Origin of the sequence: Streptomyces sp. RK9 (assembly GCF_045070545.1) — a bacterium.
GTDB lineage: Bacteria > Actinomycetota > Actinomycetes > Streptomycetales > Streptomycetaceae > Streptomyces > Streptomyces alboflavus.
Genome location: NZ_CP173704.1, coordinates 534,230 through 590,447, shown reverse-complemented (window position 1 = coordinate 590,447; position 56,218 = coordinate 534,230). Strand labels below are relative to the sequence as shown.

Sequence of the window (56,218 nt, the reverse complement as noted above, 5' to 3'; positions counted from 1 at the left end):
GACATCGAGGAGCGCAAGCGCCGCGAGCTGCAGCTCGCGCACCGCGCCTCGCACGACTCGCTGACCGGACTGCCGAACTCCGCGGAGCTGCGCGCCCGCCTCAGCTCCCGGCTCTGTCGCAGGCCGCACGCGGGTCAGCCGTCCACGGTGGACTCGCTGGACGCGGCGTACGACAACAGCGGGCTCTACGCGTCGGGGCATGCCATCGGGCACGGGCACGGGCCCTCCGGGGGCGTGCACGCGGGGGCGCACGGCGACGGCTATGACCACCACGTCCATACGGTTGCCCCGCCCGAGGAGTCCGCCCCCGACGACGGCACCAAGGGCCTCGCCGTCCTCTTCTGCGACCTCGACGGCTTCAAGTCGATCAACGACCGCTTCGGGCACCACACCGGCGACGCCGTCCTCATCGAGGTCGCCCGCCGTCTGACCAGCGGGGTCCGGGACGGGGACACGGTGGCGCGGCTCGGCGGCGACGAGTTCGTGGTGCTCGCCGACGGGCTCGGCCGGGCCGACGCGCAGGACCTCGCGGTGCGGCTGCGGAACGCGATCATCCCGCCGATCAGGGTGGACGGGCGCGCGGTGCGCGTCGGCGCCAGCTTCGGCATCGGATGGGCACATTGCGGGATGTCCGCGGACGAAGTGCTGCACTCCGCCGACCAGCGGATGTATGTGGAGAAAAGGTCGCGGGCCAAGCAGCACCGGCGGGCCGGGTGAGCGTGCGCACACAGCGGTGCGCGGCCGGTGCGCCGTGCGCGGTACGGGGTGTGAACTCCCGTACGCGGTAACGGATGCGGTGGGCGGAGCGCCCCGGCGCGGCCGCCCCGGCGGGCGCGACCGACGGTGTTCCGGCCGATGTCGCCGCCCCTGCCCCCGCCTGTGTCCTGGAAGAAGTCAACGTCAACTCGGGCGGTCACCCGGAGCGGGTAGGCTCGCCCGCATCCGCGATGCGAGGGAGTGACCTGCGAATGACGCCCGGCAATAACGGCGAGCACACGCCGCGCGCGCCAGAGGGCGATGACGACCCGTTCGGCTACCTGTACGCAGACGGCCAGGCGGCCGGTGCGACACCGCCCTCGGGCGGCGGGTACGGCTACCCGGGGCCGCGGTCCTCGTACAACCACGTCCGCGCGGTCGGAGAGCGCCAGTACGGGCAGCAGGCCCAGGGCCAGCCTCCCGCCTACGGCCAGGCCCCGGCGTACGGTCAACAGCCCGCGTACGGTCAGCAGCCCGGGCAGCCCCCGCAGCAGGCCTACGGACAGCCCAACGCCCACTACGCGGCGCCCGAGGCGCAGCCCGGCGTCACCGCGTCCATGCGGCAGGCCGGCGGGCCCGGAGCGCCCGGCTCGTACGCCCCCGCGGGTGGCGGTGGCCGTGGCCGCGGGCCCAACACCAAGGGGCTGCTGATCGGCGCCATCGCCGTCGTGGCCGTCGTGGCCGTCGGGATCGGTGCCGCGATGGTCTTCGGCGGGGGTGACGACGGCGGCGAGGACGACGCGAAGAAGCCGGGGTCCAAGGTCAGCCAGTCCGAGACCGACGCGCCGAGCCCCTCCGCGCCGAAGGACGACGACAAGGACGACGCCGAGCTGCCGAAGTCCGACGCCAAGGCCCTCAAGCTGGAGGGCGGCACCACCACCGCGTCCGACATCGAGGGCGCGCAGTCCGCGGGCGGGGTGTACGTGGCGGGGCTCGACAAGCCCGGTGCGCAGGTGACGTGGACCGTCGACGGGATTCCCAAGAGCGGGGCCTACACCGTCTTCGTGGGGTACTCCGTGCCCGGCAAGGCCGCCGAGACCACGCTGGGGATCAACGGGACCGCGTCCGGGCGGAAGCTCAACATGGACAACTTCACCGGGGCCAAGGAAGGTGCCTGGGACAAGGGTTGGACGAAGACGTTCGCCTTCGTCCAGCTCAACAAGGGGACCAACACGGTGTCCGTGTCCTGCCAGGCGGGGGACAAGTGTGACGCCGTGCTTGACCGGGTGTGGTTGAAGGCCGGGCACGTCAAGGAGTAAGGCGTTCCCCGATCCCGCCCCTTCCCGAGACCGGGGGCTCCGTCCCCGGACCCCCCCGTATCGGCGCTTCGCGCCCCGTCCTCAATCGCCGGACGGGCTCACATGAGCCCCAGGAAGGCTCCGGGCCGGCTCAAAGGAGCCGCAAGAAGGACTCCACCACCCCGGCCATCGCCTCTCTGGCCGGGGTCAGGTACTTCCTGGGGTCGACCCCGCTCGGGTCCGCCGCCAGGTAGTCGCGTACCTCGCCCGTGAACGCCGCGTTCAGGGCGGTCCCCACGTTGATCTTCGTCATGCCCGACGCGAGGGCCGTACGGATCTCCGTGTCGGGGACGCCGCTCGATCCGTGCAGGACCAGGGGCACGGGGACGGCGTCCCGCAGGGACCGGATGAGGCCGTGGTCGAGGGCGGCGGTGCGTTCCGTCATGGCGTGGGCGGAGCCGACCGCGACGGCCAGGGCGTCGACGCCGGTCGCGGTGACGTAGGCGGCCGCTTCGGTGGGGTCGGTGCGGGCGCCGGGGGCGTGGGCGGCCAGCGGGGGCTCGCCGTTCTTGCCGCCGACCTCGCCGAGTTCCGCCTCGATCCAGATGCCGCGCTCGTGCGCCCAACGGACGGCGTCGGCGGTCGCCTTGACGTTGTCGGCGTGGGCCAGCTTTGAGGCGTCGAACATCACCGAGCTGAAGCCTTCGGCGTGGGCGGCGCGCAGCAGGGCGGTGTCGGTGACGTGGTCGAGGTGGAGGGAGAGCGGGGCCGAGGAGGCGTGGGCCACCGCGGCGGTCGCGGCGGCGACGGCGGACAGGTCGCCGCCGTGGAACTTGACCGCGTTCTCGGATATTTGGAGGATCGCCGGGCTGCCCGCGCGCTCCGCGCCGAGCGCGATCGCCTCCGCGTGTTCGAGGGTGATGACGTTGAAGGCCGCGACGCCGCGGCCGTCCGCTACGGCCTGGGCGACGAGTTCACCGGTGGTCCTGAGCGGCATGCTGACCGATCCCCGTTCCTGGGCCCGCTGCGGCCCGTCGAGCTGGTTGCGTGCGTGGCCTCGTCACGCCGTCGCTGCGCGCCCCGTCACAGCGACCTTCGGCAGGACGTCCTCGTACACCGCCGCGTCGAACTCGCCCGCCACGGGTGCCGCGACCGTGGCCGCCGACAGGGCCACCGCGCGGGAGAGCCGGTCCGGCCAGGGGAGGTGGCGGACGAGGCCGGAGAGGAGGCCTGCGACGGCTGAGTCGCCGGCGCCGGTGGGGTTGCCGCGGACCGGGCCCGGGGGTGTGGCGCGCCAGGTGCCCTCGGGGGTGAGGGCGAGCAGGCCCTCGGGGCCGAGGGAGGCGACGACGGCGTGGGCGCCGCGGCGGCGGGCGTCGCGGGTGGCCTGGGCGGGCTCGTGGGCGCCGGTGAGTTCGGCGAGTTCGTCGGCGTTGGGCTTGACGATGTCGGGGCGGGCGGCGACGCCGCGGCGCAGGGGCTCGCCGCTGGTGTCGAGGAGCACGGGTACGGCGGCGGCGCGCGCGGCGCGTATCAGGAGGGCGTACGCGCCCACCGGCACGCCGGGCGGGAGGCTGCCGCACAGGGCCACGGCGCGCACGTCGTCGCCGGCCAGCAACTCCTCGTAGGAGGAGAGGAATCCGGCCCACTCGGTGGGGGAGACGGTCGGTCCTGGCTCGTTGAGCTGGGTGGTGTCGCCGGTGCGGGCGTCCACGACGGCGAGGGTGCGGCGGGTGGCGCCCGCGACGGGGCGCAGGCCGTCCCGGACACCGGGCACGCGGGCGAGGTGGTCGCGCAGGGTGCGGCCGGTGTCGCCGCCCGCGAAGCCGGTCACCGTGACGTCGTGGCCGAGGGCGGCGAGCACGCGGGCGACGTTCAGGCCCTTGCCGCCCGCGCGTTCGGTCACTTCGGTGACGCGGTGCGAGGTGTGCGGGGTGAGGGAGGGAACTTTGTACGTGATGTCCAGGGCGGCGTTCAGCGTGACCGTGACGATCACTGCTTCACCCCCGGGACCACGGTTCCGCGTGCTTGCGCGTGTGCGGCTTTCGGGCCCTGATCATGCCAAAAAGAAGGCGGTTGGCCCAGACCTCGGACCAACCGCCTATGCGCTGTCGGTGCCGATGAATCCGGCCGACCTGCTCTTCCGGCTGGGGGGCCGGGGGTTATCCCCCGGGAAATTGCAGTGGCTCGATGACCCAATCGCCCTTGCGCAGCACGCCCTTGAGTGTGAAGTCGGCGTCCAGGACGACGATGTCGGCGTCCTTGCCGGGTTCCAGGGAGCCGACCCGGTCGTACATGCCGAGGAGCTTCGCCGGGTTCGCGGAGATCGCGGCGACGGCGTCCTCGACGGGCAGCTTGTCGACGGTCACCGACCGCTTGAACGCGCGGTCCATGGTCAGCGTCGACCCGGCGATCGAGCCGCCCTCGGTGAGCCGCGCGACGCCCTCCTTCACCTCGACCTCCAGCGGGCCGAGCAGATAGGTGCCGTCGCCGAAGCCCGCCGCGTCCATGGCGTCCGTGATGAGGGCGACGCGGTCGGCGCCCGCGTGGTGGAAGGCGAGGCCGAAGGCGGCCGGGTGCAGATGCGTGCCGTCGTTGATCAGCTCGACGGTGATCCGCTCGTCCTCCAGGAGGGCGGCGATGGGGCCCGGGGCGCGGTGGCCGAGGGCGGGCATGGCGTTGTAGAGGTGGGTGGCGACGGTGGCGCCCGCGTCGATGGCGGCCTTCGTCTGCTCGTACGTGGCGTCGGTGTGGCCGATCGCCGCGATCACGCCGTGCTCGGCGAGCAGGCGTACGGAGTCGATGCCGCCCGGCAGCTCGGTGGCGAGGGTGACCATGCGGGCCTGGCCGCGGGCCGCGTCGATGAGCTTGCGGACCTCCGCCGGGTCCGGGTGGCGCAGCAGGGCCTCGCTGTGGGCGCCCTTGCGGCACGGCGAGATGAACGGGCCCTCGAAGTGGACGCCCGCGATGTCGCCCTGCTCGGCCAGCTCGGAGAGCAGGCCCGCGCGCTGGGCGAGGGCGTCCATCTCGTCGGTGACCGTCGAGGCCACGACGGTGGTGGTGCCGTGCAGGCGGTGCGTCCGTACGCCGTGCAGGATGTCCTCGGCCGTGCCGCTGGTGAAGGACGCGCCGCCGCCGCCGTGGTTGTGGATGTCGACGAAGCCGGGGACCAGCCAGTGGCCGGTCAGGTCGACCGTCTCGACTGCTTCGGGGGCCGCGGGCATGCTCCCGGCGATGCGGCCGTCCTCGGTGACGATCACGCGGCCGCCCGGGACGGTCCCGGTGGGCAGTACCACTTGGGCACCGGCGAGCACCTTGCTAGTGGCCATCGGGTGGTTACCTCCGGGGAGTCGGGGTCGCGGGGTTGGTGGTGGTGGCGTCGGTCGTGGCTCGTGCGGTGGTGGCGGTGGGAGCGGTGGCCTGCCCGGTGGCGTCGAGCAGGTCCCAGGCGAGGAGGCCCGCGCCCAGGCAGCCCGCCGCGTCGCCGAGTGCCGCCGGGACGATCTCCGGCAGCGTCTGGAACTCGACCACGCGGGCGGCGACCGCCGCGCGCAGCGGTGTGAACAAGGTTTCCCCGGCCTCCGCGAGGCCGCCACCGATGATCAGCGTGTGCGGGTCCAGGAGGGTGAGGGCCGTGAGCAGGCCGTCGGCGAGGGCGTCGACCGCGTTCTGCCAGACGGCGAGGGCACGGGGGTCGCCGGAGCGGACCGCCTTCGCGCAGTCCGCCGCGTCCGCCGAGGCGTCGCCGCTGGCCTCCGCCCACGCCTTGCTGACCGCGGACGCGGACGCCAGGCGCTCCAGGCAGCCGCGTTGGCCGCAGCCGCACGGGGGGCCGCCGGGGCGTACGACGATGTGGCCGATCTCGCCCGCGGAGCCGTGGGCGCCGGGCTCGATGGTGCCGCCGATGCCGATCGCGCCCGCGATGCCGGTGCCCAGGGGGACGAAGAGGAAGCGGTCGGCGCCCTTGCCCGCGCCCAGGCGGCCCTCGGCGAGGCCGCCCGTGCGGACGTCGTGGCCGAGCGCCACGGGGATGCCTTCCAGGCGGGTGCTCAGGAGGTCGCGCAGGGGTACGTCGGACCAGCCCAGGTTGGACGCGTACACGGCGATGCCGCGGTCCGCGTCCACGATGCCCGGTACGGCCACGCCGGCCGCTGCCGCCGGTTCGCCCAGGTGCGCCACTCCGTGGGCCCTCAGGTCGGTCGCGAACTCGGCTATCGACTCGACCACGGCGTCCGGGCCGCGGTCGCGGCCGGTGGGGCGGCGGGCCTCGTGCAGCAGCGTGCCGTCCGCCCCTACCAGGGCGGCCTTCATTCCTGTGCCGCCCACGTCCAGGGCGATGACATGTCTCACGGGGACAGTGTCGCGTGTGACCCCGCGAGAGGTCTAGTCCACCTGCGCGCGGGTCGGCCTTCGCGGGGCGCCCCAGTCCCGCCCCTTTCCCGAAACCGGGGCTGCGCCCCTGGACCCCGGGGGTGGGTGTCCCGTGCGGGTGGGACAGTCCTCCCTCGAATCGGCGCTTCGCGCCTCGTCCTCAATCGCCGGACGGGCTGAAATACAGCCGGGGCGGGCCGGAAGGTGCTGGGGGGGCGGGCCGGAAGGTGCTGCGGGGTGGGCCGGAAGGTGCTGCGGGCTGGGCTGGAGCGGTGCTGCGGGGTGGGCCGGGGAGGTGCTGCGGCGTGAGCGCTTTCGGGGCTGAAGGTGCCGCGCTGCTGCACAGCAAGCGCAGGTGGGGCGGGTGGGTGGGAGAGAGCCCGTCCGGCGTTTGAGGACGAGCGCGCAGCGCGATACGGGGGTGCCCCTGGCGGGGCTGGGGGTGCCGGGCTGTCGGGCAGGACGGTGCGAGTTTGGGCGGGTGGGTGGGAGAGAGCCGGTCCGGCGTTTGAGGACGAGGCGCGGAGCGCCGATGCGGGGGCGCCCCCGACAGGGCTGAGGGGCGTCCCAGGGGGCAATAAGGCAAGGCCGTTGTAGAAGTGATACTCGGGTGGTGTAGACCTTGTATCCGGACGCGGGGGAAACTCGCGGTTCAGAACGTACGACGAGGGTGGGAAACAGCAGTGCAGCGGCGCGTGACAGGTCTGACCGCGGCGGTGGCCGCACTGAGCATGACGGCGCTGCTCGCCGGCTGCGGCGGCGACTCCGGCGACTCCGGCGACGTCACCCTCAAGCTCGTGGCCGCCGACTACGGCGACTCCTCGGCCAACAGCTCCAAGAAGTACTGGAGCGAACTGACGAAGAAGTTCGAGGACGAGCACCCGGGCATCAAGGTCGAGGTGACCGTGCACTCGTGGACGGACGTCGACCGCGAGGTCAAGGAGATGGTGAAGGACGGGAACGCCCCCGACCTCGCCCAGATCGGCGCGTACGCCGACTACGCCGCGCAGGACAAGCTGTACTCCGCCGACGACCTGCTCTCCATCCCCACCCAGGCCGACTTCCTCGCCCCCCTCTCGAAGGCGGGCGAGGTGGACCGGGTGCAGTACGGCATGCCGTTCGCCGCGTCCACGCGCCTGCTCTTCTTCAACGAGAAGCTGTTCAAGAGCGCCGGGATCAAGCCGCCGGAGAGCTGGACCCAGCTCCAGGCCGCCGCGCAGAAGCTGAAGGCGCGCGGCGTGAAGATCCCCTACGCGCTGCCGCTCGGCCCGGAGGAGGCGCAGGCCGAGACGTTGCAGTGGCTGCTCAGCGGGGGCGGCGGCTACACCGACAACGTCGGCTCGTACGACATCGACTCCAAGCAGAACGTGCAGACCTTCGACTGGCTGAAGAACGAGCTGGTCGGCAAGGGCCTCACCGGCCCGACCCCGCCCGCCGAACTCGACCGCGCCGAGGCCTTCGCCGCGTTCACGCGCGGTGACGTCGGCATGCTCAACGGGCACCCCACGCTGATGCAGATGGCCGCGAAGAAGGGCCTGAAGTACGGCATGGTGCCGATGCCCGGCGTCAATGGCACGGGCCAGTCCACGATGGGCGTCGCCGACTGGATGATGGCCTTCAAGCAGAACGGCCACCGCAAGGAGATCGGCGAGTTCCTCAACTTCGTCTACAGCAAGAAGAACGTCCTGGAATTCTCCCGCGAGTACGACCTGCTGCCCGTCACGGCGTCGGCGTCGCAGGAGATGACGGACAACAAGGAGGACTCCGCGAAGCTCGGCCAGTTCCTCAAGGAGCTGCCCACCTCGCAGCTGTACCCGGTCGGCAAGACGTCCTGGGCGCAGGTCTCCGTGCAGATCAAGAAGTACATCGGCAAGACCGTCGACAAGAACGGCGACCCCGAGGCCATCCTCGGGCAGATCGAGTCGAAGGCGGCCGCGGAGGAGAGCGCGCAGTGACGCGGGGGCGCCGGGGTTAGCGTGGGCGTCATGACGGACGACGACGCACAGGCCTCCGGCCTCGGTGAACTCTCCGCGCGGGCCAAGGCCGTGCTCGCCCTGGAGCGGCGCGGCTGGGCCGGGCCCGGCGCCAAGGAGCGGGCCATCCGCGAAGAGCTGGGGCTCGCCCCCGTCCGCTACTACCAGATCCTGAACGCCCTCCTCGACGACCGGCGGGCCCTCGCCCACGATCCGGTCACCGTGAACCGACTGCGGCGGGTTCGGCAGGCGCGGCGCGGCGAGCGTTGACGTTAGGGTCTGGCCCATGGGTGACCCGACGCACTCCCTGCCGCAGCCGTGCACGCCCGCCGGGCGGGACGGACTCGCCGCGCTCCTGGCCCGGCCCGAACGTGCCGTGATCGCCCTCGACTTCGACGGCACGCTCGCGCCGATCGTGCCCGATCCCGAGCGGGCGCGGGCCCACCCCGACGCGGTGCCCGCGCTGGCCGCGCTCGCCCCCAAGGTCCGGTCCGTGGCCGTCGTCACCGGTCGGCCCGCGGGGGTCGCCGTCCGCTACGGCGGGTTCGCCGGGGTCCCGGGGCTCGAACACCTCGTCGTGCTCGGGCACTACGGCGCCGAGCGGTGGGACGCCGTCACCGGGACCGTGCAGGCCGCCGAGCCGCATCCCGGCGTCGCCGCCGTGCGGGCCGAACTGCCCGGGTTCCTGGACGCGATCGGGGCGTGGCGCGGGACCTGGATCGAGGAGAAGGGGCGGGCTGTCGCCGTCCATACGCGGCGGGCGCTGGATCCGCAGGCCGCGTTCGACGCGTTGCGGGGGCCGTTGGGGGAGTTGGCCTCGCGGCACGGTCTGATCGTGGAGCCCGGGCGGCTCGTCCTCGAACTGCGGCCGCCCGGCGTCGACAAGGGGGTCGCCCTCGTCGACTACGTACGTGAGGTGGGCGCCGAGTCCGTCCTCTACGCCGGCGACGACCTCGGCGACGTGCCCGCCTTCACCGCCGTGGACAAGCTGCGCTCCGACGGGGCCGTGCGGGGGCTGCTGGTGTGCAGCGGGAGCCCCGAGGTGGCGGAACTGGCGGACCGCGCGGACGTGGTGACCGCGGGCCCCGCAGGCGTGGTCGCCCTGTTGTCGGCGTTGGCGGCGCAACTGCCGTAACGGCGGGGCCGGCCTGGGCGCGCCCTTCCCTCGCCCTCGCGGCACCGTCGGCCTGGGCTGTGCCCACCCTCCCCCAAGCTCTCGGCTTCGCTCGAGCAGGGGAGACCCCCATCGCCCTCTGGGCGGCCCAGCTGCCCACAGCGGGGGGGGGGCACAGGTGGCCCCGCAGCGCAGACGCTCAGGGATGTGCCGTGCCCGGCACAGAGCGCCCGCAGTCGCCGGGCGACCGGTCGTGCCACTGGCGGCCAGGAGCCTGTTGTGCGCTGGAAACGGGCGGGCGGTTGGGAGACCCGCCGCGGAGCGGCGGAGCGACTGACGGGCCGCAGTCGCCGGGCGGCCGGTTGTGGCACTGGCGGCCAGGAAGCCGCGGGGAACTGGAAACGGGTGGGCGGGTGGGAAAGAGGGGGGTCAGGGGGTGGTGGTCAGGGGGTGGAGTTGGTCCAGGAACCATTGGGTCGGGGGGAGGGCTGTTGCGGCGGCCGCCAGGCGTTTGGTGCGCTCCGCACGCTCCGCGGGGGGCATGAGAAGGGCCGAGTGCAGGGCTGCGGCGGTCGCGGACACGTCGTACGGGTTGACGGTGAGCGCGTCCTCGGACAACTCCTCGTAGGCCCCGGCCTCCCGGGAGAGGACGAGCACGCACCCCTCGTCGGAGACGACGGGAACCTCCTTGGCGACGAGGTTCATGCCGTCCCGGATGGGGTTGACGAGGGCGACGTCGGCGAGCCGATAGGCGGCGAGGGACCGCGCGAAGTCGTCCTTGACGTGGAGGACGACCGGCGTCCACCCCTCGGTGCCGTACGCGGAGTTGATGGCGTCCGCGACCCGCGACACCTCCTCGGTGTACTCGCGGTAGACGGCGAGGTCCTGCCGCGAGGGGTAGGCGAAGGCGACGTGCACGACCCGCCCCCGCCACTCGGACCGCTCGGCGAGAAGCTGCTCGTAGGCGCGAAGACCGCGCACGATGTTCTTGGACAGCTCGGTGCGGTCCACCCGGACGATGACCTTCCGGTCGGGCCCGATCTGCTCCCGCAGCGCGGCGAGGCGCTCCTCGACGTCCGCCCGCCGCGCCCGCTCCCGCAGGAAGTCCGCGTCGGCCCCGAGCCCGTGCACCCCGATCCGGGTCCCGGACGTACCGCCGAGGACGGCGACGCAGCACGCGGTGAAGGCGTCGGCCCAGCGCCCGGTGAGGAAGCCGAGCCGGTCCGCGCCGAGCATCCCGCGCAGGAGCTGCTCGGCGATGTCGTCGGGAAGGAGCCGGAAGTAGTCGACGGGCGCCCAGGGCGTGTGCGAGAAGTGCCCGATGCGCAGGTCGGGCCGGAGCTCGCGGAGCATGCCGGGGACGAGCGCCAGGTGGTAGTCCTGCACGAGGACGGCCGCGCCCGGCGCGGCCTCGCGGGCGAGCGCGTCGGCGAAGGCCCTGTTGTACGTCTCGTACGCGGCCCACTGGGCGCGGAACTCCGGCCCGAAGACGGGTTCGAGGGGCGTCTGGTACAGCATGTGGTGCACGAACCACAGGACCGAGTTCGCGACGCCGTTGTACGCGGCGGCGTGCACGTCGGCGTCGATGTCGAGCATCCGTACGCCCGGCTCGCCGACCCCGCGCCGCACGGCCTCCCGGTCGCCTTCGCCGAGCGCCGAGCACACCCACAGGGCGTCGGCCTCGTCGCCGACGGCGCTGAGCCCGGAGACGAGCCCGCCGCCGCCGCGCTTGGCGTCGAGTGTCCCGTCGGCGCCGAGGGAGTACGTCACCGGGCCGCGGTTGGACGCGACGAGGACCTGGGCTGCGCCCGCCTGCTCGGAAGCCATGTGCCGAAACCTAGCCGCTCGCGGAAACGCTCAAACGTACGGCCGGGGAACGTCACATCCCTGCCGGAGGCGCCCCCTCCGCACCCTGCGGGCGGACGACGGGCGGACCGTATACGACCTGCCCGGCATCCGGGTCACGACCCGCCGGGCGCCCGGGGGACGACCGGCCGGGCGCGCCCGGCCGCCTAAGCCACCCTCCGCTCCGCGTACTCCGCCACCTCCGCCATCGGCGGCCGCTCCTCCGTGTCCACCGCGTACGTCCGCGGCTCGAAGCCGTGCTCGCCGCGCACGAACTGGGTCAGTTCGGGCCGTACGAGATGGGCGCGGGCGAGCCGCAGCTGCGCGGTGCGGTAGATCGCGGCCGCCATCCGCCCGAGCGCCTGCCCGTCCTGGTGCCTGTGCCTGCGCACCCCCACGTCGACCTGCGCGAGCGCGTCCAGGCCCACGGTGTGCAGCGCGTCGACGAGCAGGCCGAGCTCCACGCCGTACCCGACGGGGAAGGGCAGGCGTTCCAGGAGCGACCTGCGGGCCGCGTACTCGCCGCCGAGCGGCTGCACGAACCCCGCGAGCTGCGGCCAGTGCATGTTCAGCAGGGGCCGCGCCATCAGCTCGGTGACCCGGCCGCCCTGCCCGGCCGTCGCGCCGGACGCGGGCCCGTCGGCCGCCGGGCCGTCGGACACCGTCATCGGGCGGTCGTACATCGCCTTCACGAACTGCACGTCCGGCTCGGTGAGCAGCGGCCCCACGATGCCGGAGACGAAGTCCGCCGAGAACTCCTTCAGGTCCGCGTCGACGAACGCCACGATGTCACCGTGGGTGACCAGGAGAGAACGCCACAGGACCTCACCCTTGCCCGGCACGGCGGGCAGCCGCGGCAGGATCGCGTCCCGGTGCACCACCCGGGCCCCGGCCGCCGCGGCCACCTCGGCCGTGCGGTCCGCGGAGCCGGAGTCGATCACCACGAGCTCGTCGACGAGCGGCACCCGCTCCATCAGCTCCCCGCGGATCTCGGCGACGATCCCGCCGACCGTCTCCTCCTCGTCGAGGGCGGGCAGCACCACGCTCACCGAGGTGCCGAGGTCACGCTTGGCGGCTGTCAGGGCGCCGGGCGCTCGGTCGCCGACGGACCAGGAACGCCTGCTCAGCCAGCGCTCGACCTCTTCCAGCACGCGCGTCCTCCCGGTTGTGATCCATCTCGCGCATCGGACGACTATCTCAAGGGTCCAAGGCTTCGGTTACAGTCTTGAACAACGCCGGTGACCATCGCATGTCGGGGGTCCCGGACGTCACAATCGAATACCGCTCATCCAGAGGGGCAGAGGGATACGGCCCGTTGAAGCCCCGGCAACCCTCCAGCCGGTCTCGTCGCCGCGAACGCGCGCGCCGCGAGGCTCCCGGCTCGGGAAGGTGCCAATTCCGTCTCGCGGCGAGATGCGCCGCGGGGAAGATGAGGAGAAAGGGCCTCGCCTCCATGGCTGTGCAGACTGTCGCCACCACCACGCCTTCCGCGGACACCGTCGATCTCGGACCCGCTTCCGGCCTCTCCTGCCGCGAGTGCGGAACCCGCTTCGACCTCGGCCCCATCTTCGCCTGCGCCGAGTGTTTCGGACCCCTGGAAGTCGCCTACGACCTTCCCCTCGGCGACCCGGAGGGCCTGCGCAAGCGGATCGAGTCCGGCCCCGCCAACATCTGGCGGTACGCCCCGCTGCTTCCCGTCCCCGCGGACGTGGCCGACAAGCCGAACCTCAACCCGGGCTGGACCAAGCTCGTCAAGGCCGACAACCTCGCCGCCGAACTGGGCGTCGAGCAGGGCAAGTTGTTCATCAAGGACGACTCGGGCAACCCCACGCACTCCTTCAAGGACCGTGTCGTCGCGCAGGCCCTCGAAGCGGCCCGCGCCTTCGGCTTCACCACCCTGTCCTGCTCCTCCACGGGCAATCTCGCCGGCGCGGTCGGCGCCGCCGCCGCCCGCGCGGGCTTCCGCTCCTGCGTGTTCATCCCGCACGACCTGGAGCAGGGCAAGGTCGTCATGGCCGCGGTGTACGGCGGCGAGCTCGTCGGCATCGAGGGCAACTACGACGACGTGAACCGCTTCTGCTCCGAGCTGATCGGCGACCCGCTGGGCGAGGGCTGGGGCTTCGTCAACGTCAACCTGCGGCCGTACTACGGCGAGGGCTCCAAGACCCTCGCGTACGAGATCTGCGAGCAGCTGGGGTGGGTCCTTCCCGACCAGCTCGTGATCCCGATCGCCTCCGGGTCCCAGCTCACGAAGATCGACAAGGGTCTGAAGGAGCTGATCGCGCTCGGCCTCGTCGAGGACAAGCCGTACAAGATCTTCGGGGCGCAGGCGGAGGGCTGCTCGCCGGTGTCCACCGCGTTCAAGGCGGGGCACGACGTCGTCCGGCCGCAGAAGCCGGACACCATCGCCAAGTCCCTCGCCATCGGCAACCCGGCCGACGGGCCGTACGTGCTCGACATCGCGCGGCGCACGGGTGGCGCGGTGGAGGACGTGAACGACGAGCAGGTCGTCGACGCGATCAAGCTGCTCGCCCGCACGGAAGGGATCTTCGCGGAGACCGCGGGCGGGGTGACCGTCGGGGTCGCGAAGAAGCTGATCGAGGCGGGTCTCATCGATCCCTCGCTCACCACCGTCGTGCTCAACACCGGGGACGGGCTCAAGACCCTGGACGCGGTCGCCGAGACGTCCCAGGCGACCGCGACCATCCGCCCCAGCCTCGACGCGTTCCGCTCCGCGGGCCTGGCTCACTGACCTTCCCGGCACCCCAGAAAGGCATCCCCATGAGTGTCAACGTCCGCATCCCCACCATCCTTCGCACCTACACCGGCGGCAAGGCCGAGGTCGCCGCCGAGGGGGCGACCCTCGGTGAGGTCATCGCCGACCTGGAGAAGAACCACACCGGCATCGCGGCCCGGGTCCTGGACGACCAGGGCAAGCTGCGGCGGTTCGTGAACGTGTACGTGAACGACGACGACGTGCGGTTCGAGCAGGGTCTGGAGACCGCGACGCCGGACGGCGCCGGGATTTCGATCATTCCCGCCGTCGCCGGCGGCTGAGCGCACGCAGAGTCACCGACATTGCCCCCTCCGCGAGAGAAGCGGAGGGGGCAATTCTGTATGGTTGAGCGCGGTACAGTTGGGAATGGAGCGCCGTTCTCGGCGCACGCAGTGCCGCGCGCATATTCGAAGTCGGCCGCGGAGCCGACAAGAAGTAGCCAAAGTGTCCTGCCTATTTGAGCCTTATGTGGCATTTGTCGGGCCCGACTTGCCCTGGATTCCGTGGAATTCTCCGGAAATCTCCGATAGCGCGTGCCCAGAATTCTCGTCCGATTGACCTGTTGCAGAGGGCAGTTGGACAGATACATTCAGCCGCGGTCGACGCGTTCCGGCGCACACCCCCAACCCATGGGGGGTGAGGTCTGACCCGGGTCCGCGAAGTGCGGGTCTGCGCAAGGGCCAGTAATAGGGGAGTTAGGCATGGCTCAGGGCACCGTCAAGTGGTTCAACGCGGAGAAGGGATATGGCTTCATCGCGGTCGACGGTGGTGCGGATGTATTCGTCCACTACAGCGCGATCCAGATGGACGGCTACCGCACCCTGGAAGAAGGTCAGCGAGTCGAGTTCGAGATCTCGCAGGGCCAGAAGGGTCCGCAGGCGGACATGGTCAAGCTCGCCGTCTGAGCGGCTTGACGCGATCGGCCACCGACGCGACGCAGACGAAGGGCCCGCACCCCGGGAACGGGGCGCGGGCCCTTCGTCGTTGCAAGATCGGGGCGTCGCGCCGGGCGCGCGGGGTCTCGTAAGGGAGCCGTGAGTACGTGTACGAGACTCGGGGGCGACCTTGCACTCGCGGGGGTCGAGTGCTAATCATTGGCGTTAGCACTCTACGAGTGAGAGTGACAGAACTTGGATCGGGTCGGTGAGGTCCGCAGGCCGGGTGGGGCAAGGAACCACACGGCGCGCAGGCCGTCCGTCGCGGGCACCAGCACGGTCCGTTTGCTTTTCCACCCCGTCCGGGAGGACCACTTCACATGGCCAAGATCATCGCGTTCGACGAGGAGGCACGGCGCGGCCTCGAGCGCGGCATGAACCAGCTCGCCGACGCCGTCAAGGTGACCCTGGGCCCCAAGGGTCGCAACGTCGTCCTCGAGAAGAAGTGGGGCGCCCCCACGATCACCAACGATGGTGTGTCCATCGCCAAGGAGATCGAGCTCGAGGACCCGTACGAGAAGATCGGCGCCGAGCTGGTCAAGGAGGTCGCGAAGAAGACGGACGACGTCGCCGGTGACGGCACGACGACCGCGACCGTCCTCGCCCAGGCGCTCGTCAAGGAAGGCCTGCGCAACGTCGCGGCCGGCGCCAACCCGATGGCCCTCAAGCGCGGCATCGAGAAGGCCGTCGAGGCCGTCTCCGGCGCCCTGCTCGAGCAGGCCAAGGACGTGGAGACCAAGGAGCAGATCGCTTCGACCGCCTCCATCTCCGCCGCCGACACCCAGATCGGCGAGCTCATCGCCGAGGCCATGGACAAGGTCGGCAAGGAAGGCGTCATCACCGTCGAGGAGTCGCAGACCTTCGGTCTGGAGCTCGAGCTCACCGAGGGCATGCGCTTCGACAAGGGCTACATCTCGGCGTACTTCGCCACCGACATGGAGCGTATGGAGGCGTCGCTCGACGACCCGTACATCCTGATCGTCAACTCCAAGATCTCGAACGTGAAGGACCTCCTTCCGCTCCTCGAGAAGGTCATGCAGTCCGGCAAGCCGCTGCTGATCATCGCCGAGGACGTCGAGGGCGAGGCCCTGTCCACGCTCGTCGTGAACAAGATCCGCGGCACCTTCAAGTCCGTCGCCGTCAAGGCCCCGGGCTTCGGCGACCGCCGCAAGGCCATGCTCGGCGACATCGCCATCCTCACGGGCGGCACGGTCATCTCCGAGGAGGTCGGCCTCAAGCTGGAGAACGCCGGTCTCGACCTGCTCGGCCGCGCCCGCAAGGTCGTCATCACCAAGGACGAGACGACCATCGTCGACGGCGCCGGTGAGAGCGACCAGGTCCAGGGCCGGGTCAACCAGATCCGCGCCGAGATCGAGAACAGCGACTCGGACTACGACCGCGAGAAGCTCCAGGAGCGCCTGGCGAAGCTCGCGGGCGGCGTGGCCGTCATCAAGGCCGGTGCCGCGACCGAGGTCGAGCTCAAGGAGCGCAAGCACCGCATCGAGGACGCCGTTCGCAACGCGAAGGCGGCCGTCGAGGAGGGCATCGTCGCCGGCGGTGGCGTGGCCCTCCTCCAGGCCTCCTCGGTCTTCGAGAAGCTCGAGCTCGAGGGCGACGAGGCCACCGGTGCCGCCGCTGTGAAGCTGGCCCTCGAGGCCCCGCTGAAGCAGATCGCGGTCAACGCCGGCCTCGAGGGCGGCGTCGTCGTGGAGAAGGTGCGCAACCTGACCGTCGGTCACGGCCTGAACGCCGCGAACGGCGAGTACGTCGACATGATCGCCGAGGGCATCATCGACCCGGCGAAGGTCACGCGTTCCGCCCTGCAGAACGCCGCGTCCATCGCCGCGCTGTTCCTCACCACCGAGGCCGTCATCGCCGACAAGCCGGAGAAGGCCGCCGCCGCGGGCGCTCCGGGCGGCATGCCGGGCGGTGACATGGACTTCTGAGCCTCGGCTCGGTAGTTCGTAGCTGTACCCGCTGTACGCGGAGGGCGGCACCCCCAGGGTCGGGGGTGCCGCCCTCCGGCGTTTCGCGAGCGTCGTCCGGGCGGCGGCGGTCGGGCTGCTGCCTCGGTCGCCCTATCGTGGGACGCTGGAGGAAGCGGCGCACAGCCGCTGACTCGTCGATCTACGCTCATGCGCCGCAGGCTTCGACAGAAGGGACCCGCGATGACCGCCGCAATGGTCGAGCACGACACGGCTCCGGGCCGCCGGTCTTGGGACTACCTGCTTCAGGCGTGGCGTGAGCTTGATGTGCCGGAGGGCTGGCACGCCGAGATCGACGAAGGGCAGATTGTCTTGGTACCGCCGCCGCACAGGCATCACAACGGAATCGCAGCCGCGTTGCACCGGGCGCTGAACAAGGCTCTGCCGGAGGAAATGGAGGTGTACCAGACACTCGGCATCCACATCGCCGCCCTGGACAAGCTCTACGTTCCCGATGTGGTAGTGGCCCCCAGGGAAGCTGTTGACGACGTCGCCCCCGACAGCACCGACCCCCTGGACGCGGCAGAGGCCCTGCTCGTCGTCGAGATCACCTCGCAGAGCAACGCCAAGGACGACCGGACCAAGAAGCTGTGGGCCTATGCCCACGCCCCGGTTCCGGTGTATCTGCTCGTGGACCGGTTCGACGAGCACGGTCCCACGGCGACGCTGTTCAGCGAGCCGCAGAACGGGGCGTACAAGCACGCCGAGCGGGTGCCGTTCGGGGAGCGGTTCGTGCTTCCCGTGCCGCTGGGAGCGACGGTCGACACGGGGGCCTTTCCCGGCTGACGGGCGGCCGCCCCACGCGCCGCGCCCGGTGAAGCCGATCACGACGGTTCCCGCGCGGCCCGGTCCGGTGTGTTCGAAACGCCGGAGAAAAAGTTCCTGATCGCTGTCAACCAGACGTGCCCCGGCCGGTCTAGAGAAGGTGTACCGACCAGATGGGGAGCACGTCATTGACCGCTGAGGAGTTCGAGGAGTTCTACGCCCACGCGGTCCGACGGCTCACCGGCCAGCTGTATGTGATGCTCGGCGACCTGCAGGAGGCGCAGGACGTCGTGCAGGAGGCGTTCGTCAAGGCCTGGAGCAGGCGGGGGCGGCTGGTGAAGGAGGCCTCGCCCGAGGCGTGGATCCGCACCGTGGCCTGGCGGCTCGCCGTGCGCCGGTGGCACGGGCGGCGGCGCAGCGAGCAGGCCTGGCAGCGGCACGGCGGCGCGCCGCCCGCGGGCGCGCCCGACCCCGGTTCCGTGGTCCTCGTCGAGGCGCTGAAGGGGCTTTCCCCGCAGCAGCGCAGGACGGTGGCGCTGCACTACATCTGCGATCTGTCGGTGGAGCAGATCGCCGCGGAGACGGGCCAGTCCACCGGCACGGTCAAGACGCATCTGTCCCGGGGGCGGGCCGCCCTCGCCGACCGCTTGCAGGACCCTCGTACCCAGGAGGCGCACGGTGACTGAAGCCCACCACGACGATCCACTGGACGACCCGCTGGCGGACGCGCTCCGGGATCTTGCCGCGGCGGCGGAGCGCGGCAGCGACCCGGCGCCCGCGCCCGTGGTCACGGCCCGCGGCGAGCGGGTGCGGCGGCGCAGGTTCGCCGTGCTCGCGGCCGCCGCCGTGCTGCTGTTCGGCGGGGTGGGCGGCGCGGTCGCCGCCGGGATCGCCGGGCCCGAGGAGCAGGTGTCCCCGGCCGACACCCGCGACCCGAGGCCCGCGCCCTCCTCCGGCGACCCCGTGCCCGACCCCACCGACGCCTCCTCGTCGCCGGGCCCGCCCGAGACCACCGGGCCCCCCGACGGCCCCGACGCCAGCGAGCCGCCCCCCACCACCGGCAGCTCCGGCAGCTCCGCCGACACCGACCCGAGCCGCTCGCCGACGTACCCCCCGACGACCCCGCCCCCGACCACCGGCACCCTGGGCGCGACCGAGACCCCGTACCGGGGCGCGGGGGCCTCGCCGCCCCCGACGTCGGACATGACGGCGGGACCCGACTGACCCCGGTCGGCCCCCGCCCGTAACCGGCCCTCTCCCCGCAGCACCCACGACCGGCGGCGCCACCGCGCGCCGCCGGGCGATTCCGCGCGCCCGAACGGAGATCACGCATGCCCGCGGCACCAGTGAGCACCGCCACCCGGCCCTCCCCGCGCCCGCCCTGGCCCGACGTCCGCGAGCCCGCGCGGGAGCAGGGGCGGGAGCGAGGGCGGCGGCGGTGGGCCGGGGGTGTGCGGGCGGTGCCGCGGTGGCTCGCGGGGCGGTTCGACGCGACCGACCGCTTCGTGCTCCAGGTGTATCTGGGCACGCGGGTGGGGCTCTTCGTCACCGGGTACTGCGTGGGGTGGCTGTTTCCCGCGAACTCCCGTGCCAAGGAGGCGCCCGGGCCGCTCTCGGTGTGGGAGCAGTGGGACTGGACGCACTTCCGGCACATAGCGGAGTACGGCTACTTCGGGCCCGCGCCGGGGTACGCGGACGGCCTGGAGAACGAGGAGGCGTTCTTCCCCGGGTTCCCGCTGGTGCTGCGGGCGGTGCGGCTCGTCGTGCCGGACTGGGTGGCGGCCGGGCTGCTGATCTCGCTGGTCTCGGGGGCGGTGGCGATGCTGGCGCTGGCCCGCGTGGCGAGGCTCGCGGGGGCGGACATGGGGGCGGGCGCGGGGATGGGCGCCTGGAAGGGCCCGGGCAAGGGCCCGGGCAAGGGCGCGGGCACGGGCAGAGGCGTGAGCGCGGTCGTGCGGCTCGGGGGTGCGGACGCCGTCGCCCGGCGTGCTGTCCTCGTCGTCCTGCTCTCGCCCTGCGCCGTCTTCCTCGCCGCGGGCTACTCCGAATCCCTCTTCCTCGCCTGCGCGCTGCCCGCGTGGCTGGCCGCCCGGTCGGGACGCTGGCGGCTCGCGGCGACGCTCGCCGCGTGCGCCACGACGGCCCGCGTCAGCGGTCTCTTCCTCGCCGCCGCCCTGCTCGTCGACTTCCTCCTGGCCCGAGACGGCCGCCGCGACTGGCGCCGGCTGCCCTGGCTGACGCTGCCCGCGCTGCCCGTCCTCGCGTACACGCTGTACCTGTACGACCGCACCGGCGACTGGATGGCGTGGAAGCACGCCCAGGAGCGCGGCTGGTACCGCACCTTCCACCCGCCGTGGGAGGCCTGGGGCAACACCTGGAACGCGGCGTTCGACGGCCGCTACTCCACCGGGTACGCCCTGATGTCCCAGGCCGAACTCGCCGCCATGGTCGTCGGGTTGGCGCTCCTCGGCCGGCTGTTGTGGCGCATGAGGTGGCCGGAGGCGGTGTACATCGCCCTGAACCTGTGGGCGCTCGGGACCTCGTACTGGTACACGTCCGTGCCCCGGGCGACGCTGCTGTGGTGGCCGCTGTGGACGGGCCTGGCCGCGTGGAGCCTCCGGGCGGAGTGGCGCGCGCGGATGGGCCTGTGCGTCCTCGCGCCGCTGAGCACGCTGTTCGCGGTGACGTTCCTGTCGGGGAGATGGACGGGCTGACCCGCGCGCCCGCGGCGGCAGCCGCCCCGCGACGGCCGCCACCACGGGCGGGTGCCCGCCCTTCGGCTACGGCAGGCGGTCCAGGATCCAGGTGCAGAGCTCCTCGGTGACCTGGGTGTGGGGTTCGTTCCGGGAGGCGACCTTGAACTCGTCGAGCTCGCTGTCCTCGGGGGAGAGGGCGTTGATGTCGGCGTAGAGGTCGTCGTGGGTGTGGACGTCGCGGATGGCGACGGCGCTGACGGCGGGCACGAAGCAGTGCTCGCGGACGGGCACGTCGACGCCGAGGCCGGCGATCTTGTTGAGGGCGTCGGCGAGGATGCCGAAGCCCTCCAGGGTGCCGCCGGGCGCGCCGTCGAACTCGGGCAGGCCCGAGGTGTGGATCTCCGGCTTCTTCAGGGTGAGGACGCGCAGCGTGGCCACGAGCTGGTCGTCGCCCGCGGACTGGGTGTTGAGGTCGGTGCCGACGATGCCGAGGCCCTTGCCCTTCACGGCGTCCACGCCGGGCCGGATGCCGTTGCCCTCGCCGGTGCCGACGCCGTTGGCGACTCCGATCTTCCGGGGCCGCCGCGGCCAGTGGTGGACGCGCGCCAACTCGGCGAGGAACTCCTCGCGTTCCTTGTCCGGGGCAGGGCTGTCCTGCCACTCGGCGATGTGCTGGGCGAGCAGCTGCCGCGCGGCGGGGCTGTTGATCTGGCCGGAGAACCGGGGATCGAGCTTGCGGATGTAGTGCGCGAAGGCCTGCAGGCCGATGGGGATCCAGGCGCCCCGGTGCGGGCTGTCGAACGAGAGGTAGAGCGCGGTCTCGTGGTCGTCCCCGCCGGGTTCGGTCTCCATCTTGGCGAGGGCGTAGCGCGTGACGAGGCCGCCCATGCTGAAGCCGCCGACGACCAGCGGGTGCTTGCCCTCGCGGTCGGCGTTGGCGCGTTTGACGGCGGCGATCGCGGCCTGCGCGTTGTCGAGGATCGACGCGCTGCGCTCGTGGAAGCCGACGAGGACGAGGTCCCTGCCGCGCCTGCGCAGCTCGCTGAGGAACGGGTACGGGGCGTTGAAGTCCAGCCCGTTCCACAGGAAGTCGGGGGTGCTCGGCCCCGAGTTGAAGCCATCGGCGAGGAGCACGGGCCGCGTCAGGCGGCCGTTGCCCTCGCCCCGGTACACCCAGGCGGTGCCGCCGGGCAGCTCCCAGACGTCGTGCGGCACGGGCGGGACCTGGGTCGGGGCCTCCCTCGGGCCCGGGGCGAGAATGATCGGCGGCGCGGCACGCAGGGCTTCCTGGACCTGGGCTTCGGTGGGCGCGTTCTGCTCGGGCATGCGCGTTCCCCTCCCTTGAGCGTCACCAGCTGACGGTCAAGGGGCATCCTCGTTATGGCCCGTACGCTCCGTAAGGTGTGTTTTGCGCCGTAAATCGGAGGTCCACCGAGTCCCAACAGCCCCTAGGGCGTACGGGAGTTGTCGAGCGCCGCCCGGAGGTGGCCGTGCGACTCGTCCAGGAGGCGGGCCGCCGTGGGGCCGTCGACGGAGCCGAGGAGGGTGAGGATGGCGTTCTTGACCTCGCCGTCGGTGGCCGCGAGGGCCGCCTCGATCTCCTCGTCGGACGCGCCCGTGGCGAGGGCGACGATGCGGCGGGAGCGGGCGCGCAGCTTCTCGTTGGAGGCGCGCACGTCGACCATCAGGTTCCCGTACGTCTTGCCGAGGCGGATCATCGTGATCGTCGACAGCATGTTGAGGACGAGCTTCTGGGCCGTGCCCGCCTTCAACCGGGTGGATCCGGTGAGGAGTTCGGGCCCGACGACGACCTCGATGCCGTGCTCGGCCGCGGCGGCGAGGGCGCTGCTCGCGTTGCAGGACAGGCCGACGGTGAGCGCGCCGCGGGCACGGGCGTGCTCGACGGCGCCGATGGCGTAGGGCGTGCGACCGGACGCGGACACGCCGACCACGGTGTCGTCGGCGGTGAGGTCCAGCGCGTCCAGATCCGCGGCGGCCAGGTCCTTGCGGTCCTCGGCGCCCTCGATCGAGGTGACCACGGCGGTGGGGCCGCCCGCGATGAGGCCGACGACGTCGCCCGGGTCGGTGTTGAACGTGGGCGGACACTCCGAGGCGTCGAGCACCCCGAGCCGCCCCGCGGTGCCCGCGCCCGCGTAGATCAGCCGCCCGCCGCGGGCCATGCGCTCGGCGGTCGCGTCGATGGCGGCGGCGATCCGCGGCACCTGCGCGGCGACGGCCGCGGGCACGGAGGCGTCCTCGCCGTTCATGATCCCGGCGATCTCCGCCGTGGACAGCCGGTCGATCTCGGAGAGCTCGGGCCGGAAGGCCTCGGTGGTGAGGCTCTCCAACTGGGCACGGAGTTCGCCGTAGGCGGCGGGCCCGGTGGGCGTGGAGGTCATGGGGGAGGGCTCTTTCGGGGGAGAGGGGTGACATGGTGGGCTAGAGGGAGACATTTCCAGCCCGTCCGGCGTTTGAGGACGAGGCCGAAGGCCGATCGGCGCCCGCCCCGGCGAACGGGGACCTCAACGACTGCCGGCGCCCCCACGAGGGCTGTGACGGTGGGCCAACGCCTCGTACGAAGCGGCGAGCGCAGGCGCCGCGGTCTCGTAGGTCCGCTGGGCGACCCCCACGAACAGACAGTCCACGACCAGCAGCTGACTCGTCCGAGAGGACATCGCCGCAGGCCGCAACTCACTCTCACGGGCAGTGGACGTGGTCAGTATGTGATCGGCGTACTGCGAGACGAGCCCATCGGGCCGCCCGGTGATCGCGACGGTGGTGGCGCCATGCTCGAAGGCGACCCGCAGCGGCTCGATCACGTCCTCGGTGGACCCGGAGTGGGTGATCGCGATGGCGACGTCCTTGGCGCGGAGCGTCACCGCGTTGGTGACGGCGAGGTGCGGATCGGAGTGCGCGTGCGCGACCTGCCCGATGCGCAGCAGCTTCTGTACGAGGTCCTGGGCGACGAGCCCGGACGCGGCGACGCCGTACACCTCCACGCGCCGGGCCGCGGCGAGCGCGCTGACGGCCGCACCGAGCTGGACGGTGTCGAGCCCGGCGGCGGTGTCGGCGAGGGTCTGCTGCTCGTCGTACGCCAGCTTCGCCACCACGTCCGCGATGGGGTCGTCCACGGCGATGTCGGCGGTGACGGCGGGCGCGCGGCCCGACTGCTGCTGGGCGGCGAGCCCGGCGAGGGCGAGGCGCAGATCGCGATAGCCGGGGTAGCCGAGCAGGCGGGCGGTGCGGACCACCGTGGCCTCGCTGGTGCCGGTGAGCTCGGCGAGGCCGGTGACGGTGAGGGCGGCGGTGCCTGCCGGGTCGCCCGCGACGGCCTCGGCGACCCGCTGCATGGAGCGGGTCATCGACGGCGCGAGCGTGCGGACCTTGGCCGCGAGGGCGGCCGGGGCCGGGGGCGCCCCGCCCGCGAAAATTTCCTTCACGTCATGGGTCACTCCTGAAAGATATTTTCGGGCCCGGGGCGGGTCAAGACCCCCGACGTCCCCGACCTCCCCGGCCCGCCGGGCCGGGCCGCGCCCGCCCCCGGACCGCCCGGCGCGCGGCGGGGCGCACAATGGCTGTATGGACTCCTCCGCATCCTCCGTCCCCGTCGGCCCGCTGGAGCGGGCGCTGCACGCGGCCCGCGCGCTGGTCCTCGCCGACCTGGTCGCGGACGAGGTGGCGGAGCCGGACGTGGTGTCGTTCGTCGAGGACTCCGTGGCGCAGCGCCGCTGGTGGGTCGAGCAGTGGCCCGAGGGCGTCGACTTCGTCGCCGGGCTCGTCGCGCAGGACGTGCAGGACGCCCTCCTGGAGCGGTACGGACGGTGGCCGCTGTGCCCGGTGTGCGGCTCGGGCGACCCGCACGCGCTCGACGTGGAGCCGGAGTTGGGCGCCGATCCGCACTGGGTGTGCGGGAAGGCGGGCGTGGTCGTCGCCGCCGTCGGCTCGCTGGGGTCGGTGCGCCGGTGACCCTGTACATCGACCCGCCGATCTGGCCCGGTCACGGCCGCCTGTGGTCGCACCTGGTCAGCGATGTCTCGTACGAGGAGCTGCACGCGTTCGCCGCGCGGATCGGCGTGCCGGAGCGGGCCTTCGAGCGGGACCACTACGACCTGCCCGCGCACCGGTACGGGGACGCGGTGCGGGCGGGGGCGGTCGCGGTCGGGTCGAAGGAGCTGGTGCGGCGGCTGACGGAGGCGGGGTTGCGGCGGCGCAAGGGCCGGGAGACGTGAGCCGGAAGGCGCCCGGGAGGCGCGGGGCCGGGGAGACGCAGGGTCACGTGGCGTTCAGGGCGACCGTCGGATGCAGCCGCGAGGCCCGTACCGCCGGATAGAGGCCCGCGAGCACCCCGATCAGCAGCGTCGCCGCGAGCCCGGACGCCACCGACCACGGCGGCACCACCGCCGTCCAGCCCTGCACGAGGGCGAAGCCGAACGTCGCCGCCGACCCGAGCGCCGCGCCCGCCGCGCCGCCGAGCGCCGAGAGCAGCAGGGACTCCGTGAGGAACTGCAGCCGCACCGCGTTCCTGGTGGCGCCGAGCGCGCGCCGCAGACCGATCTCCTGCCGGCGTTCGAGCACGGAGATGACCATGGTGTTGGCCACGCCGACCCCGCCGACCAGGAGCGCCACCGCGCCCAGGCCGAGCATCAGGGTGGTCAGGCCCTTGTCGGTGGCGGCCTTCGCGGCGAGCGCGTCCGAGGGCCGGGACACCTTCACGGAGCCCTCGGCGCCGGGGCTGACCGTGCGGGCGAGGACGGCCCTGACGTCCTCGACCGTCCCGTCCGGGGACCGCTCGAAGATCATCGAGGGGTGGCCGTCGAAGCGGAAGTGGGTTGCGGCGGCCGGGAAGCCGATCATCGCGACCCGGTCCAGGGTGGGGACCAGCTCCACGGGCTGAAGGATGCCCACCACGACGACGTACTCGTCGTCCATCATGATCTTCCCGCCCGGCTCGGTGATGCCGAGGCGCTCCGCGGCGACCGCGCCGAGCACGGTGACGGGCAGCCGCTCGTTGGCCCTGTTCAGCCAGATCCCCTTGGCCACGCGGGCGTTGAGGGCGTCGAGCAGGTCGGTGCGGGCCGCCTGGGTGGTGACGCCCGCCGTCCGCTCCTCGGGCACCACGTCGCTGCGCCGGATCCTGGCATCGACGTTCCCGGTCGCCGTGGCGTGCCGGACGGGCCCGATCCGCTCGACCATCGCCACCGCCGACTTGGGCAGCTTCAGCTCGTTGCCTGCCCTGTCCTCGCCCGCCTCGACGGTGAGGAGGTTGGTGCCGAGCCGGTCGAGCCGCGCCATCAGGTCCGCCTTGCTCGACTGGGACAGGCCCACCACGGCGACCATCGTGGCGATCCCGATGGCGATGCCGAGGGCGGAGAGGACGACGCGGGCCCGCCGGGCGTGCAGGCCGACGGCGCCGAGGCGCAGGATGTCGCGGGGGGCGAGCGGGGAGGGCTTGAGCCGGGGCGGCTCGGGCGGGGGAGTGGAAGTCATCGTGAACTCGCTTCCTGGCAGCGTGAACTCGCCTCCTGGAAGCGTGAACTCGCCTCCTGGCAGCGGGAGTCGGAGCAACCGGTGTCGGGGCGGCCGGAGTCGGACACGATCTCGCCGTCCCGGAACCGCACCCGGCGCGGCAGCGACTCCGCGATCTCCTGGTCGTGCGTGATCACGCAGACCGTCGTGCCCGCCGCGTTCAGCTCGCGCAGGAGCTCCATGACGACCTCGCCGGACGCGCTGTCCAGGGCGCCGGTCGGCTCGTCGGCGAGCAACAGGTCCGGCTCGCCGACCAGCGCGCGGGCGATGGCCACGCGCTGCTTCTCGCCGCCGGACAGCTCGGCGGGCCGGTGTCCGAGGCGATGGCCGAGCCGGACCCGCTCCAGGGCGGCGCGGGCGCGGGCCCGACGCTCCCGGCGCGGGACGCCCGCGTACAGGAGCCCGTCCGCGACGTTGTCGACGGCGTCGCCGCCCGCCGCCAGGTGGAAGTGCTGGAACACGAAGCCGATGTGGCGGGCGCGCAGCGCGGACAGCTGCGCGTCCGACAGGCGCCCCACGTCGTACCCGGCCACGCGGACCGTGCCCGCCGTGGGCGCGTCGAGGGTGCCGACGACGTGCAGCATCGTCGACTTGCCGGACCCCGAAGGGCCGACGACGCCGAGGAGTTCGCCCGCGTGGACGGTGAGGCTGACACCGCGCAGGGCGTGCACGTCACCGGCGTACGACTTGGTGACGTCGCGCAGTTCGACGACGGGGGCGGGGACGTGGGCGGGGGCGTCGGTCGCGGGGACGGCGGGCGCCGGACCGGGCATGGCACCGGCCGTGGAACCGGCCGTGGCACCGGAGATCGTCATTCCGTGGCCACCCCCACCGTCATCCCCTCCCTGATCCGGGACCCCCTGACCTCGATGCGTCCGTCGGCCGTCATCCCCGTCTCGACCCGCACCATCCGGGACGTACGGCCCTCGACGACCTGGAGTCCGTAGCCGCCGTCCGTGCCGCGCAGCGCGACGACCGCCTCGACCGGGACGGTCAGGACGTCCTCGCGGCTCTCGCTGACGAACTTCACGCTCGCGGTGGCCCTGGCGTCCTCGCCGGACGCCGCCGACGCGCCGCCGTCCAGGGAGACCTCGACGGTGATGGTGTCGCCGGACGCCTCCTCCTCGCCGGAGCCCTCCGGGTCGACGGTTCCGGTGACCCGGCCGCGCTCGGTGGTGCCGCTGGGCAGGGTCACCTCGACCTTGGTGCCCTTCGCGGTGAGCGAGGCGTCGGTCTGGTCGAGCCGGGCGCGGACGACGGGCCTGGTGGAGGCGACGGTGAGGGCGGCCGCCTCCGGGCCGACCTGGTCGGCGAGGGCCGCGTCCGCGCGGACGACCTTGACCTGCTCGGGCTGGAAGACGACGTCCCCCTTGCCGACCCTGCCGGTGGGCGTGCGGTTGAGGGACTTCTGCCACCGCTTGACGGCGGCGGCCGTGGCCCGGTCGTAGCGCGGGTCGACGTACAGGCCGCTGCCGTAGCCGAGCGCGACGAGGTTGCGCTCCAGTTCCAGTACGTCGCTGCCGCGGGCGCCGACCTTCATCTCGCGGAAGGCGGGCACCGGGCCGTACAGGAGCGTGACCGGCTTGTCGTCCAGCTCGTAGAGGGCCTGACCGCGGGTGACCGTGGCGCCCTCGCGGGCCGCGACCGTCACGGTGCCGGGGACGGCGGACTTCACGGCGCGCCGCCGCGCGTAGTCGATCTTCCCGTCGACCGTCTGGGACAGCACGAGGTCGGTCCGGGTGACGGTGGTGGTGGCGGGCGGCCGCCCGGAGGGGCCGCCGCCGGAGTCGCCGCCCCCGTACGCGAGGGCGCCCGCGCCCACCGCCACGGCGGCAGCGGCGACGCCGCCGACGAGGAATCCCGTACGCCGCTTCATCTACTGCATCCCGTCCAGGCCCTCGAGCAGCTTGCCCTTGCAGGCCTCGCGGGCGCGCTCGTACGCGGGCGAGTCCTGGTCGAGCGCCGGGTTCGCGGGGCTCGGGTCGCCGCCGGGGACGACGTTGCCGCCGGACATCGTGGGGTTGGTGAACTTGGAGACGCCGTTGTCGCGCATGCACTTGGCGTGCGCGAGCATCGACTCGTAGTCCTTCTGCGCGTCGCGCTCGGGCGCCAGGTCCGACGCGGCGAGGAACTCGTCGGCGCAGACGCCGTTCTTGCCGCCCTTGTACTCCTCGCCCCTGCCCTTCGGGTCGACGAGCTTGTCGATCTTCGACCAGTCCAGGTAGCCGCTCAGCTTCGGGTCGGGGTAGTCCTTCAGACCGGCCTTGGAGCGCATGCAGCGCACGTAGGTCAGCTGGGCGTCGTAGAAGGCGCTCTTGCCCTCGGCGGCGGGTTCGGAGCCGTCCTTGTCCGTGTCGCTCTTGGTCCCCTTGCCCTTGCCCGGGGCCCCGTCCGCGCTCGGCTCGTCGGGGGCGGAGGCGACCCCTTCGTCCTTGACGCCGTCGTCCCCGCCGCCGCAGGCGACGCAGAGGGCGAGGAGGGGGGCGGCGACGGCCGCGGCGACGCGGCGGCGGGTGGTGCGCCGGGCGGAGGTGCTTCGGGCGGCGGTGCTCAGGGGATGCCGGGCGGCGGTGCTCCGGGAAGCGGTGTGGATGCTCATGCGGACCACCGTCGGGCCCGTACATGGTGGCCGGTCCATGGCCGCATGATGAGCGCGTAACAATGCGCGGGAACGGCGGTCCCGGCCCCCGCGACCCGGTCTGAACTGGGCAAACCCTCACGCATAATCGGCCGCATGGCCCATGTGCTGCTGATCGAGGACGACGTGTCCGTGCGCGACGGCATGGAACTGGTGCTGCGCAGGCACGGCTACGACGTCGCCACCGCCGCCACCGGTGAGGACGCGCTCGCCCTCCTCGCCGACCCGGCGGGCGCGGCCGTCGAACTCGCCGTGCTCGACCTGATGCTGCCCGGCATCGACGGCTTCGAGGTCTGCCGACGGCTGCGCGCGAGCGGGTCCACGGTGCCCGTGATCATGCTGACCGCGCGGGGCGACGACACCGACATCGTGCGGGGCCTGGAGGCGGGCGCCGACGACTACGTGGTCAAGCCGGTGACCGCGCCCGTACTCGAAGCCAGGATCCGGGCGGCGCTGCGCCGGGCCGAACCCACCCAGGCGGCGCGGGGCGAGGACCACGCGGGCCTCGTCATCGACCGGGCCGGGCTCACCGTCGCCAAGCGCGGCGCGCCCATCGCCCTGCCGCCCACCGAACTGCGCCTGCTCCTGGAGCTCTCGGCGTCCCCGGCACACGTCTTCAGCCGCGAGCAACTGCTGCAGTCCGTGTGGGAGCACGGGTTCCTCGGGGACTCCCGGCTCGTGGACGCGGCGGTGGGACGCCTCCGCGCCAAGATCGAGGACATTCCGGCGCGGCCGCGCTACATCCAGACGGTACGGGGCTTCGGCTACCGGTTCGGGCCGGTGTGAGGGTGGCCCGCCGCGCGCTGCGACGCCTCGTCGGCCTGCGCACCCGCCTCGTCGTGGCCTTCGTCCTCATCGCCCTGGTCAGCGCGGTCACGGCGACCGCGCTCGCGTACCGCGAATCCCGTACCGCCGTCCTCGAACGCAAGCAGGACGCGGTGCGCAGCGCCTTCAAGAACCGCGTCGAGCAGGCCGCCGCGGACTTCGACGTGCCCGCCGACGAGGTGGCCCTGACCCGCTTCGCCACCACCGTCGCGGACGGCCTCGGCGACGACGCCGTCGTCGTGGCCCGCTACCGCTCCCTCACCGTGTCCTCCGACGCGTCCGCCGACCGCTCCCGGATCACGCCCGCCCTGCGCGCGGCGGTGCGCGCCCACAACCGCATGAGCTTCCAGCGCGTCGACCACGACGGCCGCCCCTACCTGGTCGTGGGCACCCCCGTCACCTTCGACGGCGCGGCGCCCTCGGGCCTCGACGCCTTCGCCATCACGTCGCTGCGGGCGGAGAGCGAGGCGACGGCCGGCGTCCTGGAGGCGGTGCGGGACGGCATCGTGCCGGTGGTGCTGCTCGCCGCCGTCCTCGCGCTGCTCTCCGCGGGCACCGTCCTGCGCCCCGTACGCGAACTGGGCCGCGCCACCCGGCGGCACGCGGCCGGTGACCTCACGTCCCGGGTGCGGGTCCGGGGCCGCGACGAACTGGCCGACCTGGCACGGGACTTCAACAAGACCGCGGACGCCCTGGAGGCGTCCGTCGCCGAACTGCGCGAGCAGGACGCGCGGGCGAAGCGCTTCGTCGCCGACGTCTCGCACGAACTGCGCACCCCCCTCGCCGCGATGACGATGGTCGCCACCGTCCTGGACGAGGACGCGCACGCCCTGACGCCGGACACGGCCCACGCGGCCCGCACCGTCAGCGAGGAGACGGCGCGGCTGTCCCGGCTCGTGGACGACCTGATGGAGATGTCCCGCTTCGACTCGGGCGCGGCCCGCCTCAACCTCACCCCCACCGACCTCGCGGAAGCCGTCACGGCCACGCTGTCCCTGCGGGCCCTGACCGACCGCGTACGCACCGAACTGCCCCGGGGCGTCCGGGCGCTGGTCGACCGCCGCCGCGTCGACGTGATCGTGGCCAACCTCGTCGGCAACGCCCTGCGCCACGGAGCGCCGCCCGTGACCCTGACCCTCGCCACCGACCCGGCGGGCGACTGGCTGACCGTGGAGGTGGCCGACCGCGGCCCCGGCCTCCCGCCCGAGACCCTCGCCCACGTCTTCGACCGCTTCTACAAGGCCGACTCCGCCCGCACCCGCTCCGAGGGCAGCGGCCTCGGCACCGCCATCGCCCTGGAGAACGCCCGCCTGCACGGCGGCACGATCGAGGCGGCCAACGCCCCGGACGGCGGCGCGGTCTTCACGCTGCGGCTGCCGTGGCGCCGCCCGAGGGAGGACCACGCATGAGGCCCACGACCCGGCGCGCGTCCCTCGCCCTGGCGGCTCTGGTCGCCGTCCTGCTCGCCGGCTGCGGAGTCCGCCCCACCGGTGTCGTGGACGGCGGGGAGGCGCCCGGCGGCCTCACCAAGGGGCTGCGCCTCTACTTCGTGTCGCAGGCGGGCCGCCTGGAGGGCGTCGCCCGCCCCGGCATCCCGGCGTCTCAGGTCACGGACCCCAAGGCCGTCATCAAGTACCTCCTGGTCGGCCCGGTGGACTCCGAACGCGACGCCGGACTCACCACCCTGCTGGGCGACGACGGCAGCTACGACGCCACCGTGGACGGCGACAGGGTCACCGTCCACATCCCAGCGGGAGCACTCCTCGGCTCCCCCGTGGAGAACCGCAACCTCAAGGGCCAACTCGTCTGCAGCATCGCAAGGGCCCGAGCGATGGCCGACACCAAGGGCACGACCCAGACGGACGACATCCGCGTCACACTCCGCCCGAGGGCCGACGCCCGCCCGGGAACGTACGTGTGCTCGGACTTCCTCAAGTGAACAGGTCGGGAGCGAACGGCAGCACCGGTTCACTTCAGTCCCACGGGGGCAATCTCAGCCCCTCCGGCGTTTGAGGAGCGGGGGTCTGGGGGCAGAGCCCCCAGCTTCGGGAAGGGGCGGGATCGGGGAGCTCTCAGCAGAGCCCCGCACCCGCACCGACACCGCGACAGCCCCCAGAGCCGACAAGGTGAGCCCGGCCCCCGCCCAAGCAGCCGACTCATACCCCCACCCCGCGTCGATCACGGTCCCCCCGAGCCACGGCCCGGCCGTGTTCCCGAGGTTGAACGAGGCAGTGGCAGTGGCCCCCGCAAGGGTCGGCGCGGCAGCAGCGACCTCGAAGACGCGGGCGTTGAGCGCGGGCCCGGTGTAGAACGCGGAAACCCCCAGCAGAAAGGCAAGCACGACAGCCGCGCCAGCACTGCCGGACAGCAGAGCGAGCAAGGTCAAAAACACGGTGGACGCCGAGATCCCGCTGAACAGCACGGTGAACAGCCGCCCGTCGGTGACCCGCCCCCCGATCGCCGTACCGATCAACGCCCCCACCCCGAACAGCGCGAGCACCCCCGGCACCCACCCCTCCCCGAGCCCCGCGACATCGGTGAGGAGCGGCGCGAGATAGCTGAACGCGCAGAACACCCCGCCGGCGGCGAGCGCGACGACGGCGACGGCGAGCCACACCTGCCGGTCCCGGTAGATGACGAGTTCGCGCCGCAGGACGGGCTGTTCGGCGGGCGGCGCGATGCGCGGGACGAGCAGGACGACGCCGACGAGGGCGAGCGCGGAGGCCCCGGCGACGGCCCAGAAGGCGGAGCGCCACCCGAAGTGGTCGCCGAGGAAGGCACCCGCGGGCACGCCGAGGACGTTCGCGAGGGAGAGCCCGCCGAGCATGACGGCGATGGCCCGCGCCCGCTGCGTCACCGGCACCATCGCGACGGCGACGGACGCGCCGACGGCCCAGAACCCGGCGCAGGCGAGGGCGCTGACGACGCGGGACGCGAACAGGACGGCGTACGAGGGGGCGAGGGCGCCCGCGATCTGGCCGAGGCCGAAGACGCTGATGAGGGCGATGAGGGTGGCCCGGCGCGGCAGCCGCAGGGTGGTGGCGGCGAGCAGCGGGGCGCCGACGACCATGCCGATGGCGAACGCGGAGATGAGCAGTCCGGCGCGCGGCACGGAGACGTTCATGTCGTCGGCGACGGCGGGCAGCAGGCCCGACAGCATGAACTCACTGGTGCCGAGGGCGAAGACGGCGACGCCGAGGGTGTGGACGGCTATGGGCATGCGAGAGGGCACGTTTTTCGCCAACGTGTTCGGGGGCGTGGTCATTCCCGCTGCTGGCCGGACCGGTCGGCCGGGCGCGGCCGAGGGCCGGACGACGCGCGGCCGGGAGGGCCGACCGGAGCGCGGCCGGACGTCACACGGGCGCGCTCAGATACCGCGCGGACGCGCTCAGGTGCCGCGCGGGCGCTCGAAGACCGCCTCGTCCTCACGGTCGGCGACGCGGGTGAACCCGGCGCGGGTCAGGACGCCGTGGGAGGCGGTGTTGCCGACGTCGGAGAGGCCGCGCACGCCCTGTACGTCCCCGTGGTCGGGGTGGGCGAGGGCCCAGTCGGTGAGGGCGCCGAGGGCCCGCGTCGCGTAGCCGTTGCCGCGGGCCGCGGGGACCAGGCTGTAGCCGACCTCGGCCCAGCCGTCCTCGCCGGGCACGCCGTGGAAGCCCATGGCGCCGACGGCGCGCTGGTCCTCGGTGCGGACGACGGCGAACATGCCCCACTCGGGGCGGTGCGTCCCGGCGGCATACGACTTCGCGGTGCGGTCGGCCGCGCCGCGCGTGCCCGCGCCGGGCCCTTCGTCGGCCCAGTCGAAGCCGCCGGTGCCGCCCGCGGCGATGTCGGCGGCGGCGTCCGGGGACACCTCGACCAGGTCGACGGGGCCCGCGGGCAGCAGCAGCGGGTTGTGCCAGCGCCAGCGGTCCAGGCGGGCGTGGCCGTCGCGGGTGCCGCGGCCGGTGGCCCACAGCAGGACGGCCCAGTGGTCCTCGCCGTCGTCGGCCGGGGGCACGTTCGGGAACTGGCGGGCCAGGAGGGCCTCGCACAGCTCGGCCGGGGGTTCGTAGGCGACGTCGAAGGCGCGCAGGAGGTCGTACGTGTGCAGGAGCAGCTCGGCGACGCCCATCGCCGCGAAGCCGTTCGCGTCCGCGGTGCCGTACGGGTACGGGTGCCAGCCGCGCACGCCCCGCGGGGTCGTCCGGACGACCGCCGCGAGCAGGCCCGCCGTCGCCTCCACGACGCGCACCACGCCGTCCGCGTCCGTGCCGTCCTCCAGGCGCATGTCGACCGGGACGTACCCGCCGGTGCTCGCGGTGCGGCCGGTGAGCTGCGTCGCGTACGCCGTGAAGTCGCCCGCGATGTGCTCCGCCGTGTCCATGCAGCTCCACTCCAGGTCGGCCGCGGGGACCGTCCAGTCGTACTCCGCCGTCGCCACCGCGCGCAGTGCCGCCACCGCGTGTGCCGTCGCCTCGTCGATCCGTTCCCCGCCGTTGAAGAGCATGGCGTGAGGTTACGTGAGCAGGTCCAGCTCCGTCCTGAGGTTTTCCCTGGCCAGGGGCTCCCAGTGGGTCGCTCCGTACTCCGTGCGGAACAGGCGGGGCAGGGCGAGGAGGTGGCGCAGGACGTCCGCGCGGCCCGCGCGGAACGCCTCGTCGGGGACGAAGGCGTACTCCTCGCGGACCGCCGCCGCGTATCGGGCGTACGCGTCCGGGGGTGCCGCGAGGATCGCGAGGTCCGCGTCGCACAGGACCTCGCCGTTCGTGTCGCCGTCCGCCGGGTCGTGGGTGATCGTGAGGCGGACCAGGCGGGCCACCTCCGCGGTCGCCTCCTGGGTGAGGCCCGCCTCCGGCAGGGCGCGTTCCGCGAGGCGGGCGCTGCGTTCCTCGTTCTCCGAGCGGTCCGGGGCGTAGACCGCGTCGTGGAACCAGGCTGCGAGCCGCACCAAGTGCGGGGTGTCCGCGTGGGGGTGGAGGGTGTCGATGTGGTCCAGTACGGCGAGCAGGTGGGCGCGGTCGTGATACCGCCGGTGCGCCTCACCCCACCGCGCGATCAAATTCTCCCCGTACGGCCCCGGATCCGGCCCCGGCCCTGCGCCCGGCTCCGCGCCCGGCCCTGCGCCCGGCTCCGCGCCCGGCCCTGCGCCCGGCTCCGCGGCCCGCGCCGCGACCAAGGCGTCCCGCCAGCGGGCCCGAAGAGCTTCGACATCATCTGCAGCCATACGCCGACCCTAGCGGGGCTCCCCAACCCCGCCCCTTCACCGATCCCGGGGCTCCGCCCCTGGACCCCGGGCGCGGGTGCCCCCTTCGGGCGGGACGACCTCCCCCCGATCGCGCTCCGCGCTCGTCCTCAAACGCCGGACGGGCTGACATACAGCCGGGGCGGGTCTGAAAAGTGCCGCGGGGTGGGCTGGAAAGGTGCTGCGGGGTGGCCGGAAAGGTGCGGGGTGGGCCGGAGAGGGGGCGGCGATGGTGGCGGCGGGTGCTGCGGGGTGGGCCGGGAGGTGCTGCGGCGTGAGTCGTTTCGGGGCTGAGGGTGCCGGGCTGCTGCTCGGCCGAAGCAATGGCGGGGGCGGGTGGGTGGGAAAAAGCCCGTCCGAGGCTGAGGGTGCCGGGCTGGTGGGCAGGACGGTGCGAGTTTGGGCGGGTGGGTGGGAGAGAGCCTGTCCGGCGTTTGAGGACGAGGTGCGGAGCGCCGATACGGGGTGCCCCGGCGGGGCTGGGGGTGCCGGGCTGTCGGGCAGGACGGTGCGAGTTTGGGCGGGTGGGTGGGAGAGAGCCTGTCCGGCGTTTGAGGACGAGGTGCGGAGCGCCGATACGGGGGTGCCCCCGGCGGGGCTGGGGGTGCCGGGCTGTCGGGCAGGACGGTGCGAGTTTGGGCGGGTGGGTGGGAGAGAGCCTGTCCGGCGATTGAGGACGAGGCGCGGAGCGCCGGTTCGGGGGTGAGCCACGAGGGGCTGAGGGGGCCGGGCTGTTGCTCGGCTGGATTGTGGAGCGCCGGTCGGCGGTGGGTGCGGCCCACCCGGGCCGGACGCGGGGCGGGGGAAAACGGGGCTGGACGTTGCCTTTCGGGGCAACGCCCGCTTGGCTGGCCGCCATGACGTACGACGACGCGAACACGCCCGACGAAGCGTACGAATCCGACCGCCCGGGCCGGCTCCTGCGCACGGAGCGGGACGCCCTCATCCCCCTCCTCCGCTCCACCGCCGACGAGGCGTTCGCGGCCCCCACCTGCTGCCCCGGCTGGTCGGTCCGCGACGTCCTCGCGCACTGCTCGGCCGCCCTGAGCCGAGTGATCGAGAGCCGCTTCGAGGAAGGGGTGTTCACCGCGGAGGGCAACGACAGGGACATCGCGGAACGCGCGCACTGGCCCACCTCCCGCATCGTGGACGAGCTGGAGCACGGCATGACGAACGCGGGCGCCGCCATCGCCGCGTCGAAGGGCCTGTTCGACGGCGTGGCGCTCGGCGAGTGGGTGCACGCGGGCGACGTACGGGACGCGTGGGGCCTGCCGGGCGCGTACGGCGGCGACGGCCTCGTCGACGCGCTGCCGCTGCTCACCGCGTTCAGCAAACAGTCCTCGGCCCCACCCCTGCACGCGGACGTCGACGGCTTCGACGAGCCGCTGATCCTGGGCGTGACGGACGGCAGCCGCCCGCCGGCCCGGTACATCGGGGACGCCCCGACGCTGGTACGGCTGTACGCGGGCCGCCCCCTGTCCGACTCGAAGTTCGAGCTGGCGGGGGCGACGCAGGAGGAGCTGAGCATCTTCAGCTGAGGCCCGACAGGCCCGACCGGCCCGACAGGGCCAGCAGATCCGGTAGGGCCGGGAAGCCCGGCGGCGGGGCGCCTCAATGACCGTGGGGCGCCTCCGTCCCGCCCTCCGCCTCGTGCGGCCCCCCGCCCGCCCGCACCGTGAACGCCGCCGTCCGCACCACGCCCTCGTGCCGGAAGTCCAGGAAGAGGCGGTAGGACCCCGCGCTCGGCGCCGTCGCGGTGAAGGACACCCCGGGCCCGGGCTTCGTGGTGCCGTCGCCCGGTTCGCCGTTCGGGTGGACGTGGAGGTAGGCGAGGTCACCGGCGCGCAGGGCGACGAGGTGACCGTAGGCGCCGAGGTAGGGCTGGAGGTCGGTGACCGGCTTGCCGTCGCGGGTGACGCGGAGGGTGACCTCCCGGGGCTTGCCAGGGGTCAGCCCGCCGGTCAGCCGCACCTCGTACCCGTCGGGCGCCTTGGCCGTCGCGGTCACGGGCGGCAGCTTCCCGGGGGCGTACGGCCCGGTCACGGCCAGGTCCGTGCCGAGGGTGACCTTGGCGTCGGCGCCCCGGGGCGTGAAGTCCGCGAATACGCGGTAGTCCCCGGCCTTCGGCAGCGTCGCGGGGACCGACCAGGTGCCGTCGGCGGCGCGCGCGGGGTGCAGATGGCGGTATGTCGTCAGGTCCCGTGAGGCGAGGATCAGGTGCAGCTCCTTGCCGTGGTCCTTCTTGTACGTCTTCAGGGGCGCCCCCGAGGACTCCTTCAGGACGCTGAAGCGCAGCTCGGTGCGCTCGCCCGCCTTTGCGCGCGGCGTCCTGAGGTCGAGGGCGTACCCCTGCGCGGAGACCTGAAGACCGGCCGGTGCGGCGGCCTTCTTCGCGGCGCCCTGCTCGGCGTGCCCGCCGCCGTGGTCCTTCTTCTCGCTGTGCGCCACCGGCTTGCTCACGGTGTCGACGTTCGTGCCCACGGCGTACGCGGCGCCGAACGCCGCCGCGACCGCTGTGGCGTACGCGGTGATCCGCAGTCCTGTATTCATGAGGACGACGATACCCCCTGGGGGTATCAAGTCAAGCCCGATCCGCCCTCGGGATCTTCTTGCGTTCGGATACCCCCCAGGGGTATACATGGACTCGTAAGGCGATACCGACCCGGGGTACCCGGCACGAGGAGTAGCTGGCATGTCCACCACTGAGACGGCGCGGACCGCGCAGACAGAGCTCGCCATCGGCGGCATGACCTGCGCCTCCTGCGCCGCCCGCATCGAGAAGAAGCTGAACCGCATGGACGGTGTCGAGGCGACCGTCAACTACGCCACCGAGAAGGCCAAGGTCACCTACAACGGCGACGACATCGCCGTGGCCGACCTGATCGCCACCGTCGAGGCCACGGGCTACACCGCCAAGGAGCCCGCCCCACCGGCCACGGAGCCCGGCGGGGGAGCGGCGGGCGGGGCGGACGGCGAAGACGCCGACGCCGCCGACGCCGCCGCGCTGCGGCCCCTGCGGGAGCGGCTGATCACCGCCGTCGTGCTCTCCGTGCCCGTGATCGCGATGGCGATGGTCCCGGCGCTCCAGTTCGAGTACTGGCAGTGGCTGTCCCTGACGCTCGCGGCGCCCGTCGTCACGTACGCCGCCTGGCCCTTCCACAAGGCCGCGGTCACCAACGCCCGGCACGGCGCGGCCACCATGGACACGCTGATATCGGTCGGTACGTCGGCGGCGTTCCTGTGGTCGCTGTGGGCCCTGTTCCTCGGCTCGGCCGGGACGCCCGGCATGACGCACGCCTTCGAGCTGACCATCGAGCGCAGCGACGGCGCCGCGAACATCTACCTGGAGGCGGCGGCCGGGGTCACCGCGTTCATCCTCGCCGGGCGGTACTTCGAGGCCCGCTCGAAGCGGAAGGCGGGCGCCGCCCTCAAGGCGCTGCTCGAACTGGGCGCCAAGGACGTCACCGTGGTGCGCGACGGGCGGGAAGAGACCGTGCCGGTGGGCGAGTTGAAGGCCGGTGACCACTTCCTCGTCCGGCCCGGCGAGAAGATCGCCACCGACGGGCGCGTCGTCGAGGGCTCGTCCGCCGTCGACGCCTCCATGCTCACCGGCGAGTCCGTGCCCGTGGAGGTCGCCCCCGGCGACGCCGTCACCGGCGCCACCCTGAACGTCGGCGGCCGTCTCGTCGTCGAGGCCACCCGCGTCGGCGCCGACACCCAGCTCGCCCGGATGGCGCGGCTCGTCGAGGACGCGCAGAACGGCAAGGCCGCCGCCCAGCGGCTCGCCGACCGCATCTCGGGCGTCTTCGTGCCCGTCGTCATCGCGCTCGCCGTCGCCACGCTCGGCTTCTGGCTCGGCAACGGCGCGGGGCTCACCGCCGCGTTCACGGCCGCCGTCGCCGTACTGATCATCGCCTGCCCGTGCGCCCTGGGCCTCGCCACGCCGACCGCGCTCATGGTCGGCACCGGGCGCGGCGCCCAGCTCGGCATCCTGATCAAGGGCCCGGAGGTCCTGGAGTCCACCCGGCGCGTCGACACGATCGTCCTGGACAAGACCGGCACGGTCACCACGGGCCGGATGACGCTGCTCGCCGCGCACGTGGCCGAGGGCACGGACGAGGACGAAGTCCTGCGGCTCGCGGGCGCGTTGGAGCACGCATCGGAGCACCCGATCGCCCAGGCCGTCGCGGCGGGCGCCACCGAGCGGGTCGGTGAGCTGCCGACGCCGGAGGACTTCGCCAACGTCCCCGGGCTCGGCGTGCAGGGGATCGTCGAGGGGCACGCCGTCCTGGTCGGCCGTGAGCAGCTGCTCGCCGAGTGGGCCATGGAGCTGCCGGAGGGCCTGAAGCGGGCCAAGGACGAGGCCGAGCAGGCCGGGCGCACGGCCATCGCGGTCGCCTGGGACGGCGAGGCGCGGGCCGTCCTCGAAGTCGCCGACGCCGTCAAGGACACCAGCCCGGAGGCCATCCGCAGGCTGCGTGACCTCGGCCTCACGCCGATCCTGCTCACCGGCGACAACACCGCCGTCGCGCGGTCCGTCGCCGCCGAGGTCGGCATCGCGCCGGAGCACGTCATCGCCGAGGTGCTTCCGCAGGACAAGGTCGACGTGGTCAAGCGGCTCCAGGGCGAGGGGCGTTCGGTCGCCATGGTCGGCGACGGCGTCAACGACGCGGCGGCGCTCGCGCAGGCCGACCTCGGGCTCGCCATGGGCACGGGCACGGACGCGGCCATCGAGGCGGGCGACCTCACCCTCGTCCGCGGCGACCTGCGGGCCGCGGCCGACGCCATCCGGCTCTCGCGCCGCACCCTCGGCACCATCAAGTCCAACCTGTTCTGGGCCTTCGCCTACAACGTCGGCGCGCTGCCGCTGGCCGCGGCGGGGCTCCTGAACCCGATGATCGCGGGTGCCGCCATGGCCTTCTCGTCGGTCTTCGTGGTCGGCAACAGCCTGCGGCTGCGCGGGTTCAAGCCCCTGAGCTGACACTGCTGTGGCCTGATCAACTCGGTACGTGGCCTGATCACCCCGGTGCCATTCGATTCGCGCCGGGGTGATCTGCGCGTACCCTGGTAATTGGACTAGACCTGTGTTTCTGTAGTCGGCGCTCCGCACGACGTCAGCCCACAGCCGGCCCCGACTCCAGAAGGAAGACATCCATGAGCAAGCGCGCGCTCCTGGAGGTGATCGCCCTCGACGCCGAGGACGCGGTCGCCGCCCAGGCCGGAGGTGCGGACCGCCTAGAGCTGGTCACCGACATGGCCGCGGACGGGCTCACGCCGTCCGTCGCGACCTTCACGGAGATCCGCTCCTGCGTCGACATCGCGCTGCGCGTCATGCTGCGGCTCGCCGACGGGTTCGCCGCCGGGGACGTGGACGCGCTGGCGCGGCGGGCGCGGGAGTTGCGGGACGCCGGGGCCGACGAGTTCGTCATCGGGTTCCTCGACGAGGCGGGCGGGGCGGACGTCGCCGCCGTCGACGCGGTCGTGGAGGTCCTCGACGGGTGCCGGTGGACGTTCCACCGGGCCATCGACCGGGCCGCCGACCGGGACGCCCTGCGCAAGCAGCTCGCCGACCTGCCCGGGCTCGACACCTACCTCACCGCGGGTGCCGCCGCCGGGGTCGACGAGGGCCTGCCCACCCTCCTCGCCGAGGCCGCGCGCTCCGGGGAGCCGGGGTACGAGCCCCGCATCCTCGTCGGCGGCGGCCTCCGCCTCGACCACGTCCCGCAGCTCCGGTCGGCCGGGCTCGACGCCTTCCACATCGGCGGGGCGGCCCGGCCCCACGGGTGGGACGCGCCGGTCTCCGCGGACGCGGTCGCCGTGTGGCGGCGCACCCTGGACGCCGTCTGACCCAGGCCCCGGCTCCGCCGTCCGACCTAGGCCCCGGCCTCCTCCGCCAACACCCCCGGCAGCGGCGTCGAATGCAGCACCGTCAGGCCCGACACCGCTCGCGTCAGTGCCACGTACAGGCGGCGCAGGCCCGTGCGTTCGTCGGGTTCGGCGGCGACCACCGCCGCGGGCTCGTCCAGGACCACGTAGTCGTACTCGAGGCCCTTGGCCAGGGACGCGGGGACGAGGGTGAGGCGGGTGTCGGGGGTGGTCTCCTCGCCCGGGGCCAGGTAGGTGACGCCGGCCGCGGTGAGCGCCGCCGCGAGGGCGGGGACGCGGTGGTCGGCGGCGATCAGGCCGATGGAGCCCTCCTGGCGGAGCGAATCGGCGCAGGCGGCGAGGGCGGCCGCGTCGGGGTCGTCGACGTGGCGCACGGACAGGGAGCCGGGTGACTCGCGGACCGAGCTGACCTCCGCGAGGCCGGGCGCGATGGCGGGAAGCAGCCGCGAGGCGTACGCGATCACCTCGCGCGGCACGCGGAAACCGGCCGTCAGCTCCTCCACCACGGCGTCGGACTTGCCCAGATGCGCCAGCGCCTCGTCCCAACTCGGCGTCGCCCACGGCGTGGTGCCCTGCGCGAGGTCGCCGAGCACGGTCACGGACCCGGTGGTGCAGCGCCGCCCGACGGCGCGGTACTGCATGGGGGACAGGTCCTGCGCCTCGTCGAGGACGACATGGCCGAGCGAGTGCGTACGGGCCACCAGGTCCGCCGCCTCGTCGATCAGGACCGCGTCCGCCGCCGACCACTTGGCGCTCTTCGGCGTGCGCGGCGGCTTCGCCCACAGCACCGCCTTCTGTTCCGCCTCCGAGAGCAGCCCCTGTGCGTGCTCCGCCAGGAACTCCGCGTCGCCGAGCAGCCGCAGCACGAGCCGCGCCGGATCGACCTGCGGCCACACCGCCTTGACGGCCGCCTTCACCGCCGCGTTGCGCGCCACCGCGTCCTGCACCCGGTCGTCAGGGGCCTCCCCGGACCGCTCCATCTGCACGAGCACGGCGTGCGCGACGCGCTGCGGCAGGGCCTCGCGCGCGGCCCCGTACCGCATGTCGCGCGCCAGCAACTCCCCTACGATCTCCTCGAATTCGTACACCGGCACCCGCCACCGCCGCGACCCGCGCACCACCACGATCGCCTCCCGCGGCATCGTGACGTGCGACCGCAGCGCCCGCCGCAGCACCTCCGCCATCCGTGCGTCGCCCTTCACCAGGGCGGCGTCCGGCTCGTCCGTGCCGCGCACCTCGACGTGCGCGACGAGGTCGGCGACCGTCGCCTGACGCACCTCCAACTCGCCGAGCGCGGGCAGGACTTGCTCGATGTAGTGCAGGAAGGAGCGGTTCGGCCCGATGACCAGGGTGCCGGTGCGGGCGAGCCGCTCCCGGTGGGCGTACAGGAGGTAGGCGACCCGGTGCAGGCCGACCGCCGTCTTCCCGGTGCCGGGCCCGCCCTGCACGCACACGGACCCGCCGAGGCCGCCGCGCACGATCTCGTCCTGCTCCGGCTGGATCGTCGCGACGATGTCCCGCATCGGGCCGACGCGCGGCCGCTCGATCTCCTCCTGGAGCAGCTTGCTGACCTGCTCGGCCTCGGTGGCGTCCGTCAGATGCTCGTCCTCGTACGCCGTGAGGTCACCGCCGGTGTAACCGAACCGGCGGCGCAGGCCGACGTCCAGCGGGTCCTTCTTCGACGCGCGGTAGAACGGCTGCGAGACGGGCGCCCGCCAGTCGATGACCATCGGGTCGCCGTCGGCGTCGTGCACGTGCCGCCGCCCGATGTAGAACTGCTCCCCGTCCCCTCCCTCGGCCTGATCGGCCCCGGGCGCGTGCAGGAAGTCCAGCCTGCCGAAGAACAGCGGCGTGTGCGACAGGTCGGCCAGGGCCTTGATGCGCTCGTCGATCTGGCCCTGGAGGACCTGGGCGTTCACCCAGTTCGTCGTCACGTCCCGGATGTCCAGGGACTCCGCGTCCTCGCGCATGGCGCGCAGCGCGGCACGGGAGGCGGTCAGATGCGCCTGTTCGCGGGCAAGGGGGTCTGAGGGCGCGGCGTTCACGGGGTGGCCTCCGGCGGCGGGTGCGGGGTGTGCTCGGTGCGTGGCTCAGGGCCGCCGGTTTCCGGCCGGGCGGCGGCGCTCCACTGGGCGGGAGGCGGGAAGGGGAAATCCTAGTTACGGGGGTGGGGCGGGCCAAACGGTTTTTCCGCGGGGTACGGGTCAGGGGCCGGGGGGCGGTAGGCGTCGGGTGCGGCAAACCCTGACGCACCCCCGAGAAAACCCTGAGGGCCGTGGTCCCCGCGTGTCCCTCCCGAGGTGTACGGGCAGACCCCCGCTGGTCCTACCGGCGGAGGCCGCCCACGGGCCCCGAGTCCTACCGGCGGACGCCGACGTTTACCCCCGCAGGCCGATGTGCGCGCGGCCCCCGGAACCGACCATGGACACATGAGCAGCGCAACCTTCACCCCCGCGTCCCTGTCCGCCCCGAAGCTCCCCGGCCCCCGCTCCGCCCCCGGCGCGACGGCCCTCTCCGACACCCACCGCCCGCACCGTATCGGCGCCACCCTGCGCGCCGCGAAGGTCTTCGTCACGGCCGCGTTCGGCGTGACCGTGCTCGGGGAGTACGCGGAGGAGGCGGGCGTCCGCCGCCGCTGACCGCCCTCCCCGGCCCCCGGCCGCCGACCTCCGCCCCGGCTGCGTACGCGCAGGCCGCCCTCCGCGCGTCATCCCGTGCGCGTGCAGCGCCACGCCGACGTCGGCCCGACACCGGCGCCGCACCGGCTTCGCGGCCCCCCCCGCGCCCGCTGTTCGCCACGCTCCTCGTGCCCCTGCTCCGAAGCCCCCCGGCCTCTCCCGCGCCGAGGGGCTTTCTCGCGTCCCCGTGTCCCGCGGGATGCCTCCGGTGTTCCATGTGTCGCCGCTGGTCTCCCCGCATCGCGCACTCGCGCTAAACGTCCGTTGAGGAGATCGCCGTTGTTGCGGCGCATCCGCCGTCCGATCGTGGAGAGGCGGCGCGGACGGGCCCTCTGTCCACGGGAGTTCCCGGTGGCGCCGCGGTCCCCTCAGCCTCCGGCCGCCCATCGGGCCGGACCGACGCAAGGAGGAGTGCGCTGTGCCTCTCGCCCTGGTAGCGCTCGCGATCGGTGCCTTCGGTATCGGCCTGACCGAATTCGTCATCGTCGGACTCACCTCCGACATCTCCGCCGACCTGGGGGTCTCCATCCCCGCCGTGGGCCTGCTGGTCTCCGGGTACGCGATCAGCGTCGCCGTCGGGGCGCCGCTGTTGACCGCCGCGGGCAACAGGATCCCCCGCAAGGCGATGCTGACCGGCCTGATGGCGATCTTCATCGTCGGCAATCTCATCTCCGCGCTCGCGCCGAGCTACGGCATCCTGATGGCCGGCCGGGTGGTGGCCGCGCTCACCCACGGCGCGTTCTTCGGCATCGGTTCGGTCGTCGCCGCAGGCCTCGTCGCACCGGAGAAGAAGGCGTCCGCGGTGGCGCTGATGTTCGCCGGGCTCACCGGAGCCCATGTGGCCGGGGTCCCGCTGGGCACCGCGCTGGGCCAGCACTTCGGCTGGCGCTCGACCTTCTGGGCCGTGACCCTCATCGGCATCGTCGGACTGCTCGGCATACTGACCCTGCTCCCCGAGCAGCCCAAGGAGGAGACCGGCGGGCTGCGCGAGGAGCTGAAGGTCTTCGCCCGCGGGCAGGTCTGGATCGCGCTGGCGATCACCGCGCTGGGCTTCGGCGCCGTCTTCGGCACCGTCACCTACATCGAGAAGATGATGACCGACGTCGCCGGGTTCTCCGAGGGCGCCGTGCCCTGGTTGCTCGTCCTGCTCGGGGTCGGCCTGTTCATCGGCAACCTGGTCGGCGGCAAGTGGGCCGACCGCAGGCCGATGCCCACGCTGTACGCCTCGCTGGCCGGCATCGCCGTGGTGCTCGCCCTCTTCACGCTCACCGTGCGCTCCCCGATCCCGGCCGCCGGCACCCTCGTGGCCTTCGGCGCCGTGGGCTTCATGCTCGTCCCGCCGATCCAGATGCGGGTGATGGACAAGGCACGGGGCGGTGCCGCGCTCGCCTCCGCCGCCAACATCGGTGCCTTCAACATCGGCAACGCGCTCGCCGCCTGGCTCGGCGGACTCGCCATCGACGCGGGTGCCGGATACGCCGCGCCCAACTGGATCGGCGCCCTCCTGGCCGTCGGCGCCCTCCTCCTGGCGCTGCTGTCCGGCGCCCTGGACCGCCGCACCAAGAAGGCCCGCACCGCCGAGCCGACGGTGCGGCCGCGGGCCCACCGCACGGCCCGGGACGCCGTCGAGGAGACCCCGGCCCACAAGCTCGTCGCCTGAGCCCGGCCGAGCGCGCCACACCGACGGCGTCCGGGCCGCATCCGGCCGGTCGCCGCCCGGCACCACCCGGCCCGTCGGCACGCCGCCGCCCCGCCCCCTCGGGCCTGTCCGAGGGGGCGGCGCGGCGGCGTCAGTAGCGGGCAGGGCCGCCGTTGGCGACGACGGCGGCCCGCGCGGCCTGGGCGAAGGCCCGGGTGCGTGCGGTGGCCCCCTGCGTGCGCCACACCACCGCGACCTCGCTCAACGGCAGGTCGGGGCACGGGACGAACGCGATGTCGGGCCGCCCGTAGTACCGCGCGACGGATGCGACGAGCGGCGAGATGCCCCGCCCCCCGGCGATGAGCGCGAGCAGCTCCTGGAACGTCGCGACGTCCTGGCCGCGTGGAATGGGCCTGCCGCTCGGCGTCTCGCGCGGGACGTGGAAGTCCCACCAGTAGGCCGGGGCGGGTCCGGTGACGCCGAACACGGTGTCGCGGGCGAGGTCTTCGAACGAGAGCGACGCGCGGCGCGCGAACGGATGCCCGGCCGGTACGGCGATCACCCTCGGCTCGGAGATCACGCTCACGCCGACGGTGAGGTCCGGCTCGTCCACCGGCAGCCGCGTGATCAGCACGTCGACGTCGCCCGAGCGCAGCGGCCCCAGCGGATCCGCGAAGTGCGTCTCGCGCATCCGCACCTCGCAGCCGGGGTGCTCGGCACCGAACAGGTCCATGATGGCCGGGCCGAGCTGCCCCGCGCCCGATCCGAGGAACCCCACCCGCAGCACGCCCTCGACGCCACGCGCGGCCGCCATCGCCCGCTCGACGACCTCCTCCAGGCGGCTGCGCACCGGCTCCAGATCGTCCCGTAACTGCTCCCCGAGCGGGGTCAGCACGACGCGGCGGCTGGTCCGCGCGAACAGCGGCGCACCGATCCGGCGCTCCAGCTTCTTGATCGTCTGGCTGACCCGGCCGGGAGAGAGCCCCAACCGCTCGGCGGCATGTCCGAAGTGCAACTCCTCGGCCAGGACCAGGAAACCATCGATCTCGTGCCGCTCCAGCATGCGCCGCCTCCCGTCAGGGGAACACCCGGCCTCCGATTGTTCCGCACGGCGGCGCACGCTTCGGGCGCTTCTGTTGGCAACAGTGAACTGTCGCCCGCTGCTTGCCTACTCCTCCGCGAGCACCGAATCCGCGTCCAGGATCCGGTACGCGTACCCCTGCTCCGCCAGGAACCGCTGCCGATGCGCGGCGAAGTCCTGGTCGATGGTGTCCCGGGCGACGACGGAGTAGAAGCGGGCCTCGTGCCCGTCCGCCTTGGGCCGAAGCACCCGCCCGAGCCGCTGTGCCTCCTCCTGCCGGGACCCGAAGGTCCCCGACACCTGGATGGCGACGGTCGCTTCCGGAAGGTCGATCGAGAAGTTCGCGACCTTCGAGACGACGAGCACGGAGATCTCGCCCTGCCGGAAGGCGTCGAAGAGCTTCTCGCGCTGGGCGTTGGTGGTCTCGCCCTTGATGACGGGCGCGTCCAGATGCTCACCCAGCTCGTCGAGCTGGTCGATGTACTGCCCGATGACGAGCGTCTGCTGCCCCTGGTGCTTGCGCACCAGCGCCTCGGTGACCTTCCGCTTGGTCGCGGTGGTCGCACAGAACCGGTACTTCTCCTCGGCCTCGGCGGTGGCGTACGCGAGCCGCTCGCTGTCCGTGAGGTTGACGCGCACCTCGACGCAGTCGGCGGGAGCGATGTAGCCCTGCGCCTCGATCTCCTTCCAGGGCGCGTCGAACCGCTTGGGCCCGATGAGCGAGAAGACATCCGACTCGCGCCCGTCCTCGCGGACGAGGGTCGCGGTCAGGCCGAGCCGCCGCCGGGCTTGGAGGTCGGCGGTGAACTTGAAGACGGGCGCGGGCAGCAGGTGCACCTCGTCGTAGACGATGAGTCCCCAGTCCCGGGAGTCGAAGAGCTCCAGATGCGGATAGACCCCCTTCCGCCGGGTCGTCAGCACCTGATACGTGGCGATCGTGACGGGCCGGATCTCCTTCTTCGTCCCGCTGTACTCCCCGATCTCGTCCTCGGTCAGCGATGTCCGCTTGACCAGCTCGTGCTTCCACTGCCGGGCGGAGACGGTGTTCGTGACGAGGATGAGGGTCGTGGCCTTGGCCTCGGCCATGGCACCGGCCCCGACGAGCGTCTTGCCGGCGCCGCAGGGCAGCACGACGACGCCGCTGCCGCCGTGCCAGAAGCCCTCGACGGCCTGGCGCTGGTAGGGGCGCAGCGCCCAGCCGTCCTCGCGCAGGTCGATCTTGTGGGCCTCGCCGTCGACGTACCCGGCGAGGTCCTCGGCGGGCCAGCCCAGCTTGAGGAGGGTCTGCTTGATCTGGCCGCGCTCGGAGGGGTGCACGGCGACGGTGTCGGGGTCGATCCGCGCCCCGACGAGCGGCTGCACCTTCTTCGACCGCAGGATCTCTTCAAGAACCGGCCGGTCGGTGGAGGTCAGAACCAGCCCGTGCACGGGGTGCTTGCTCAGCGTCAGGCGCCCGTACCGCGCCATGGTCTCGGCCACGTCCACGAGCAGGGCGTGCGGCACGGGATACCGCGAGAACTCGACGAGGGCGTCCACGACCTGCTCGGCGTCGTGCCCGGCGGCCCGCGCGTTCCACAGGCCGAGCGGAGTGACGCGGTACGTGTGCATGTGCTCCGGCGCGCGCTCCAGCTCCGCGAACGGGGCGATCGCGCGGCGGCAGGCGTCGGCCTGGTCGTGGTCGACCTCGAGAAGCAGAGTCTTGTCCGACTGGACGATGAGCGGTCCGTTCACCGGGGGGTGCCCTTTCGCTAGGCCAAACATCCAGTGTGCCGCATCGCCGCGCGGACGGCGGCGGCCCGCTGCGGCACCTGAGTACGAACACGCAGCCGCAGGTCCTCCGCCTGAGTACCCGCACGGTGCCGCGCCCCCGCCCGAGCGGCTTGGCTGGCCCCATGACCAGCAACCCCACCCCGCCCGACCGCCCCCAGTGGTACGCACCCCCGGCCCCCCGGAGCCCACAGCGCACCCTCGCGCTGACGGTGACGCTGACCGCTGCCCTGCTGACCGCGGCGGTCCTCCTGGCGGAGCCGATCCTTCAGGCGCTGGGCGTCGTGGTGTTCCTGGTGCTGCTGCTCACGGGGAACGCGTCGTCCTGACGCACTGGCCCCGCCTCAGTCGTCCGCCAGTTCCGCGACCCCCGTGACCCGGTGCAGGGGATAGGTGCGGACCTCGTCGGCCGTGTGGTCGTAGGCCGTGACGAAGCCGCCCTCGACGCGGACGGGGGCGATGACGCGCTGGCTGGCGGCGCCCTCGGCGTTGACGTAGCCGATCCAGAGGGTCTCGCCGGTGAGGACGGCGGCCTGCATGGTGGCGAGGGTCTCGGCGGGGGTGGTGCGGGGGAGTTCGCCGGTGCTGGGGGTGCCAGGGGTAGCGGTCTTGCGGGGGGCCGTGGAGGCCAGGTCGCCGGCGCGGATGGCGCGTACGGCGGCGTCGATGAGGGTGGTGTCGGGCAGCGGCGGGCCGTCGGGGACCGGCTCCGGCGGGGTGCGCGGCGGGGTGCGGTGGCTGTGCGCGCGGGTGATGAGGACGTCGCCCTCGGCGCTCTCGGCGGACGGGGCGAAGCCGAGGGAGCGCAGCCCTTCGAGGAGCGCGGCCGGGTCGGCCTGGGTGGCGAGGACGGTCGGGGCGAGGCGGCGCAGGCGCAGGCCCTGGGCGCGCTTGTCGGCGAGGATCTCGTTGAGGACGCCCTCGTCGTCGCAGCGCACGTACGCCGACGCGGCGCCGATGCGCAGGTGGCCGTGTTTCCGAGCGACGTCGTCGATCAGGTACGCCAGCGGCTGGGGGACCGGCGTACGGGAGTGCGCGGCGAGAAAGGCGTGCAGGTCGGACGCGCTCTGCCCGGCGTCGAGCGCCCGCCGCACGGAACCCGGCGTGAACCGGTACACGGTCGCCCCGCCCTTCGACTCCACGTCGGCGAGCACGGTGAGCGCGTCGGCCAGCGGCCGCCGCAACGGCCCCGGCGCGACAGCGGTGAGGTCGGCCTGGAGGAGCACGTGGTCGAGGGGTTCGGGGAGGAGGGGGGCGAGGAGCCGCGCGGCTTCCGCCTCGCGGGCTCTCGCCCCTGCTTGTGGTCCGGGGTGACCGCCATCGGCCCCCGCGCCGCCCTGCGGTCCGGGGTGAACGGGTGGGTGGGAGGGCTGGTGCGGGCCTGCGGCCAGCAGGGCGCGGGCGTGGGACGCGAGCGCGCCTCGCCCCGTCACGCCGAGGAGTTCCGCCTCGGTCAGGGTCCAGGTGGCCAGGCGCGACCGCAGGTCGGACGCGCCGACGCCGGGCGGTCGTTCCCAGCGGAGGCGGGACAGGAGGGACTCGGGGGCGGGTGCGGAGCCCTCGGGGAGCTCGGTGAGGAGGGTCAGGACGCGGTGGCGCACCTCGGGCGCGGCGGAGCGGTCCAGGCCGGGGCCGAGCGCGGACAGGGTCCGGTCCTTGGAGTCGCGGCCGCCGACCAGGCCCGCCGTGCGGGTCGCGGCGAGCCACGCCGCGGCGAGGCCAGCCCACCGCTCGGCGGCGGGCAGCTCCTGCCACGTGTCGTACGCGGGCGTCGCGGCGTACCGCTCGTCGGCCTCGCCGTCCGCCGCGAGGAGCCCGGCGGCGTACGCGAGTTCCACCCAGAACGCGGCCTGCGGCTCCGGCACGTCGAGGGCCACCGCGGTCCGCTTCAGGTCGCGCACGCTCAGGCCGCCCGCCCGCAGCACCGCGGGCCCGCCCTCGTCCCAGTCCTTGAGGAGCTCCTCGACGGTCGCCAGCGCCATGTGCGCCTGGCCCGCCGCGGTCGCGTCCACAACCTGTGGACGGTGCTCGCGCGCGGCCTCCACGGGCGGGGCGGTCGCCTCCAGTACGCGGTGGGCGCGCCCCCCGCGCAGATGCAGGGCCGCCTCCCGGGGCAGTACCACCGTGCCCGGCGCCGTCGGCAGGAGCAGCCCCCGGTCGATCAGCCAGCGCAGGTGCGCCGCCGGTTCGGCGGTGACCTGGCCGTACGGCGGCCCCCACACGAGCCGTGACAGGACCTCCACGGACTCGGCGGGCGCCTCGTCCAGGAGCGCCGCCATCCGCGTACGGTCGGTGAACAGCGCCGTCAGCGCCCCCACGGCCGACACCGCGTCGTGCGTCGCGGCAAGCCCCGCCGCCGCGACCAGGCTCTGCACCCGCCCCGGCGACATCCCCGCCATCGCCTCCGCGACGGTCGGCCCGAGCCCCGTGGGGGACGGGCGCTGCGGGGTCGGCGCGAGCAGTTCGCGGGCGGTGCGGACCAGGCGGAGCCGGTCGTCGCCGCCCCAGACCAGGGCCTGCCCGCGCAGGGTGGCGAGCGCGCGGTCGAGGGCGTCCCGGACGTTGGCCGTGTCGGTCGCTTCGGTCGCTTCGGTCGCTTCGGTCGCTTCGGTCGCTTCGGTTGGGTCGGTGGCGTCGGCCCGACCGCCGTGGGCCCCGTCGTCCCCCGCGAGCAGCCCCAGCAGCTCCGCATACGTCGCCGGCTCCCGCGCCACCGCCAGCGCCTCCGCGACCTGCTGTGCGAACCGGTCGAGCCGTTCGAGCGCGCGCACGACGGACGCCCGCGTGCCCGCGCGCGTCGCGAGCTGCGTGAGGTCGTTCGGGACCGGCGTCAGGAGGTCCGGCCGGGTCCGCAACAACGCGACCATGGCCGCGTCGTCGCTCGCCCGGAGGGCTTCCGCCAGGGAACGGGGGGCGTCCGGGGTGCTCATCCTCGCCACGGTAGCGGGTCGCCCGCCGGGCCGGGCCGGGGCGGGCGCCCGCGGGACACCGCGCGGGGGCGGGTGACAGGTGCGGCGGCGGGTGCGGCGGAGGGCGCCGGTCCAGTCGCCCACGCCATCGCGTCAGGCGAGCCGGGCCCGCCGCGTCAGGCGAGCCGGGCCCGCCGCCTCAGGTCTGCCGGGCCCGCCCCGCCGGCCCCGCCGCGTCAGGCGAGCCCCACCCCCCTCGTCAGGCGTTCTGCGCCCGGTCGTACACCTTCTTCGCCAGGCTCCCGAACACCTCGCCGTACATCTTGGTCGGCTCCAGGGAGTCGAGCGCGCTGTTGACCGAGATCAGGGTGCCCCGGCCGGTGCTCGCGTCGAAGTCGGCGAACCAGGGGCCGCCGCTGGAGCCGCCGGACATGTCGCAGGGGATGACCTGCGTGCCGTGCTCCTTCTTCGCCGTGCCGACGCAGCGCAGCAGGGACTCGCCGCGCTGCGGGCGGGTCGCGGAGTAGCCGAGGGCGGAGACGGTGCCGCCGACGGGGCGGTCGAAGGCGACGGCACGGGCGCCCACGACGTCGGTGAGCTTCTTGCCGTTCTTGTCGGGGGCGACGACCAGCGTGGCCATGTCGTCGGTGGAATCGGTCTCCCAGGCGCGCGGGGTGATGGCCTGGCGGACCGGGAACACGCCGTGGGGCGCCTTGCCCTTGTGGTAGCCGGGTACGAACACCATGTCGATGTTGGTGTTGACGGGGGAGGAGCCCCGCCGCACGCAGTGGGCGGCCGTCATCACGGCGGAGCGGTTGGCGCTCTTCACGGCGGTGGCCGTGCACCAGGTGTCGGCGCCGCCGGAGTTGACGAAGAACAGGCGGCCCACGGTCTTCAGCTTGGGGCCCTGCCACGGCTTGGCCTTCGGTCCTGACGGGCCGAGGTCCACGGATCTGCCGACGGCCTTCATCCGGGCGGGCGTCCAGTACGCGAGGGCGTCCTTGCGCTCCGCCGCGTTGAACTTCAGCGCGGAGGTCGGGTCGGCGGCGGCCTCCGCCTGACCGGCCGATGCGGTCGCCACGACGGGCGCGGCGACGGCCAGGGCCGCACCGGCCACGGCGAGTCCCAGGGCGCGGCCACGAAGGCGCCGGAACAGGGAACGGGGTGCGGTCATGGCGGGGGTCTCCTCGACGTGGGCAACGAGCAGCGGACAACGGACAGAAGCAGCGGACAACGGACAGAAGGTGTCGGGCTGCTCTACAAGAACGGGAAACACGTGTGTTCGGTTGGCGCTGTCGACGTTCTGTGACAGAAGGGGACCGCCGGGGCGCCGCCGCCACCTCGGGGGCAGGGGCGCCGGAGGCCGCGGATCACGGTAACGTCGAGGTCGGGCCACAACACCGCAGCCCCGGAGGGAACTTCGTGGGGATCGAGAGCGACCAGCTCGTCTTCGACTACCTGAGCCGCGTCGGCGACGTGGCCCAGCAGCGCCAACTGCCGTCCGGCACCCGGATGCGGCTCGTCTCCGGGCTGCGCGGCGAGATCGACCGCCGCCGCGCGGGCGCCGCCGACAGCCCCGCCGCGATCCGCCGCATCCTGGACGGCCTCGGCACCCCCGACGAACTGGTCGAGGCGGCGGCCGACCACCCCGACGACATCAGCGCCGCCATCCCCGAACAGCGCGCGGAACCCCAGACGAGCCGCCTGCGCCGCGTCGTCCCCCGGCCCCGCCTGCGCCCGTCGGCCACGGACCGCCCCGCGGCCACGGAGAACCCCGCACGGCCCGCGCCCGAACCCCCGGCAGGCGAACGCCCGCCCCGCCCGGCCCGCCCCGCGAAGGACCGCCCCGCGAAGGACCGCCCCGCGAAGGACCGCTCGGCGAAAGACCGTTCGGCGAAGGACCACCCGGGGACGAGCCGCCCCACCCGCCCCGCCAGGCGCCGCCCCGCCGCCCCGCCGCCCACCCCGCGCCCCGAGCCCCGCCCCGCGCCCCCGCACCTCGCGGGCACCGACGAACTGGGCTCCACCGGCGCCGACTTGGAGCCGGACTGGTGGCGCGTCGACAGCTCGCCCGCGGCGGGCAGGGACACCGTGCACGGCTTCGTCGGCGGGGTGGAGATCCCCGAGATGCTGAAGCGGCCCTCGGTGAGCATGGCGAAGCGGGGGCCCGGCGCGACGGAGGCCGAGGACGCCGAGGACGAGTACGACGACGAAGAGGTCTACGAGGGCGAGGCGGAGGACGACGAGGAGGCGGACGAGGCCGTCGAGGCCGCCCCGCGCAGCCGGTTGCGGCGGCTGCTCGCACCCCCGGCGAAGGCCGCCCCCGAGGAGGACGCCGCCGAGGAGGACGAGCCCGCCCCGGTGGCGAAGGGCGCGAACGCCAAGGCGGGTCTCGCCCGGGCCCTCGCCAACCCCGTCCCGCTGCTCGCGGCCATCGCGCTCGTCGTGGGCGCCGTCATCGGCAACTGGTTCGCGCTGGCGGGCGGTTGGGTCGTCGCCTGGTTCTCGCGGAAGCTCAGCCCGGCCGAGCGGAAGGTCGGCGTGTTCGTCGTGCCGGGCCTCGCCATCGCGTCGGGCGTCGGCTGGCTGTGGGGCCGTTCGCAGGGCAAGTGGGGCGAGCCCATCGTCAAGGGGCACATGAACGAGGCGGTGGCCGACACCTGGCCGTGGGTGGTCCGCGGCGCGGCCGTCGCCTCCGCGCTCTTCCTGGTGTGGCGGGCGCAGCGGCGACGGCCCTCGGCGGACTAGGGCCTGTCCGGTGGTCGGCGCGGCGTCGCGGACCCACCGGACGGGCCCTGGGCCCACCGCCCGGTACGGGACCTACTTCGTCAGGTCGGCCTGCATCTCGTCCAGGATCTTCGCCGCGGCCGTGTACCCGATGCCCTGGATCCACAGCTCGTCGTCGACGACATGGACGTTGCCGGACTTCACGGCCTTCATGTTCTTCCACAGCCCGCTGCGCACGGTCCGGGTCTGCTTGGACTTCTCCGGATCGCCGTACGTGGACTGGAAGATGACGTCCGTGTCGGCCATGTCGATCTTCTCGGGGCTCAGGTCGTACGAGAACCCGTCCTTGGCCTTCTTCGCCAGCGGCGCCCGGCCGAGCCCGACGTCCTTGAGGAGGGTGGCGATGTACGTCTGCTCGCCGTACACGCGGATGTCCGCGCCCTCCACGAAGCGGACGACGTTGACCTCGGTCGCCCTGGCCTTGGCGGGGCCGCCGACGGCCGTCGTGACCTTCTTGGTGTGGGCGGTGTAGTCGGCGACGGTCTTCTTCGCCTCGGCCTTCCTGCCGAGCGCGTCGGCGTGGGTCTGGAAGTTCTCCTTCCAGGGGTGACCGGTGGTCTCCGTCATCACCGTCGGGGCGATCTTCTTGAGCTGGTCGTACTTCGCCCCGTGCCGGATCTTGGACGTGAGGATCAGGTCGGGCTTGAGCCCGGCGATGACCTCCATGTTGGGGTTCAGCATCTCCCCGACGTCCTTGATGCCCGCGACCTCGTCCTTCGGCAGATAGCTCGGGAACCCCTCGGCCGCCTCGACGTGCGTGGCGCCGACCGGCTTCACGCCGAGGGTGAGCGCGGAGTCCAGCTCGGCGGTGTCGAGCACGACGACCCGCTTCGGCTCGACCGGCACCTTCACGTCGCCCATGGCGGTCCTGACCGTGTGCGTCCTGCCCGAGGCCGACCCGGAGCCGCCGTCGGAGTCGTCCGAGTCGGACCCGCAGGCGGTGAGGACGAGGGCGCCGGACAGGGCGAGGGCGCCGGGGACGAGGGCGCTGCGGCGGGGGAAACCAGTCATGACGTGGGCCTTTCGTCGAGGGGTGGTTTCTTGTCCGGGGGAGCCGACGGCCCGGCGGGGGCCGCGGACTTCCCGGGGTCCTGCGGCTGCCAGGGCGCGCCAGGCACCACGAGCGGCGAGCCCGTCACCGGGTCGGGGACGACCACGCAGTCGAGCCCGAAGACCTCACCCACGAGGTCCTCGGTGACGACCTCCGCGGGCGTTCCGCGGGCGACCACCCGCCCCTCCTTCATGGCGACGAGGTGGTCGGCGTACCGGGCCGCCTGGTTCAGGTCGTGCAGCACGACCACGACCGTACGGCCCCGTTCGCCCGCCGGTGCGGGCGCGGCCAACTGGCGTACCAGATCGAGGACTTCGACCTGGTGGGAGATGTCCAGATAGGTCGTGGGCTCGTCCAGGAGCAGGATGTCCGTCTGCTGCGCGAGCGCCATCGCGATCCACACGCGCTGCCGCTGCCCGCCCGAGAGCTCGTCCACGGACCGCTCGGCGAGCGCCGCCACGTCGGTGCGCTCCATCGCCTCGGTCACCGCGGTCTCGTCGGCGTCGGACCACTGCTGCCACCAGCGCTGGTGCGGCTGGCGGCCGCGCGCCACCAGGTCGCCGACGGTGATCGCCTCGGGGGCGACGGGCGTCTGCGGGAGCAGCCCGACCTGCTGGGCGATGTGCCGTGTCGGCAGCTTCGCGAGGGCCTCGCCGTCGAGCAGCACCGAGCCGCCGCGGGGCTTCAGGAGCCGCCCGAGGGCCCGCAGCGTCGTGGACTTCCCGCAGGCGTTCGGGCCGACGATGACGGTGACCTTGCCGTCGGGGATCGCGAGGTCGAGGTCGTGCACGACGGTGCGGTCCTCGTACGCGAGGGTCAGCTCGCGGGCCGTGAGGCGGGCGGCCGCCGTGTCGGCGGGGGCGGGGGCGGTCACGCGGTGCCTCCATTGCGTACGGAACGACTGCGGATGATGAGCCAGATCAGGTACGGGGCCCCGACGGCCGCCGTCAGGACACCCACCGGCAGCTCCGTCGGCGCGAACAGCTTCCGGGCGAGCAGGTCCGCGAGTACGACGATCAGCGCGCCCAGGAGCGCCGAGCTGAGCAGCGGGATCTGGGCGGTGCGGGTGAGGCGGCGGGCGATCTGCGGGGCGAGCAGGGCCACGAAGTCGACCGGGCCGGCGGCGCCCGTCGCCACGGAGGCGAGCACCACGCCGAGCAGGACCAGGCCGAAGCGGACGCGGCCCAGGCGCACGCCCAGGGCCGTCGCCGTGTCGTCGTCCATCGCCGCGGTGCGCTGGGCTCGGGCCGCCCAGGCCACGAACGGGAGCAGCACGAGCAGGGTCAGGGCGAGCGGGTCGGCCTCCGGCCAGCCGCGGCCGTTCAGCGAACCCGTCATCCAGATCTGCGCCTGCTGCGCGACCAGGTAGTCGCCCTTCGTCATGAACAGCGTCGTCACCGAGCGCAGCGCGATGGCGAAGCCGATGCCGATGAGGACGAAGCGGGTGGCGTGCAGGCCGCCCCGCCAGGCGAACACGTACACGAGCAGCGCGGCGAGGATGCCGCCCGCCACCGACAGGTACGGCAGGACCGTGTACGACGTCACGCCGAACGTCATCGCCCCCACCGTCACCGCGCTCGCGCCCTGGCTGATGCCGATGATGTCCGGGCTGGCCAGGGGGTTGCGGGCGACCGTCTGGATGAGGGCGCCCGCGACGCCGAAGGCCGCGCCGACCAGGAGGCCGACCGTCATCCGTGGTTCGCGGAGGGTGCCGACGACCAGCTCGTCGGGGGAGGGGTGGCCGAAGACGACC

At 73.4% G+C, this 56,218-nt stretch carries 50 protein-coding genes and 1 riboswitch (2 of these 51 cut by a window edge); of the genes, 25 read left to right on the top strand and 25 right to left on the bottom strand.

Annotated elements, in window-relative coordinates; genetic code table 11:
• Positions 1-717 carry the 3' portion of a diguanylate cyclase CdgB gene (gene cdgB / locus AB6L24_RS22705; protein WP_405657802.1) on the top strand. It extends 960 nt beyond the left edge of the window, so only the last 717 of its 1,677 coding nucleotides appear in the window; the start codon falls outside the window, past its left edge; the stop codon is at positions 715-717.
• Between the two features lie 251 nt (positions 718-968).
• Positions 969-2,015 (top strand): carbohydrate-binding protein, encoded by a 1,047-nt coding sequence (locus tag AB6L24_RS22700; RefSeq protein ID WP_405657800.1) that lies wholly within the window; start codon positions 969-971, stop codon positions 2,013-2,015.
• Positions 2,016-2,145: 130 nt separating this feature from the next.
• Here AB6L24_RS22700 and AB6L24_RS22695 read toward each other — a convergent pair whose 3' ends face one another.
• The 4 genes from AB6L24_RS22695 to AB6L24_RS22680 form a co-directional block, all read right to left on the bottom strand.
• Positions 2,146-2,991, bottom strand: coding sequence for a ketose-bisphosphate aldolase (locus AB6L24_RS22695; protein ID WP_405657798.1), 846 nt, complete (start codon positions 2,989-2,991; stop codon positions 2,146-2,148).
• A gap of 63 nt (positions 2,992-3,054) precedes the next feature.
• Entirely contained in the window at positions 3,055-3,990 is a 936-nt protein-coding gene (locus tag AB6L24_RS22690; RefSeq protein ID WP_405657796.1) for a 1-phosphofructokinase family hexose kinase, read from the bottom strand.
• A 166-nt stretch (positions 3,991-4,156) separates the two neighbouring features.
• Entirely contained in the window at positions 4,157-5,323 is a 1,167-nt protein-coding gene (gene nagA / locus AB6L24_RS22685) for an N-acetylglucosamine-6-phosphate deacetylase (protein ID WP_405657794.1), read from the bottom strand.
• A gap of 7 nt (positions 5,324-5,330) precedes the next feature.
• Positions 5,331-6,344, bottom strand: a complete 1,014-nt coding sequence (locus tag AB6L24_RS22680) for an ROK family protein (RefSeq protein WP_405657792.1) — start codon at positions 6,342-6,344, stop codon at positions 5,331-5,333.
• Between the two features lie 752 nt (positions 6,345-7,096).
• Between AB6L24_RS22680 and AB6L24_RS22675 the strand changes: the two genes are divergently transcribed.
• The 3 genes from AB6L24_RS22675 to otsB are packed head-to-tail and all read left to right on the top strand — an operon-like array spanning position 7,097 to position 9,473.
• Complete coding sequence (locus AB6L24_RS22675) at positions 7,097-8,320, top strand: extracellular solute-binding protein (RefSeq protein WP_380846777.1); 1,224 nt, start codon at positions 7,097-7,099, stop codon at positions 8,318-8,320.
• Positions 8,321-8,350: 30 nt separating this feature from the next.
• A complete protein-coding gene (locus tag AB6L24_RS22670) occupies positions 8,351-8,608 on the top strand; it encodes a DUF3263 domain-containing protein (RefSeq protein WP_405657791.1) in 258 nt (85 codons plus the stop codon).
• A 16-nt stretch (positions 8,609-8,624) separates the two neighbouring features.
• A complete protein-coding gene (gene otsB / locus AB6L24_RS22665; RefSeq protein WP_405657789.1) occupies positions 8,625-9,473 on the top strand; it encodes a trehalose-phosphatase in 849 nt (282 codons plus the stop codon).
• 408 nt (positions 9,474-9,881) lie between these two features.
• On the opposite strand, the gene AB6L24_RS22660 is transcribed toward otsB, so the two are convergent.
• Together AB6L24_RS22660 and AB6L24_RS22655 are read right to left on the bottom strand one after the other, a co-directional pair.
• A complete protein-coding gene (locus AB6L24_RS22660; protein WP_405657787.1) occupies positions 9,882-11,279 on the bottom strand; it encodes a trehalose-6-phosphate synthase in 1,398 nt (465 codons plus the stop codon).
• Between the two features lie 185 nt (positions 11,280-11,464).
• Entirely contained in the window at positions 11,465-12,448 is a 984-nt protein-coding gene (locus AB6L24_RS22655; RefSeq protein WP_405657785.1) for a glucosyl-3-phosphoglycerate synthase, read from the bottom strand.
• A 131-nt stretch (positions 12,449-12,579) separates the two neighbouring features.
• A riboswitch (SAM riboswitch) is annotated at positions 12,580-12,733 on the top strand.
• Here AB6L24_RS22655 and thrC point away from each other — a divergent pair.
• The 8 genes from thrC (at position 12,727) to AB6L24_RS22615 (ending at position 20,472) form a co-directional block, all read left to right on the top strand.
• Positions 12,727-14,049: a threonine synthase gene (thrC, locus tag AB6L24_RS22650; protein WP_405657783.1), complete on the top strand. Its 1,323-nt coding sequence runs from the start codon at positions 12,727-12,729 to the stop codon at positions 14,047-14,049. It overlaps the preceding riboswitch by 7 nt.
• A 29-nt stretch (positions 14,050-14,078) precedes the next feature.
• Positions 14,079-14,354 carry a ubiquitin-like small modifier protein 1 gene (locus AB6L24_RS22645; RefSeq protein ID WP_405657781.1) on the top strand — a complete coding sequence of 92 codons (276 nt, stop codon included), beginning with the start codon at positions 14,079-14,081 and terminating at the stop codon, positions 14,352-14,354.
• Positions 14,355-14,774: 420 nt separating this feature from the next.
• Entirely contained in the window at positions 14,775-14,978 is a 204-nt protein-coding gene (locus AB6L24_RS22640; RefSeq protein WP_005315736.1) for a cold-shock protein, read from the top strand.
• Positions 14,979-15,328: 350 nt separating this feature from the next.
• Positions 15,329-16,954: a chaperonin GroEL gene (gene groL, locus AB6L24_RS22635; RefSeq protein ID WP_380846361.1), complete on the top strand. Its 1,626-nt coding sequence runs from the start codon at positions 15,329-15,331 to the stop codon at positions 16,952-16,954.
• Between the two features lie 222 nt (positions 16,955-17,176).
• Positions 17,177-17,779, top strand: a complete 603-nt coding sequence (locus AB6L24_RS22630; RefSeq protein WP_405657779.1) for a Uma2 family endonuclease — start codon at positions 17,177-17,179, stop codon at positions 17,777-17,779.
• A gap of 167 nt (positions 17,780-17,946) precedes the next feature.
• The gene (locus tag AB6L24_RS22625) at positions 17,947-18,444 is read left to right on the top strand and encodes a SigE family RNA polymerase sigma factor (RefSeq protein ID WP_030363420.1); all 498 of its coding nucleotides are present in this window, start codon (positions 17,947-17,949) and stop codon (positions 18,442-18,444) included.
• Entirely contained in the window at positions 18,437-18,982 is a 546-nt protein-coding gene (locus AB6L24_RS22620) for a hypothetical protein (protein ID WP_405657777.1), read from the top strand. Before AB6L24_RS22625 ends, AB6L24_RS22620 begins: the two co-directional genes overlap by 8 nt.
• Positions 18,983-19,089: 107 nt before the next feature.
• Positions 19,090-20,472, top strand: a complete 1,383-nt coding sequence (locus tag AB6L24_RS22615; protein WP_405657775.1) for a hypothetical protein — start codon at positions 19,090-19,092, stop codon at positions 20,470-20,472.
• A 66-nt stretch (positions 20,473-20,538) separates the two neighbouring features.
• On the opposite strand, the gene AB6L24_RS22610 is transcribed toward AB6L24_RS22615, so the two are convergent.
• From AB6L24_RS22610 to AB6L24_RS22600, 3 genes are all read right to left on the bottom strand, one after another.
• The gene (locus AB6L24_RS22610; RefSeq protein WP_405657773.1) at positions 20,539-21,780 is read right to left on the bottom strand and encodes an esterase/lipase family protein; all 1,242 of its coding nucleotides are present in this window, start codon (positions 21,778-21,780) and stop codon (positions 20,539-20,541) included.
• A gap of 122 nt (positions 21,781-21,902) precedes the next feature.
• Positions 21,903-22,853, bottom strand: a complete 951-nt coding sequence (gene murQ / locus AB6L24_RS22605; RefSeq protein ID WP_405657771.1) for an N-acetylmuramic acid 6-phosphate etherase — start codon at positions 22,851-22,853, stop codon at positions 21,903-21,905.
• Between the two features lie 123 nt (positions 22,854-22,976).
• A complete protein-coding gene (locus AB6L24_RS22600) occupies positions 22,977-23,906 on the bottom strand; it encodes a MurR/RpiR family transcriptional regulator (RefSeq protein WP_380846344.1) in 930 nt (309 codons plus the stop codon).
• A gap of 127 nt (positions 23,907-24,033) precedes the next feature.
• On the opposite strand from AB6L24_RS22600, the gene AB6L24_RS22595 reads away from it, so the two are divergent.
• Positions 24,034-24,420 (top strand): hypothetical protein, encoded by a 387-nt coding sequence (locus AB6L24_RS22595; protein ID WP_405657769.1) that lies wholly within the window; start codon positions 24,034-24,036, stop codon positions 24,418-24,420.
• Positions 24,417-24,683 carry a DUF4031 domain-containing protein gene (locus tag AB6L24_RS22590; RefSeq protein WP_087884670.1) on the top strand — a complete coding sequence of 89 codons (267 nt, stop codon included), beginning with the start codon at positions 24,417-24,419 and terminating at the stop codon, positions 24,681-24,683. Before AB6L24_RS22595 ends, AB6L24_RS22590 begins: the two co-directional genes overlap by 4 nt.
• A 43-nt stretch (positions 24,684-24,726) precedes the next feature.
• Here AB6L24_RS22590 and AB6L24_RS22585 read toward each other — a convergent pair whose 3' ends face one another.
• The 4 genes from AB6L24_RS22585 to AB6L24_RS22570 are packed head-to-tail and all read right to left on the bottom strand — an operon-like array spanning position 24,727 to position 28,579.
• Positions 24,727-25,941 (bottom strand): ABC transporter permease, encoded by a 1,215-nt coding sequence (locus AB6L24_RS22585; RefSeq protein WP_405657767.1) that lies wholly within the window; start codon positions 25,939-25,941, stop codon positions 24,727-24,729.
• Positions 25,938-26,753, bottom strand: a complete 816-nt coding sequence (locus tag AB6L24_RS22580; RefSeq protein WP_405663251.1) for an ABC transporter ATP-binding protein — start codon at positions 26,751-26,753, stop codon at positions 25,938-25,940. Before AB6L24_RS22580 ends, AB6L24_RS22585 begins: the two co-directional genes overlap by 4 nt.
• Before the next feature lie 38 nt (positions 26,754-26,791).
• Positions 26,792-27,856: a peptidoglycan-binding protein gene (locus tag AB6L24_RS22575; RefSeq protein ID WP_405657765.1), complete on the bottom strand. Its 1,065-nt coding sequence runs from the start codon at positions 27,854-27,856 to the stop codon at positions 26,792-26,794.
• Complete coding sequence (locus AB6L24_RS22570) at positions 27,857-28,579, bottom strand: hypothetical protein (protein ID WP_405657763.1); 723 nt, start codon at positions 28,577-28,579, stop codon at positions 27,857-27,859.
• Positions 28,580-28,714: 135 nt separating this feature from the next.
• On the opposite strand from AB6L24_RS22570, the gene AB6L24_RS22565 reads away from it, so the two are divergent.
• From AB6L24_RS22565 to AB6L24_RS22555, 3 genes are read left to right on the top strand one after another with little or no spacing between them, the layout of a single operon-like run.
• A complete protein-coding gene (locus AB6L24_RS22565; RefSeq protein WP_405657761.1) occupies positions 28,715-29,404 on the top strand; it encodes a response regulator in 690 nt (229 codons plus the stop codon).
• Between the two features lie 2 nt (positions 29,405-29,406).
• On the top strand, positions 29,407-30,852 hold the full coding sequence (locus AB6L24_RS22560) for an ATP-binding protein (protein WP_405657759.1): 1,446 nt from the start codon (positions 29,407-29,409) through the stop codon (positions 30,850-30,852).
• Entirely contained in the window at positions 30,849-31,382 is a 534-nt protein-coding gene (locus AB6L24_RS22555; RefSeq protein WP_405657757.1) for a hypothetical protein, read from the top strand. The genes AB6L24_RS22560 and AB6L24_RS22555 overlap by 4 nt, the downstream gene beginning before the upstream one ends.
• A gap of 54 nt (positions 31,383-31,436) precedes the next feature.
• Here the strand turns inward: AB6L24_RS22555 and AB6L24_RS22550 are convergent, their stop codons facing one another.
• From AB6L24_RS22550 to AB6L24_RS22540, 3 genes are all read right to left on the bottom strand, one after another.
• On the bottom strand, positions 31,437-32,663 hold the full coding sequence (locus AB6L24_RS22550; RefSeq protein WP_405657755.1) for a Cmx/CmrA family chloramphenicol efflux MFS transporter: 1,227 nt from the start codon (positions 32,661-32,663) through the stop codon (positions 31,437-31,439).
• Positions 32,664-32,831: 168 nt separating this feature from the next.
• Entirely contained in the window at positions 32,832-33,932 is a 1,101-nt protein-coding gene (locus AB6L24_RS22545) for a GNAT family N-acetyltransferase (protein ID WP_405657753.1), read from the bottom strand.
• A gap of 9 nt (positions 33,933-33,941) precedes the next feature.
• Positions 33,942-34,649, bottom strand: coding sequence for a hypothetical protein (locus AB6L24_RS22540; protein ID WP_405657751.1), 708 nt, complete (start codon positions 34,647-34,649; stop codon positions 33,942-33,944).
• A gap of 875 nt (positions 34,650-35,524) precedes the next feature.
• On the opposite strand from AB6L24_RS22540, the gene AB6L24_RS22535 reads away from it, so the two are divergent.
• The gene (locus AB6L24_RS22535; protein ID WP_405657749.1) at positions 35,525-36,205 is read left to right on the top strand and encodes a maleylpyruvate isomerase family mycothiol-dependent enzyme; all 681 of its coding nucleotides are present in this window, start codon (positions 35,525-35,527) and stop codon (positions 36,203-36,205) included.
• A gap of 73 nt (positions 36,206-36,278) precedes the next feature.
• Here AB6L24_RS22535 and AB6L24_RS22530 read toward each other — a convergent pair whose 3' ends face one another.
• A complete protein-coding gene (locus AB6L24_RS22530) occupies positions 36,279-37,217 on the bottom strand; it encodes a hypothetical protein (protein WP_405657747.1) in 939 nt (312 codons plus the stop codon).
• 142 nt (positions 37,218-37,359) lie between these two features.
• On the opposite strand from AB6L24_RS22530, the gene AB6L24_RS22525 reads away from it, so the two are divergent.
• Both AB6L24_RS22525 and AB6L24_RS22520 read left to right on the top strand, forming a co-directional pair.
• The gene (locus AB6L24_RS22525) at positions 37,360-39,648 is read left to right on the top strand and encodes a heavy metal translocating P-type ATPase (RefSeq protein WP_405657745.1); all 2,289 of its coding nucleotides are present in this window, start codon (positions 37,360-37,362) and stop codon (positions 39,646-39,648) included.
• A 173-nt stretch (positions 39,649-39,821) separates the two neighbouring features.
• Positions 39,822-40,514: a copper homeostasis protein CutC gene (locus AB6L24_RS22520; RefSeq protein ID WP_380846299.1), complete on the top strand. Its 693-nt coding sequence runs from the start codon at positions 39,822-39,824 to the stop codon at positions 40,512-40,514.
• A 26-nt stretch (positions 40,515-40,540) separates the two neighbouring features.
• Here the strand turns inward: AB6L24_RS22520 and AB6L24_RS22515 are convergent, their stop codons facing one another.
• Positions 40,541-42,598, bottom strand: coding sequence for a HelD family protein (locus AB6L24_RS22515; RefSeq protein ID WP_405657743.1), 2,058 nt, complete (start codon positions 42,596-42,598; stop codon positions 40,541-40,543).
• Positions 42,599-42,982: 384 nt separating this feature from the next.
• Between AB6L24_RS22515 and AB6L24_RS22510 the strand changes: the two genes are divergently transcribed.
• Positions 42,983-43,192 (top strand): hypothetical protein, encoded by a 210-nt coding sequence (locus AB6L24_RS22510; protein ID WP_405657742.1) that lies wholly within the window; start codon positions 42,983-42,985, stop codon positions 43,190-43,192.
• Between the two features lie 457 nt (positions 43,193-43,649).
• Positions 43,650-44,891 (top strand): MFS transporter, encoded by a 1,242-nt coding sequence (locus AB6L24_RS22505; protein WP_405657740.1) that lies wholly within the window; start codon positions 43,650-43,652, stop codon positions 44,889-44,891.
• A 130-nt stretch (positions 44,892-45,021) separates the two neighbouring features.
• Here AB6L24_RS22505 and AB6L24_RS22500 read toward each other — a convergent pair whose 3' ends face one another.
• Both AB6L24_RS22500 and AB6L24_RS22495 read right to left on the bottom strand, forming a co-directional pair.
• Positions 45,022-45,933, bottom strand: coding sequence for a LysR family transcriptional regulator (locus AB6L24_RS22500; protein ID WP_380846290.1), 912 nt, complete (start codon positions 45,931-45,933; stop codon positions 45,022-45,024).
• Between the two features lie 105 nt (positions 45,934-46,038).
• Complete coding sequence (locus AB6L24_RS22495; protein WP_380846287.1) at positions 46,039-47,682, bottom strand: DNA repair helicase XPB; 1,644 nt, start codon at positions 47,680-47,682, stop codon at positions 46,039-46,041.
• Between the two features lie 161 nt (positions 47,683-47,843).
• Here AB6L24_RS22495 and AB6L24_RS22490 point away from each other — a divergent pair, with 161 nt between their 5' ends.
• Complete coding sequence (locus AB6L24_RS22490) at positions 47,844-48,047, top strand: hypothetical protein (protein WP_405657737.1); 204 nt, start codon at positions 47,844-47,846, stop codon at positions 48,045-48,047.
• A 15-nt stretch (positions 48,048-48,062) separates the two neighbouring features.
• On the opposite strand, the gene AB6L24_RS22485 is transcribed toward AB6L24_RS22490, so the two are convergent.
• Complete coding sequence (locus tag AB6L24_RS22485; RefSeq protein WP_405657735.1) at positions 48,063-50,648, bottom strand: helicase-associated domain-containing protein; 2,586 nt, start codon at positions 50,646-50,648, stop codon at positions 48,063-48,065.
• Between the two features lie 238 nt (positions 50,649-50,886).
• Positions 50,887-51,801 carry a trypsin-like serine peptidase gene (locus AB6L24_RS22480; protein WP_405657733.1) on the bottom strand — a complete coding sequence of 305 codons (915 nt, stop codon included), beginning with the start codon at positions 51,799-51,801 and terminating at the stop codon, positions 50,887-50,889.
• A 248-nt stretch (positions 51,802-52,049) separates the two neighbouring features.
• Between AB6L24_RS22480 and AB6L24_RS22475 the strand changes: the two genes are divergently transcribed.
• Complete coding sequence (locus AB6L24_RS22475) at positions 52,050-53,375, top strand: hypothetical protein (RefSeq protein ID WP_405657731.1); 1,326 nt, start codon at positions 52,050-52,052, stop codon at positions 53,373-53,375.
• 72 nt (positions 53,376-53,447) lie between these two features.
• Here the strand turns inward: AB6L24_RS22475 and AB6L24_RS22470 are convergent, their stop codons facing one another.
• The 3 genes in view from AB6L24_RS22470 to AB6L24_RS22460 are tightly spaced (each overlapping or abutting the next) and all read right to left on the bottom strand, a layout consistent with a single transcriptional unit that may run on beyond the window.
• Positions 53,448-54,425, bottom strand: a complete 978-nt coding sequence (locus AB6L24_RS22470) for an ABC transporter substrate-binding protein (RefSeq protein ID WP_405657729.1) — start codon at positions 54,423-54,425, stop codon at positions 53,448-53,450.
• Positions 54,422-55,339: an ABC transporter ATP-binding protein gene (locus AB6L24_RS22465; protein WP_405657727.1), complete on the bottom strand. Its 918-nt coding sequence runs from the start codon at positions 55,337-55,339 to the stop codon at positions 54,422-54,424. The genes AB6L24_RS22470 and AB6L24_RS22465 overlap by 4 nt, the downstream gene beginning before the upstream one ends.
• Positions 55,336-56,218, bottom strand: partial view of a FecCD family ABC transporter permease gene (locus tag AB6L24_RS22460; protein ID WP_405663248.1) — the 3' portion only. The gene runs 206 nt beyond the window's last position; the window shows 883 of its 1,089 coding nt (coding positions 207-1,089); its start codon lies off the right edge, out of view; it ends in the stop codon at positions 55,336-55,338. The genes AB6L24_RS22465 and AB6L24_RS22460 overlap by 4 nt, the downstream gene beginning before the upstream one ends.

Coding starts and splice junctions, on each gene's coding strand:
- AB6L24_RS22700 (WP_405657800.1), top strand. CDS start 969: ATGACGCCCGGCAATAACGGCGAGCACACGCCGCGCGCGCCAGAGGGC.
- AB6L24_RS22695 (WP_405657798.1), bottom strand. CDS start 2,991: ATGCCGCTCAGGACCACCGGTGAACTCGTCGCCCAGGCCGTAGCGGAC.
- nagA (WP_405657794.1), bottom strand. CDS start 5,323: ATGGCCACTAGCAAGGTGCTCGCCGGTGCCCAAGTGGTACTGCCCACC.
- AB6L24_RS22675 (WP_380846777.1), top strand. CDS start 7,097: ATGACGGCGCTGCTCGCCGGCTGCGGCGGCGACTCCGGCGACTCCGGC.
- AB6L24_RS22670 (WP_405657791.1), top strand. CDS start 8,351: ATGACGGACGACGACGCACAGGCCTCCGGCCTCGGTGAACTCTCCGCG.
- otsB (WP_405657789.1), top strand. CDS start 8,625: ATGGGTGACCCGACGCACTCCCTGCCGCAGCCGTGCACGCCCGCCGGG.
- AB6L24_RS22660 (WP_405657787.1), bottom strand. CDS start 11,279: ATGGCTTCCGAGCAGGCGGGCGCAGCCCAGGTCCTCGTCGCGTCCAAC.
- thrC (WP_405657783.1), top strand. CDS start 12,727: ATGAGGAGAAAGGGCCTCGCCTCCATGGCTGTGCAGACTGTCGCCACC.
- AB6L24_RS22645 (WP_405657781.1), top strand. CDS start 14,079: ATGAGTGTCAACGTCCGCATCCCCACCATCCTTCGCACCTACACCGGC.
- AB6L24_RS22640 (WP_005315736.1), top strand. CDS start 14,775: ATGGCTCAGGGCACCGTCAAGTGGTTCAACGCGGAGAAGGGATATGGC.
- groL (WP_380846361.1), top strand. CDS start 15,329: ATGGCCAAGATCATCGCGTTCGACGAGGAGGCACGGCGCGGCCTCGAG.
- AB6L24_RS22630 (WP_405657779.1), top strand. CDS start 17,177: ATGACCGCCGCAATGGTCGAGCACGACACGGCTCCGGGCCGCCGGTCT.
- AB6L24_RS22615 (WP_405657775.1), top strand. CDS start 19,090: ATGCCCGCGGCACCAGTGAGCACCGCCACCCGGCCCTCCCCGCGCCCG.
- AB6L24_RS22610 (WP_405657773.1), bottom strand. CDS start 21,780: ATGCCCGAGCAGAACGCGCCCACCGAAGCCCAGGTCCAGGAAGCCCTG.
- murQ (WP_405657771.1), bottom strand. CDS start 22,853: ATGACCTCCACGCCCACCGGGCCCGCCGCCTACGGCGAACTCCGTGCC.
- AB6L24_RS22595 (WP_405657769.1), top strand. CDS start 24,034: ATGGACTCCTCCGCATCCTCCGTCCCCGTCGGCCCGCTGGAGCGGGCG.
- AB6L24_RS22585 (WP_405657767.1), bottom strand. CDS start 25,941: ATGACTTCCACTCCCCCGCCCGAGCCGCCCCGGCTCAAGCCCTCCCCG.
- AB6L24_RS22580 (WP_405663251.1), bottom strand. CDS start 26,753: ATGCCCGGTCCGGCGCCCGCCGTCCCCGCGACCGACGCCCCCGCCCAC.
- AB6L24_RS22575 (WP_405657765.1), bottom strand. CDS start 27,856: ATGAAGCGGCGTACGGGATTCCTCGTCGGCGGCGTCGCCGCTGCCGCC.
- AB6L24_RS22570 (WP_405657763.1), bottom strand. CDS start 28,579: ATGAGCATCCACACCGCTTCCCGGAGCACCGCCGCCCGGCATCCCCTG.
- AB6L24_RS22565 (WP_405657761.1), top strand. CDS start 28,715: ATGGCCCATGTGCTGCTGATCGAGGACGACGTGTCCGTGCGCGACGGC.
- AB6L24_RS22555 (WP_405657757.1), top strand. CDS start 30,849: ATGAGGCCCACGACCCGGCGCGCGTCCCTCGCCCTGGCGGCTCTGGTC.
- AB6L24_RS22550 (WP_405657755.1), bottom strand. CDS start 32,663: ATGCCCATAGCCGTCCACACCCTCGGCGTCGCCGTCTTCGCCCTCGGC.
- AB6L24_RS22545 (WP_405657753.1), bottom strand. CDS start 33,932: ATGCTCTTCAACGGCGGGGAACGGATCGACGAGGCGACGGCACACGCG.
- AB6L24_RS22540 (WP_405657751.1), bottom strand. CDS start 34,649: ATGGCTGCAGATGATGTCGAAGCTCTTCGGGCCCGCTGGCGGGACGCC.
- AB6L24_RS22535 (WP_405657749.1), top strand. CDS start 35,525: ATGACGTACGACGACGCGAACACGCCCGACGAAGCGTACGAATCCGAC.
- AB6L24_RS22530 (WP_405657747.1), bottom strand. CDS start 37,217: ATGAATACAGGACTGCGGATCACCGCGTACGCCACAGCGGTCGCGGCG.
- AB6L24_RS22525 (WP_405657745.1), top strand. CDS start 37,360: ATGTCCACCACTGAGACGGCGCGGACCGCGCAGACAGAGCTCGCCATC.
- AB6L24_RS22520 (WP_380846299.1), top strand. CDS start 39,822: ATGAGCAAGCGCGCGCTCCTGGAGGTGATCGCCCTCGACGCCGAGGAC.
- AB6L24_RS22510 (WP_405657742.1), top strand. CDS start 42,983: ATGAGCAGCGCAACCTTCACCCCCGCGTCCCTGTCCGCCCCGAAGCTC.
- AB6L24_RS22500 (WP_380846290.1), bottom strand. CDS start 45,933: ATGCTGGAGCGGCACGAGATCGATGGTTTCCTGGTCCTGGCCGAGGAG.
- AB6L24_RS22490 (WP_405657737.1), top strand. CDS start 47,844: ATGACCAGCAACCCCACCCCGCCCGACCGCCCCCAGTGGTACGCACCC.
- AB6L24_RS22485 (WP_405657735.1), bottom strand. CDS start 50,648: ATGAGCACCCCGGACGCCCCCCGTTCCCTGGCGGAAGCCCTCCGGGCG.
- AB6L24_RS22480 (WP_405657733.1), bottom strand. CDS start 51,801: ATGACCGCACCCCGTTCCCTGTTCCGGCGCCTTCGTGGCCGCGCCCTG.
- AB6L24_RS22470 (WP_405657729.1), bottom strand. CDS start 54,425: ATGACTGGTTTCCCCCGCCGCAGCGCCCTCGTCCCCGGCGCCCTCGCC.